The sequence below is a fragment of the Streptomyces sp. NRRL S-37 genome, assembly GCF_000721605.1.
In the GTDB taxonomy this organism is placed as follows: Bacteria; Actinomycetota; Actinomycetes; order Streptomycetales; family Streptomycetaceae; genus Streptomyces.
Genome location: NZ_JOIZ01000013.1, coordinates 172,665 through 228,293, shown reverse-complemented (window position 1 = coordinate 228,293; position 55,629 = coordinate 172,665). Strand labels below are relative to the sequence as shown.

52 protein-coding genes (2 of these 52 running past the window's edge) are annotated in these 55,629 nt (G+C 73.1%); 24 read left to right on the top strand and 28 right to left on the bottom strand.

Annotation, left to right across the window (positions count from 1 at the left end; all coding sequences use genetic code 11):
• Positions 1-272, top strand: partial view of a hypothetical protein gene (locus tag IH50_RS0120060; RefSeq protein ID WP_037872572.1) — the 3' portion only. The gene continues 4 nt to the left of window position 1, outside the view; only the last 272 of its 276 coding nucleotides appear in the window; its start codon lies beyond the left edge, outside the window; the stop codon is at positions 270-272.
• A gap of 4 nt (positions 273-276) precedes the next feature.
• Here the strand turns inward: IH50_RS0120060 and IH50_RS0120055 are convergent, their stop codons facing one another.
• The 3 genes from IH50_RS0120055 to IH50_RS0120045 all read right to left on the bottom strand — a co-directional run bounded on the left by IH50_RS0120055 (position 277) and on the right by IH50_RS0120045 (position 2,064).
• Positions 277-822 (bottom strand): VanZ family protein, encoded by a 546-nt coding sequence (locus IH50_RS0120055; RefSeq protein WP_037872570.1) that lies wholly within the window; start codon positions 820-822, stop codon positions 277-279.
• A 59-nt stretch (positions 823-881) separates the two neighbouring features.
• Positions 882-1,553, bottom strand: coding sequence for a DUF4230 domain-containing protein (locus tag IH50_RS0120050; RefSeq protein ID WP_030863837.1), 672 nt, complete (start codon positions 1,551-1,553; stop codon positions 882-884).
• Between the two features lie 130 nt (positions 1,554-1,683).
• Entirely contained in the window at positions 1,684-2,064 is a 381-nt protein-coding gene (locus IH50_RS0120045; protein ID WP_030863833.1) for an anti-sigma factor antagonist, read from the bottom strand.
• 398 nt (positions 2,065-2,462) lie between these two features.
• Between IH50_RS0120045 and IH50_RS0120040 the strand changes: the two genes are divergently transcribed.
• The gene (locus IH50_RS0120040) at positions 2,463-2,855 is read left to right on the top strand and encodes a VOC family protein (protein WP_030863830.1); all 393 of its coding nucleotides are present in this window, start codon (positions 2,463-2,465) and stop codon (positions 2,853-2,855) included.
• Positions 2,856-2,898: 43 nt separating this feature from the next.
• On the opposite strand, the gene IH50_RS0120035 is transcribed toward IH50_RS0120040, so the two are convergent.
• Positions 2,899-3,234 carry a DUF4235 domain-containing protein gene (locus IH50_RS0120035; protein WP_234328206.1) on the bottom strand — a complete coding sequence of 112 codons (336 nt, stop codon included), beginning with the start codon at positions 3,232-3,234 and terminating at the stop codon, positions 2,899-2,901.
• A 41-nt stretch (positions 3,235-3,275) separates the two neighbouring features.
• Positions 3,276-4,304 carry a glutathione S-transferase family protein gene (locus tag IH50_RS0120030; RefSeq protein ID WP_030863825.1) on the bottom strand — a complete coding sequence of 343 codons (1,029 nt, stop codon included), beginning with the start codon at positions 4,302-4,304 and terminating at the stop codon, positions 3,276-3,278.
• Positions 4,305-4,405: 101 nt separating this feature from the next.
• Between IH50_RS0120030 and IH50_RS0120025 the strand changes: the two genes are divergently transcribed.
• Positions 4,406-5,371, top strand: a complete 966-nt coding sequence (locus tag IH50_RS0120025; protein ID WP_078914040.1) for a cation diffusion facilitator family transporter — start codon at positions 4,406-4,408, stop codon at positions 5,369-5,371.
• A gap of 61 nt (positions 5,372-5,432) precedes the next feature.
• Here the strand turns inward: IH50_RS0120025 and IH50_RS0120020 are convergent, their stop codons facing one another.
• From IH50_RS0120020 to IH50_RS0120005, 4 genes are all read right to left on the bottom strand, one after another.
• The gene (locus IH50_RS0120020) at positions 5,433-5,879 is read right to left on the bottom strand and encodes a nitroreductase family deazaflavin-dependent oxidoreductase (RefSeq protein WP_030863819.1); all 447 of its coding nucleotides are present in this window, start codon (positions 5,877-5,879) and stop codon (positions 5,433-5,435) included.
• A gap of 87 nt (positions 5,880-5,966) precedes the next feature.
• Positions 5,967-6,599: a LysE family transporter gene (locus tag IH50_RS0120015; protein WP_030863813.1), complete on the bottom strand. Its 633-nt coding sequence runs from the start codon at positions 6,597-6,599 to the stop codon at positions 5,967-5,969.
• A 370-nt stretch (positions 6,600-6,969) separates the two neighbouring features.
• Positions 6,970-7,617 (bottom strand): DUF4232 domain-containing protein, encoded by a 648-nt coding sequence (locus tag IH50_RS0120010; protein WP_030863811.1) that lies wholly within the window; start codon positions 7,615-7,617, stop codon positions 6,970-6,972.
• Positions 7,618-7,630: 13 nt separating this feature from the next.
• Complete coding sequence (locus IH50_RS0120005) at positions 7,631-10,009, bottom strand: SpoIIE family protein phosphatase (protein WP_030863809.1); 2,379 nt, start codon at positions 10,007-10,009, stop codon at positions 7,631-7,633.
• Between the two features lie 221 nt (positions 10,010-10,230).
• Between IH50_RS0120005 and IH50_RS0120000 the strand changes: the two genes are divergently transcribed.
• The 4 genes from IH50_RS0120000 (at position 10,231) to IH50_RS0119985 (ending at position 15,241) form a co-directional block, all read left to right on the top strand.
• Entirely contained in the window at positions 10,231-12,474 is a 2,244-nt protein-coding gene (locus tag IH50_RS0120000; protein WP_030863807.1) for a glycoside hydrolase family 9 protein, read from the top strand.
• A 118-nt stretch (positions 12,475-12,592) separates the two neighbouring features.
• On the top strand, positions 12,593-12,838 hold the full coding sequence (locus tag IH50_RS0119995; RefSeq protein ID WP_030863804.1) for a hypothetical protein: 246 nt from the start codon (positions 12,593-12,595) through the stop codon (positions 12,836-12,838).
• Positions 12,839-12,841: 3 nt separating this feature from the next.
• Positions 12,842-13,219 carry a hypothetical protein gene (locus tag IH50_RS0119990; protein ID WP_030863801.1) on the top strand — a complete coding sequence of 126 codons (378 nt, stop codon included), beginning with the start codon at positions 12,842-12,844 and terminating at the stop codon, positions 13,217-13,219.
• A 378-nt stretch (positions 13,220-13,597) separates the two neighbouring features.
• On the top strand, positions 13,598-15,241 hold the full coding sequence (locus tag IH50_RS0119985) for an RICIN domain-containing protein (RefSeq protein WP_030863798.1): 1,644 nt from the start codon (positions 13,598-13,600) through the stop codon (positions 15,239-15,241).
• A gap of 107 nt (positions 15,242-15,348) precedes the next feature.
• Here the strand turns inward: IH50_RS0119985 and IH50_RS0119980 are convergent, their stop codons facing one another.
• A complete protein-coding gene (locus tag IH50_RS0119980; protein ID WP_037872567.1) occupies positions 15,349-15,900 on the bottom strand; it encodes a hypothetical protein in 552 nt (183 codons plus the stop codon).
• 324 nt (positions 15,901-16,224) lie between these two features.
• Between IH50_RS0119980 and IH50_RS0119975 the strand changes: the two genes are divergently transcribed.
• Positions 16,225-16,659 carry a subtilase-type protease inhibitor gene (locus tag IH50_RS0119975; RefSeq protein WP_030863792.1) on the top strand — a complete coding sequence of 145 codons (435 nt, stop codon included), beginning with the start codon at positions 16,225-16,227 and terminating at the stop codon, positions 16,657-16,659.
• Between the two features lie 158 nt (positions 16,660-16,817).
• On the opposite strand, the gene IH50_RS0119970 is transcribed toward IH50_RS0119975, so the two are convergent.
• Genes IH50_RS0119970 through IH50_RS0119960 form a run of 3 tightly spaced genes read right to left on the bottom strand, consistent with a single transcriptional unit; the run spans position 16,818 to position 18,685 of the window.
• Positions 16,818-17,015, bottom strand: coding sequence for a CDGSH iron-sulfur domain-containing protein (locus tag IH50_RS0119970; RefSeq protein ID WP_030863789.1), 198 nt, complete (start codon positions 17,013-17,015; stop codon positions 16,818-16,820).
• The gene (locus IH50_RS0119965) at positions 16,996-17,682 is read right to left on the bottom strand and encodes a HemK2/MTQ2 family protein methyltransferase (protein ID WP_037872565.1); all 687 of its coding nucleotides are present in this window, start codon (positions 17,680-17,682) and stop codon (positions 16,996-16,998) included. The genes IH50_RS0119970 and IH50_RS0119965 overlap by 20 nt, the downstream gene beginning before the upstream one ends.
• Positions 17,672-18,685 (bottom strand): iron-containing redox enzyme family protein, encoded by a 1,014-nt coding sequence (locus IH50_RS0119960; RefSeq protein ID WP_030863783.1) that lies wholly within the window; start codon positions 18,683-18,685, stop codon positions 17,672-17,674. The genes IH50_RS0119965 and IH50_RS0119960 overlap by 11 nt, the downstream gene beginning before the upstream one ends.
• A gap of 79 nt (positions 18,686-18,764) precedes the next feature.
• Here IH50_RS0119960 and IH50_RS0119955 point away from each other — a divergent pair, with 79 nt between their 5' ends.
• On the top strand, positions 18,765-19,373 hold the full coding sequence (locus IH50_RS0119955) for a flavodoxin family protein (protein WP_030863780.1): 609 nt from the start codon (positions 18,765-18,767) through the stop codon (positions 19,371-19,373).
• Positions 19,374-19,383: 10 nt separating this feature from the next.
• Here IH50_RS0119955 and IH50_RS42070 read toward each other — a convergent pair whose 3' ends face one another.
• From IH50_RS42070 to IH50_RS0119925, 6 genes are all read right to left on the bottom strand, one after another.
• Positions 19,384-19,560, bottom strand: a complete 177-nt coding sequence (locus IH50_RS42070; protein ID WP_199822109.1) for a hypothetical protein — start codon at positions 19,558-19,560, stop codon at positions 19,384-19,386.
• Between the two features lie 29 nt (positions 19,561-19,589).
• Positions 19,590-20,600 (bottom strand): hypothetical protein, encoded by a 1,011-nt coding sequence (locus tag IH50_RS0119945; protein ID WP_030863779.1) that lies wholly within the window; start codon positions 20,598-20,600, stop codon positions 19,590-19,592.
• A 124-nt stretch (positions 20,601-20,724) separates the two neighbouring features.
• Positions 20,725-23,550 (bottom strand): NHLP bacteriocin export ABC transporter permease/ATPase subunit, encoded by a 2,826-nt coding sequence (locus IH50_RS0119940; protein WP_030863776.1) that lies wholly within the window; start codon positions 23,548-23,550, stop codon positions 20,725-20,727.
• Between the two features lies 1 nt (position 23,551).
• Positions 23,552-25,774 (bottom strand): NHLP family bacteriocin export ABC transporter peptidase/permease/ATPase subunit, encoded by a 2,223-nt coding sequence (locus IH50_RS0119935; RefSeq protein WP_030863774.1) that lies wholly within the window; start codon positions 25,772-25,774, stop codon positions 23,552-23,554.
• Positions 25,771-26,577 carry an HlyD family efflux transporter periplasmic adaptor subunit gene (locus IH50_RS0119930; RefSeq protein ID WP_030863772.1) on the bottom strand — a complete coding sequence of 269 codons (807 nt, stop codon included), beginning with the start codon at positions 26,575-26,577 and terminating at the stop codon, positions 25,771-25,773. The genes IH50_RS0119935 and IH50_RS0119930 overlap by 4 nt, the downstream gene beginning before the upstream one ends.
• A gap of 111 nt (positions 26,578-26,688) precedes the next feature.
• Positions 26,689-26,904, bottom strand: coding sequence for a hypothetical protein (locus IH50_RS0119925; protein ID WP_030863769.1), 216 nt, complete (start codon positions 26,902-26,904; stop codon positions 26,689-26,691).
• A gap of 571 nt (positions 26,905-27,475) precedes the next feature.
• Here IH50_RS0119925 and IH50_RS0119920 point away from each other — a divergent pair.
• On the top strand, positions 27,476-28,723 hold the full coding sequence (locus tag IH50_RS0119920; RefSeq protein WP_051767386.1) for a S1 family peptidase: 1,248 nt from the start codon (positions 27,476-27,478) through the stop codon (positions 28,721-28,723).
• Positions 28,724-28,949: 226 nt separating this feature from the next.
• Here IH50_RS0119920 and IH50_RS0119915 read toward each other — a convergent pair whose 3' ends face one another.
• Entirely contained in the window at positions 28,950-31,076 is a 2,127-nt protein-coding gene (locus tag IH50_RS0119915; protein ID WP_078914046.1) for a SpoIIE family protein phosphatase, read from the bottom strand.
• Positions 31,077-31,298: 222 nt separating this feature from the next.
• Here IH50_RS0119915 and IH50_RS0119910 point away from each other — a divergent pair, with 222 nt between their 5' ends.
• The 4 genes from IH50_RS0119910 (at position 31,299) to IH50_RS0119895 (ending at position 36,243) form a co-directional block, all read left to right on the top strand.
• Entirely contained in the window at positions 31,299-33,746 is a 2,448-nt protein-coding gene (locus IH50_RS0119910) for a SpoIIE family protein phosphatase (protein ID WP_030863762.1), read from the top strand.
• A gap of 100 nt (positions 33,747-33,846) precedes the next feature.
• Positions 33,847-34,266, top strand: a complete 420-nt coding sequence (locus IH50_RS0119905; protein ID WP_030863760.1) for a CBS domain-containing protein — start codon at positions 33,847-33,849, stop codon at positions 34,264-34,266.
• Positions 34,267-34,404: 138 nt separating this feature from the next.
• A complete protein-coding gene (locus IH50_RS42695) occupies positions 34,405-34,584 on the top strand; it encodes a hypothetical protein (RefSeq protein ID WP_078914038.1) in 180 nt (59 codons plus the stop codon).
• Positions 34,585-35,430: 846 nt separating this feature from the next.
• The gene (locus tag IH50_RS0119895; RefSeq protein ID WP_051767384.1) at positions 35,431-36,243 is read left to right on the top strand and encodes a class I SAM-dependent methyltransferase; all 813 of its coding nucleotides are present in this window, start codon (positions 35,431-35,433) and stop codon (positions 36,241-36,243) included.
• 55 nt (positions 36,244-36,298) lie between these two features.
• Here the strand turns inward: IH50_RS0119895 and IH50_RS0119890 are convergent, their stop codons facing one another.
• Entirely contained in the window at positions 36,299-38,236 is a 1,938-nt protein-coding gene (locus IH50_RS0119890; RefSeq protein WP_030863752.1) for a glycosyltransferase family 2 protein, read from the bottom strand.
• 213 nt (positions 38,237-38,449) lie between these two features.
• Between IH50_RS0119890 and IH50_RS0119885 the strand changes: the two genes are divergently transcribed.
• Positions 38,450-38,950, top strand: coding sequence for a metallophosphoesterase family protein (locus tag IH50_RS0119885; protein WP_030863749.1), 501 nt, complete (start codon positions 38,450-38,452; stop codon positions 38,948-38,950).
• 264 nt (positions 38,951-39,214) lie between these two features.
• On the opposite strand, the gene IH50_RS0119880 is transcribed toward IH50_RS0119885, so the two are convergent.
• The 3 genes from IH50_RS0119880 to IH50_RS0119870 all read right to left on the bottom strand — a co-directional run bounded on the left by IH50_RS0119880 (position 39,215) and on the right by IH50_RS0119870 (position 43,306).
• Positions 39,215-40,462, bottom strand: coding sequence for a YncE family protein (locus IH50_RS0119880; RefSeq protein ID WP_030863746.1), 1,248 nt, complete (start codon positions 40,460-40,462; stop codon positions 39,215-39,217).
• Between the two features lie 600 nt (positions 40,463-41,062).
• Complete coding sequence (locus tag IH50_RS0119875) at positions 41,063-41,428, bottom strand: nuclear transport factor 2 family protein (protein WP_030863744.1); 366 nt, start codon at positions 41,426-41,428, stop codon at positions 41,063-41,065.
• A 123-nt stretch (positions 41,429-41,551) separates the two neighbouring features.
• Entirely contained in the window at positions 41,552-43,306 is a 1,755-nt protein-coding gene (locus IH50_RS0119870; RefSeq protein ID WP_030863742.1) for an ABC transporter ATP-binding protein, read from the bottom strand.
• A 134-nt stretch (positions 43,307-43,440) separates the two neighbouring features.
• On the opposite strand from IH50_RS0119870, the gene IH50_RS0119865 reads away from it, so the two are divergent.
• The 6 genes from IH50_RS0119865 to IH50_RS0119840 all read left to right on the top strand — a co-directional run bounded on the left by IH50_RS0119865 (position 43,441) and on the right by IH50_RS0119840 (position 48,213).
• Entirely contained in the window at positions 43,441-44,526 is a 1,086-nt protein-coding gene (locus IH50_RS0119865) for an S-(hydroxymethyl)mycothiol dehydrogenase (RefSeq protein WP_030863740.1), read from the top strand.
• On the top strand, positions 44,526-45,155 hold the full coding sequence (locus IH50_RS0119860) for an MBL fold metallo-hydrolase (RefSeq protein WP_030863733.1): 630 nt from the start codon (positions 44,526-44,528) through the stop codon (positions 45,153-45,155). Before IH50_RS0119865 ends, IH50_RS0119860 begins: the two co-directional genes overlap by 1 nt.
• Before the next feature lie 102 nt (positions 45,156-45,257).
• Positions 45,258-46,172, top strand: coding sequence for an SDR family oxidoreductase (locus IH50_RS0119855; protein WP_030863731.1), 915 nt, complete (start codon positions 45,258-45,260; stop codon positions 46,170-46,172).
• Positions 46,173-46,222: 50 nt separating this feature from the next.
• Positions 46,223-47,023: an SDR family NAD(P)-dependent oxidoreductase gene (locus IH50_RS0119850; protein ID WP_030863728.1), complete on the top strand. Its 801-nt coding sequence runs from the start codon at positions 46,223-46,225 to the stop codon at positions 47,021-47,023.
• 143 nt (positions 47,024-47,166) lie between these two features.
• Positions 47,167-47,862, top strand: a complete 696-nt coding sequence (locus IH50_RS0119845; RefSeq protein WP_030863724.1) for a L,D-transpeptidase family protein — start codon at positions 47,167-47,169, stop codon at positions 47,860-47,862.
• A 165-nt stretch (positions 47,863-48,027) separates the two neighbouring features.
• The gene (locus IH50_RS0119840) at positions 48,028-48,213 is read left to right on the top strand and encodes a hypothetical protein (RefSeq protein WP_030863721.1); all 186 of its coding nucleotides are present in this window, start codon (positions 48,028-48,030) and stop codon (positions 48,211-48,213) included.
• A 295-nt stretch (positions 48,214-48,508) separates the two neighbouring features.
• Here the strand turns inward: IH50_RS0119840 and IH50_RS0119835 are convergent, their stop codons facing one another.
• A complete protein-coding gene (locus tag IH50_RS0119835; protein ID WP_030863718.1) occupies positions 48,509-49,885 on the bottom strand; it encodes a S1 family peptidase in 1,377 nt (458 codons plus the stop codon).
• A gap of 355 nt (positions 49,886-50,240) precedes the next feature.
• Here IH50_RS0119835 and IH50_RS0119830 point away from each other — a divergent pair, with 355 nt between their 5' ends.
• A complete protein-coding gene (locus IH50_RS0119830) occupies positions 50,241-50,621 on the top strand; it encodes a PPOX class F420-dependent oxidoreductase (protein WP_030863716.1) in 381 nt (126 codons plus the stop codon).
• Between the two features lie 19 nt (positions 50,622-50,640).
• Here the strand turns inward: IH50_RS0119830 and IH50_RS0119825 are convergent, their stop codons facing one another.
• A complete protein-coding gene (locus tag IH50_RS0119825) occupies positions 50,641-51,057 on the bottom strand; it encodes a Zn-ribbon domain-containing OB-fold protein (protein ID WP_030863712.1) in 417 nt (138 codons plus the stop codon).
• A 291-nt stretch (positions 51,058-51,348) separates the two neighbouring features.
• Here IH50_RS0119825 and IH50_RS0119820 point away from each other — a divergent pair, with 291 nt between their 5' ends.
• Together IH50_RS0119820 and IH50_RS0119815 are read left to right on the top strand one after the other, a co-directional pair.
• A complete protein-coding gene (locus tag IH50_RS0119820) occupies positions 51,349-52,179 on the top strand; it encodes a hypothetical protein (RefSeq protein ID WP_030863709.1) in 831 nt (276 codons plus the stop codon).
• Between the two features lie 76 nt (positions 52,180-52,255).
• Positions 52,256-52,858: a peptidoglycan-binding domain-containing protein gene (locus IH50_RS0119815; RefSeq protein WP_030863706.1), complete on the top strand. Its 603-nt coding sequence runs from the start codon at positions 52,256-52,258 to the stop codon at positions 52,856-52,858.
• 12 nt (positions 52,859-52,870) lie between these two features.
• Here the strand turns inward: IH50_RS0119815 and IH50_RS0119810 are convergent, their stop codons facing one another.
• Together IH50_RS0119810 and IH50_RS0119805 are read right to left on the bottom strand one after the other, a co-directional pair.
• Entirely contained in the window at positions 52,871-55,279 is a 2,409-nt protein-coding gene (locus IH50_RS0119810) for a SpoIIE family protein phosphatase (protein WP_051767383.1), read from the bottom strand.
• Between the two features lie 113 nt (positions 55,280-55,392).
• Positions 55,393-55,629, bottom strand: partial view of a hypothetical protein gene (locus tag IH50_RS0119805; protein WP_030863701.1) — the 3' portion only. 138 nt of this gene lie beyond the right edge of the window; 237 of the gene's 375 nt are visible here — the last part of the coding sequence; its start codon lies off the right edge, out of view — the gene reads right to left on this strand; its stop codon occupies positions 55,393-55,395.

Below are 55,629 nucleotides of genomic sequence, written 5' to 3'. Positions count from 1 at the left end.
CCGAAAGCGCGAGCCCGTACATGTCGCACCCGCGGATCATGGTGCTCGGGGTACAGCCCGGGACTCCGCCGTTCCGGATCGTGGAGATCGACGGAGAGGTGGTCGGCGAGGCGAGGACCGTCACCGACGTGCTGCACGCCGCCGCCGCGTTCGGGATCACGGTCCACGACCTGGACGACCCGGACGTGGTCCGCTGGGTGGGCGGCGACAAGTTCACCTGGACCCTGCGCGGAGCCCCGCGGACCCCTCCGGGCCAGAAGCAGCGGCCCTAGGGGGTCAGGCCTTCGGGCGGCGGGCGTGCACGGCCCGGCTCAGGCGGCGGCCCACCAGCAGGTAACCGAGCAACGCCCCGCCGGTGTTCAGGATGACGTCGTCGATGTCGAAGGCGCGTCCGGTCACCAGGGCGCCCTGCGCGCACTCCACCAGCAGCATCACGACGGCCGTCAGCACCAGTACCCGCAGGAATCCCCGGGTGCGCGGTGCGACGACCGGCGCGAGCACCCCGAAGGGCACACCGAGCAGGATGTTGCCGCCGACCTGACGCACGGCGTCACGCAGCGCGGGCTGGTCCAGATAGGCCCTCAGCGAGCGGCCCGGACGCAGATTGGTGTGGGTCAGCGCCTCCGAGGCGGGGGAGGGGTGCAGGGTGAGCCGGGCCAGGACCACGGCGAAGACGACCATGAACACGAAGGCGCACAGCATCGCCAGCAACCGCGGGAACAGCGGAAGCGGGCGCCCCGGGCCGCCCTCCGCGGTGCCGCGCCCGGACGGCCGCGGACGCCGGTGGAACAGGGAGCGCGGATGCGGGACGGCGCGGGCCATTCTGTCCTCCAGTCGTCAACTTCCGTATGTGGTATGCCGGTTACCCCCGGCTGTGCGGGTCACTCGCCGTAGCTGACCCGCACCTGTTCGAACCCCAGGGAGCGCAGCAGTCCTTCGAGCATCTCCGTGGTGTTGGTCTCGGCCCGGGTGGTGAGTCCGCTCTCCTTCGCCGCGTCGCCGATGTGCCGCACGGCGAGCTTCTGGACGGCCTGCTCACTGCCCGGATTGTCCGAGAAGAGGTCGCCGAGCCGGTCGAGCAGCCCGCGCTGCTTGGACACGGCGTAGGAGCGCTCGGGGTCCAGGGCCGGCTTGCCCAGGCGGGCATGGGGCAGCCGCAGGGTGGCGGACGTACGGTCCTCGTCGACCCGTACGTCGCCCTCGTCCAGCCTCCCGAGGTCGACATAGGCGTCGACGGTGCCCGCGCCCACGTACAGCGTGCGGGTGCCGCGGACGGCGTCCGGCAGGAACTTCGCGTCCTTCTCCAGGTCCACCACCACCTGGAAGTTGCCCGAGGCGGCGTCGTAACGGCTGAGGTCCTGGATGGACTCCAGCAGCGCGGGCCCGGAGCGGTCCTCGGTCTCCGTGCCGAACAGGTCCTTCAGGCCCGGCAGCAGGCTCAGCCGGATCCCGGCGGACAGCACCACGAGCAGCAGCACCACCGCGCCGAGCACCTTCGCCCATCCGGGTACGCGCGCGACCGGTCCCTTCGCGGGAGTCGTCGGAGTCGTCATGGTGACGGCCCTCCTTCCTCCTGACCGAATGCCCCTCAACCACCGGGACAGACAAGGAAGTCGAGGGACGGACGACCGCACCGGGAGCACGCGGGGGCGCACGGTGGGCGGCAGGCCGCGGACCCGGCGGTCAGGCCGGCCCCGAGGGGGCCTCGGGCCGTTCCAGGGCCGCGTCCAGGGTCGGCCACGGCGGCAGCAGACGGGACGTCCCGGTGATCCGCAGCATGCGCAGGGTCAGCGGGTGGGCGCACACCAGGCGCAGCCGGCCGGATCCGTCCGCGATCCGCTGCCGGGCCCGGTACAGCAGGCGCAGCCCGGAGAGGTCGAAGAACTCGACGTGGGTCAGGTCGATCACGATCCGGGCGTCCGGTTCGGCGGTCGCCATGTCCAGGTGCGGAACGATCTCCGCGGCCGCGGCGATGTCGATCTCACCGCGGAGCTCCAGCACCGTGTGTCCCCGGTCGTGGCGGACGCGCAGATGCCGGGTCAGCGGCGCAGGTTCGTACCGCACGACGCCATCGCCTCCAGCCTGCTCCGTGCAACGGGGGAGCGAACCGGTCCCAACACCGGTTCACACCCTGCAAGTTACCTTCGGACGAGTGCATTTGAGCATGTTCGTTTGACATATGTCTCCGAATTGCGACCGACTTCTTCCGAACCGGCCGGCCGGTCCCGGCGAGCCTCGTCGGAGCGTGACGTCATCCTCACTTCCGGCAGCGGACGAACGTGATCCACGGGGCCGCCGCCCCGGTAAAGTCCTTGCCGGTGCGGTGAGTTGGCCGTTGCCGCGTAAGCCGGTCGAGGCGTGTGCGCCCGCGCGTGGACATGACTGAATCCGGTGAGCGGGGACAGGTATCACGTACAGGGCGGGGCAGCAGCGCCCCGCGCCCGGACTCCCGCGGAGGAGACATGACCCTGGTGACGGCCGGCGTGGTGGTGCTCGACTGCGCCGAACCCGAGAAACTCGCCCAGTTCTACAAGGAGCTGCTGGCCACCGAGGACGTCGACACCCACGTCGGCCGGGTGGAGATCCGGGCCGCCGGCGGTTTCCGGCTGGCGCTGCGCCGCGACATGAACGCGACCGCCCCGAGCTGGCCCCGCCCGGAGAACTCCCTCCAGGCGCACCTGGAGTTCGTGGTGGACGACCCGGACGCGGTGGAACGCCTGATCGTGGGCCTCGGCGGACGCCAGGTGGAGACGGGCGACACCTCGGGACCCACCGAGGAACGCGTCTACGCCGACCCGGCGGGCCACTCCTTCACCGTCCGCCGGGGCAGGTCGACGGCGCCCAAACAGGGCTGACCCGCCGCCACGGGGGCGGCGGGCCGGCCGTACGTACGGTGTCTCAGTCGCGACCACCCTTGTCCGGGACCGGCCAGGTGCCCGTGGAGCGTTCGATGGCCTTGGCGCCGGCCCGGTCCACGGCACTGCGCACCACCGCGAAGATGGCGCCCTGGATCGCCGCGGCCAGCAGGATCTCGCCCCAGCGGCGGTCCCGGTCCAGCGCGTCCGGCGCGTCGTCCTCGTGCCGGATCACCTTCCAGGTCTTCTGGAACGCCATCCCCGCCACGGTGCCGCTGGTCCAGCCCAGCGCGAAGCCGATCGGCTTGTACGCCAGGGGCAGCTTCTTCTTCGCCTTCTTGCTCTTCTTCGCCACGTGGATCTCCTCGATCGGCTGCATGGTCTCGTCGGTGGACGGATCGTGGGGGAGGACCGGGCGGCTCAGGGACGCCCCGGCGCCGGCACCTCCTCACCGGCCCGCACCGGGCCGGGCGGAGTGCCGTCCCCGAACGGCCGGCCGCCCAGCTCCTCCCGGTGGTGGGGCGTCGTCCAGCCGGCCAGGTCGGGACCGAGGGGCACGATGCCGGACGGGTTGATACCGGTGTGCACCTGGTAGTAGTGCCGCTTGATGTGGTCGAAGTCCACGGTGTCACCGAAGCCGGGCGTCTGGTACAGATCGCGGGCGTACGCCCACAGCACCCGGTTCTCCGCCAGCTTCCACCGGTTGCACTTGAAGTGACCGTGGTACACCGCGTCGAACCGCACCAGCGTGGTGAACAGCCGGATGTCCGCCTCGGTGATGGTGTCGCCGACCAGGTACCGCTGCCCCTCCAGCCGCCGCGCCAGCAGCTCCAGCCGCCGGAACACCGCCGTGCACGCGGCCTCGTACTCCTCCTGGCCGGTGGCGAACCCCGCCCGGTACACGCCGTTGTTGACGTCCTGGAAGACGTCCTGGGCCACCGCGTCGATCTCGTCGCGCCGCGCCCGCGGATACAGGTCGGGCGCTCCCTCGCGGTGCAGGGCCGTCCACTCCGTCGCGAGGTCCAGGGTGATCCGCTGGTAGTCGTTGGTGACAAGTGCGCCGCTCCGCACGTCCACGACCGCCGGCACGCTCACCCCGCCCGGGTAGTCCGTCTCCCGCCGGTCGTACGCCTCGCTCAGGTACCGGATGCCGAGCACCGGGTCGCGGCCGTCCGGATCCAGGGTGAAGCGCCAGCTCCGGTCGTCCTGGACCGGGTCCGCGACGGCCAGGGAGAGCGCGTCCTCCAGCCCGAGCAGCCGCCGGGACACCAGCGCCCGGCTCGCCCACGGGCAGGCACGGCTGACCACGAGCCGGTAGCGCCCGGCCTCCACCGGCCACCCGTCCCGCCCGTCCGCCGTGATCCGGTCCGCGAAGTGGGCCTTCGACCGCTTGAACGCCTTCCTGCCGTACGCGCTGTTGCCGCCGCCCCCGTCGTCGCGGCCGCCCATGATGGTCTCCTTCCCGCCGTCGGTACGTCCCTGTGACCGCGTTCCCCGTTTTCCGCCGACGGCACGGTGTGACGTGGGCCGACCGGGGCAATCGGCCGAGGGTGAGTACTCGATCGGATCGCAGAACCCGGATCACCGTCCTGGTGGCGCTCGCCGCCAATCTCGTGATCGCCGTCGCCAAGGCCGTCGGCGGACTGGCCGCCTCCTCGCCCGCGTTGCTGTCGGAAGCGGCGCACTCGGTCGCCGACAGCCTGAACGAGGTGTTCCTGCTGGCCGCGCTGCGGCGCAGCCGGCGCCCGGCCGACCGCCGTCACCCGTTCGGCTATGGGAAGGAGCGGTTCTTCTGGTCACTGCTCGCCGCCGTCGGGATCTTCGTGATGGGCGGCTGTTTCTCGTTCTACCAGGGCGTCGAGGCGCTCAGGAGCGGAAGCGAGGAGGACCTGAACGGCTATGTCGCCGGACTGGTCGTGCTCGGCGTCGCCCTGCTCGCCGAGGGCGGCTCCCTGCTGCGCGCCCTGTACCAGGTGCGCCGGCAGGGCGGTCTGGGCAGCGGACTGCGTGATCCGGCGCTGCGTACGGTGGTCGCCGAGGACGGCACCGCGGTGGTGGGCGTCACCCTGGCCATCGCGGGCATGGTGCTGCACATGATCACCGGACAGGTGGTGTGGGAGGCGTCCGCCTCGCTCGCCATCGGGGCGCTGCTGGTCTACGTCGCCTTCCGGCTCGGCCGCGACGCCCGCGACCAGCTGATCGGCGAGGCCGCCGACCCGGAGGCGAGCGACCGGATCCGCGAGCTGCTGAGGGAGCAGCCCGAGATCGACAGCGTGGAGGCGCTCTTCACCATGAAGACGGGCCTGGACACCGCCCTGGTGGCGGCCCGCGTCGACCTGGTGCCCGGAATGGACAGCGAGCGGGTGGAGGAGGTCGCCGTACGCATCAAGCGGGCCGTCGCCCGTGCGGTGCCCGAGGCGGAACAGATCTTCCTCGACGTCACCGAGCGCGGGGCCCCGGAGGCGCGGGAGGCATGGGAAAGCCCCGCCGCGACGGGGGAACGCGGCGGGGCCTGAACCACGCGTGCCCGGATCCCGGGGCATCATGCACACCGGAACACGGGAAATTCTCCGGGGCTCAGTCCCGCTGTCCGTCCGGCTCCAGCACGAAGACCGGGATCTCGCGGTCCGTCTTCTTCTGGTAGTCGGCGTACGGAGGGAAGGCCGCGACGGCGCGTTTCCACCACTCGGCCTTCTCCTCCCCGGTGACCTCACGGGCCGTCATGTCCTGCTTGACCGGCCCGTCCTGGAGCTCGACGCGCGGGTCGGCCTTGACGTTGTGGTACCAGACCGGGTGCTTGGGCGCGCCGCCCAGCGAGGCGACCGCCGCGTAGCGCCCCGCGTGCTCGACCCGCATCAACGGGGTCTTGCGCAGTCTGCCGCTCCTCGCGCCCCGGCTGGTCAGCACGATGACGGGCCTGCCCTGCAGGGTCGTCCCCTCCGTGCCGCCGGAACTCTCGTACAACTCCACCTGTTTACGCACCCACTGGGTCGGACTGGGCTCGTACTCGCCGTGCAGGGGCATGGCATCCATCCCGTCGTTCTCGTGTACCGCGACCGAGTCGATCACTCCTGCAACACCACCGCACGCCGAATTCATCCGAACCGGGCGTCAGGCGGGCGCCACCGCCGTCCGCAGCGCGAGCGCCGCCATCACGCCGCTCGCCACCAGCGCGGTCACCAGCCGGCCCCGGTGGCCGGTCAGCGCCCGGCCCAGCAGGGCCCCGCCGCCGGCGAGCAGCACCTGCCAGCTCGCGGACGCGGCGAAGGCCGCCGTCACGAACACGCCCTGCTCCACCGGCCCGGCGGCCGCACCGCTCCGCGAGCCGAGCACCAGCGCCGCGAAGTAGATCACGGTGGTGGGGTTGAGCAGGGTGATCCCGAGCAGCGACAGGAACGCGCGGCCGGCGTCCGGGGGAGCGGCTCCGGGGCGGGCGGTGAGCCGCCGGCCCCGGTACCGGCGTACGGCGCCGGCCGCGCCCCACGCCGCCAGCGCCAGCAGCACCACCACGCAGACCCAGCGCATCGGCCCCAGGACCGGCCGCAGCACCGACGCGAGGGCCGGACCGCCGAGCGTGGCCGCGAGGGCGTACAGCCCGTCGGCCGTCGCGACGCCGAGGGCCGCGCAGATCCCGGTGCGCAGGGTGGTGCGGGCGGTGAGGGAGACCAGGTAGGCCCCGACGGCGCCCACGGGCACGGCGATGCCGTAGCCGGCGAGCAGCCCCGCGAGCAGGGCGGCCGTCATGAGCGCGACGGTGCCGGACCTCCCCGGAGGCAGGACTGCCGCTGTCGGCCCGCCGCGGGAGCGGTGGCGGACGGCGGCATCGGGAGGGCGTTCTCGGGCATGGCAGGATCCTGGGGCCTTCCGCCCGGGCGGGCAATCGGTTTTCCGCCCCGGACACCGACGGGCCGGCACCCGGCTTCGAGTGCGCACCGACACGGACGCTCCCCCTGGCGACACCCTCGTCGGGGCGGCCAGGCCCCACCACATCGAGGACGCCGTGGCCGCCGTCGAACCGGAGCCGACCGACGAGGAGCCGGAGGAACTCCGGCAGCCCCGCACCCCGTACCCGGTCGCCGGTCACCGAGGGGGCTTAGGGAGTGTCAGACACCCCTTAGGGGCCGGTGCCCGGCTGAAGCACCGTGAGGAACACCGAGGAGGCGTTGCCGGAGACCGGGACCGCGCCGGCCTTCCACGGCACCTTCAAGGGGTCCCGTTCGTCCGGTGGGGTGACCAGGAGCGCCGCCGGGGTGGCCGTACGGGCGCCGCTGACGCCGGGGCTCGCGTAGCGCAGCCCCGCCCAGGCACTGGCGCCGGGCCGCAGTGTGACGGTCGCCGGATCGCCGGGGGTGCGCTCCGGGTCCCGGCCCAGCCGCTCCCCGGCCGCGTCCACGAAGGCGGCGCCGGGATAGCCGTACAGGGTGCAGGTGCGGGAGGAGACGTTCGTCAGCACGACGGGGAAGTTGCGCTGGCCCGCACCCGGGTCCACCCGGCCGACGGCGGCGCTCAGCTCGGCGGTGCGGCACCGGGACACCGGGCGGTCCGTGTGCCCGGCGGACACCGGGGACCGGTCGTTCGTGGAACCGGCGGCGTCGCTCGGGACGGCGCTGTGCGGGGAGTCCCCGGCCGGCCGTCCGGCGGACGCGGAGGGCCGCGGCGAAGAGCCCGCGCCTCCGCTCTCGGTGCCGCAGGAGGCCAGCGCGCCCAGCAGGGCCAGCGCGCCCGCCGCCACCGCCGTCGCGTGCCGTGACCTGTTCGCCATGGTTCACCTCGCGTCACATCTCGTCCACCAGGGCCAGTTCCGACCAGATGGTCTTGCCGTCGGCGGTGTGTCTGCTGCCCCAGCGCTGGGTGAGCTGGGCGACCAGCAGCAGGCCCCGGCCGCCCTCGTCCCAGGTCTTGGCCCGCCGCAGGTGCGGCGCCGTGTGGCTGGTGTCGGACACCTCGCAGATCAGCGTCGAGGCGTCGTGGATCAGCCGCAGCCGGATGGGCGGGGCGCCGTACCGGATGGCGTTGGTGACCAGCTCGCTCACCACCAGCTCCGCCGTGAACGACGCCTCGGTCAGTGCCCAGGTGGCCAGCTGGTCGAGGACCTGCTTGCGGATGGGGGCGACCAGCGCCGGATCGGCGGGGATGTCCCAGGTGGCGACCTGCGCGGAGGGCAGGCCGTGGGTACGGGCCAGCAGCAGGGCCACATCGTCCGTGGCGCCGCCCGGCGCGAGCACGGTGTGCAGGACCCGGTCGCAGGTCTCGTCGAGCGGGCCGGCGGCGTTGGACAGCGCCTCGCGGAGCAGGGCGTGGCCGTCCTCGGTGTCCCGCCCGCGGGACTCGACCAGCCCGTCGGTGTAGAACGCCAGCACCGCCTCGTCGGGCAGTTCCAGCTCGACCGACTCGAAGGGCAGCCCACCCAGGCCCAGCGGTGGCCCGGAGGGCAGTTCGAGGTGCCGGGCCGGACCGCCCGGCGGGATCAGGACCGGCGGGGGGTGCCCCGCGCGGGACAGGGTGCAGCGCCGGGACACCGGGTCGTACACCGCGTACAGGCAGGTCGCGCCGACCTCGCCCGACCCGGGGTCGCCGCCCGACTCGTGCGAGAGATGGAGCACCAGGTCGTCGAGGTGGGTGAGCAGTTCGTCGGGCGCGAGGTCGATGTCGGCGAGGGTGCGCACCGCCGTGCGCAGCCGGCCCATGGTCGCGGACGCCTGGATGCCGTGGCCGACGACGTCCCCGACCACCATGGCCACCCGCATCCCGGACAGCGGGATCACGTCGAACCAGTCGCCGCCCACACCGGAGCGCGCGGCCGGCAGATAGCGGGTGGCCGCCTCCACGGCGGCCGTGCGCGGCAGGGCGCGGGGGAGCAGGCTGCGCTGGAGCGCGAGGGTGGTCTCGCGTTCGCGGGAGTAGCGGCGGGCGTTGTCGATGCAGACGGCGGCGCGCGCGGTGACCTCCTCGGCCAGCAGCACGTCGTCGTGGGTGAACGCCTCGGGACGGGCGAAGCGGGTGAAGGCGGCCACCCCGAGGGTCGTGCCGCGCGCCTGGAGCGGGACGGACAGCATGGAGTGGACGCCGAACTCCCGGACCTGCCGGGCGCGTGCCTCGTCCACCGCGAGCCACGGGTCGAGATCGCCGGAGGGCACCGAGGCCACGATGCTGTGGCCGGCGATCAGCGAGTCGGCCTGGGGCGCGGCGGCCGGGTAGACGACCACCTCGCCCGTGCGGGCGACCGACTCGGGGCTGCCCGGCGTGAGGGACTGATGGGCGACCCGGCGCAGCGAGACCGGCGTGCTCAGCGGGCCGGCGGGCTCGCCTCCGGGTTCCTCGGGTTCCAGCAGGTCCACGCTGACGAAGTCGGCGAGCGCGGGCACGCACACCTCGGCCAGCTCCTGCGCCGTCCGGGTGACGTCCAGGGTGGTGCCGATGCGGATGCTGGCCTCGTTGACCAGTTGCAGCCGCTCCCGCGCCCGGTACTGCTCGGTGAGGTCGTGGGCCGTCGCGCACACGCCCCGCACCCGGCCGGACCGGTCGGTGAGCGGTGCGAGCCGGGCCAGCCAGGCGTGCGCGCGGTTCTCGCCGGTGGCCTTCATGTACGTCTGCATGTCGTGCGGGCGGCCGGTGCGCAGCACCTGGCGCAGGTGCCGTTCGAGTTCGGTGTGCTGCGGCCGGCCGCCGATGTCGGTGGGCCTGAGCCCCCGCAGGTGGGGGGCGGGCAGGCCGAGGAGATGGGCCATGGCGTCGTTGATCCCGCGCAGGCGCAGCTCGTCGTCGAAGACCATCGTGGCGCAGGGTGACTGGAACACGGCCGTCCTGACCAGCGGGTCGTCGGGCAGTTCCTGGTCCGTGGCCTCCAGCGGGGTGACGGCGAGCCAGTCGCCGGGGCCGTCGTCCGCCGGCTGTCTGTGGTGGGCGAGCACCCACACCGTGACGGTGGAGCCGTCGCGGTGCCGCAGGGCGAGGGTGCCGCTCCAGCGGGCGGCCGGGAGGCAGGGCGGGCCCGAACCCCCGGCCAGCAGGTCGGCGGCCGGGCGGCCGAGGACCTCCTCGGCCGTGTGTCCCAGCAGCAGGCGCGCACCCTCGCTCCACCGCGTGAGCGTGCCGTCGGCGGCGATGACGGCCCGGGCCGTCACGGCATCGTCGAACGGGTCGTCCGGCCTCATCGTCGCCACTCCATCGCGCACACTCACCGTGAACCGGTGTATCGCCTGAGTTCCAGCCTAGTGGGTCGCGGCCCGGCGCGGACCGCGAACCTCCGCTCCGGGCGACCGTCACCAGTCCTGTCCCAACCGTTGACGGAGTGTCACACCTGCCACAACCATGGTCCGCGTACGGAAATGGGAGCGCTCCCAAACGCCCGCACCTCCCCAACAGGAGCCCAGACGTGAACAGACGCAGAACCGCCCTGCTGTCCCTGACCGGACTGCTGGCGACCGCGCTCACCGCGCTGCCCGCCGCCCCGGCCGGGGCGGACGAGGTCGAGCAGGTCCGCAACGGCACCTTCGACACCGGCACCGACCCCTGGTGGGCCTCCGCGAACGTCACCGCGGGTCCGTCCGACGGCCGCCTGTGCGCCGACGTCCCCGGCGGCACCGCCAACCGCTGGGACGCGGCCGTCGGCCAGAACGACATCACCCTGGTGAAGGGCGAGTCGTACCGCTTCTCCTTCAGCGCGACCGGCTCGCCCGCGGGCCACGTCGTGCGGGCGATCGTCGGCCTGCAGGTGGAGCCGTACGACACCTACTACGAGGTGTCACCGCAGCTCAGCGTCTCCGGGGACACCTACTCGTACACCTTCACCTCGCCGGTCGACACCGCCCAGGGCCAGGTCGGCTTCCAGCTCGGCGGCAGCGCGGACCCCTGGCGGTTCTGCGTGGACGACGTGTCCCTCCTCGGCGGGGTCGCCCCCGAGCCGTACGAGCCCGACACCGGGCCCCGGGTCCGCGTCAACCAGGTCGCCTACCTGCCCTCCGGACCGAAGAACGCCACCCTGGTCACCGACGCGACCGAGCGGCTGCCCTGGCGGCTGAAGGACGACGACGGCCGGGTGGTCCGCAAGGGCTGGACCGTACCGCGGGGTGTGGACGGCTCCTCCGGGCAGAACGTCCACTCCATCGACTTCGGCGGACACCGCAAGCGGGGGACCGGCTACACCCTGACCGTGGACGGCGAGACCAGCCGGCCCTTCGACATCGACGCGAGCGCCTACGAACGGCTGCGGCTGGACTCGGCGAAGTACTACTACACCCAGCGCAGCGGCACGGCGATCCGCGACGACCTGCGCCCCGGCTACGGCCGCCCGGCCGGACACGTGGGCACGGCCCCCAACCAGGGCGACGGCGACGTGCCCTGCCAGCCCGGCGTCTGCGACTACACCCTCGACGTCACCGGCGGCTGGTACGACGCCGGCGACCACGGCAAGTACGTCGTCAACGGCGGCATCAGCACCTGGGAGGTGCTCAGCACCTACGAGCGCGCCCGGCACGCCCGCACCGGTGAGGCGGACAAGCTCGGCGACGGCACGCTGGACATCCCGGAGAGCGGCAACAAGGTCCCGGACATCCTCGACGAGGCCCGCTGGGAGCTGGAGTTCCTGCTGAAGATGCAGGTCCCCGAGGGTGAGCCGCTGGCCGGCATGGCCCACCACAAGATCCACGACGAGCAGTGGACCGGACTGCCGCTGCTGCCCGGCGACGACCCGCAGAAGCGGGAACTGCACCCGCCGACCACCGCCGCCACCCTCAACCTCGCGGCCACGGCCGCCCAGGCGGCACGGCTCTACCGCCCCTACGACAAGGAGTTCGCGGACGGGACCCTGGCCGCCGCGCGCAAGGCCTGGGCGGCGGCCCTCGCCCACCCGGACGTCCTCGCCGACCCGAACGACGGCATCGGCGGCGGCGCCTACAACGACGACACCGTGACCGACGAGTTCTACTGGGCGGCCGCCGAGCTGTACCTCACCACGGGTGAACGTCAGTTCAAGGAGTACGTCCTGAACTCCCCGGTGCACACCGCGGACATCTTCGGCCCCCTCGGCTTCGACTGGGCGCGCACCGCCGCGGCCGGCCGTCTCGACCTCGCCACCGTGCCCAGCCGGCTCCCCGGCCGGGACAAGGTCCGCCGGTCCGTGATCAAGGGCGCCGACGGCTACCTGGCCACCCTGAAGGCCCACCCGTACGGCATGCCGTACGCGCCGGCCGGCAACGTCTACGACTGGGGCTCCAGCCACCAGGTCCTCAACAACGCGGTTGTCCTCGCCACCGCCTACGACCTCACCGGCGCCTCGAAGTACCGGGACGGCGCGCTGCAGAGCATGGACTACATCCTGGGCCGCAACGCCCTGAACATGTCGTACGTCACCGGCTACGGCGAGGTCAACGCACACCACCAGCACAGCCGCTGGTACGCGAACCAGCTCGACCCGAACCTGCCGAACCCGCCCGCCGGCACGCTCTCCGGCGGACCCAACTCCAGCATCCAGGACCCCTTCGCCCAGTCGAAACTTCAGGGCTGCGTCGGTCAGTTCTGCTTCATCGACGACATCCAGTCCTGGTCCACCAACGAACACACCATCAACTGGAACGCGGCCCTGACCCGCATGGCCTCCTTCGTGGCCGACCAGGGCTGACACCCCTCCCCGCGCCGGGCCGGCGGCCACTCGGCCGCCGGCCCTCGTCGGTACTCCCTCGCATATCGTCTGACCTGCGCTTATTTACGATCCAGTACCCGAGCGGTACCGTGAAGGCATGCCAGCTCTCAACGTGGAGTTCAGCGACCGCGAGCTCGAGGACCTGCGGCAGATCGCCAAGGAACGCGGTACGTCCATGAAGGCGCTCGTACGGGAGGCGGCCGCGGCGGACATAGCCCGCCACCGCGCCCTGCAGGAGGGCGCCGAGGCCTTCCGCCGGTTCTTCGCCTCCCACGCCGACGAGTTCGCCGCCGCCTTCCCGGACGACGAACCCTCCGCCAGGGGCGCGGGGCGGGCCGCCTGACCGATGGCACCCGTGCTCCACATCGACGTGCCCTGGCTGCTCCAGCGGCACGAGGAGGTCCTCCCGGACCAGCCCGTCGTCAACGACTTCTCCGCCCTCGTCGCGGCCGTCGCCCGCCACCGCGTGGACCCGCCCCGGCTGGGCGTCGACTCCGACCCGGCCTGGCGGGCGGCGGCCCTGCTGCACACCCTCGCCGTGCTCCGGCCGCTGCCCTCGGCCAACGCCCGCTTCGCCTGTGCCACGGCGGTCGCCTACATGTTCGTCAGCGGGGTCGGTATCGACCCGCCCTACGGCGCCCTGGTCGATCTGGCGCGCGACCTGATCTCCGGCGAGGCGGACGTCTACGCCGCGGCCGACCGGCTGCGCTCCTGGCAGATCTGAACCGCGCCGGACGGGCCGTACCCGGGACGCCGGGGCCCTCCCGGGTACGGCCTGGTGCCGGGCCGGATGTGAACGGCGTGAAAACCCGGGCCGAAAACCGGGGCGAGGGCCGCGGACCGGTCTCCCTTTCTGACTTTCTGTCAACGCGCGGATGTTGCCCGGGCGCCTTGTTGGCCGAGCGCGGGTTGTGCGAGAGTGAGCCACCCGTGCGGGGGGTAAAGGCCGGGGTCGCACGCGAGTCGATGAACCGGATCCGATTCACCGTCGGTGAATTCGCGCCCCCCGCGCCCCGCCAAAGAGGTATGCACCCATCGGTCGTCCTTTTCGGCGTCGGAAACCCTCGAATGGCACCATGCGCTGTGGGAAGGAACCATCTCAGTGCACACCCCCCACCCCCCTCGGCCCCCGTATCCCCCGCCCGGCGGGGATCCGGGGGAATCCGACGAGTTCCTCGCCGCCCGGCTGCGGAACCGTCCGGAGGGCGAGGCCGCCCACTCCGTCGCACTCCTGACGGCGCGGCACTGGCAGTCGATGCACGACTACGCGGCCGTCTGCCTCGCGTCGTCGGGGCAGACGGCCGCCATGGTCACCGCGGCCGCCCTGCACCGGGTACTGGACCGGGTCGCCGCCGGTGAATCGGCCGTCGCGCTCCGGCCCGCGCTGCTGGTGGCGGTGCGGGACACGGTCCGCGAGTGGGCCGCGGACGACCGGATAACCGGGGTCGTGCCGGAGCTGCAGAAACCGGCCGGCGGGCGCGGTATGCGCGCGGCGAACACCATGATTCCGGAAAATCGCTCACTCGCTCAACGGGCATTCCGGTCGCTGCCCGCACGCGCGCGCTGTTTGCTCTGGCATGTCGAGGTCGAGGCCGAGCCGATTTCCGTACCGGCCGGTCTGCTCGGTATGGACCTCGCCGTCGCGTCGGGCGCACTCGAACAGGCACGTGAAAAATTCCGTCAAGGTTGTGTCCACGCCCATCAGGAACTGGCACCGACGAAGGACTGCCGCTTCTACAACCGCCTCCTCGACGTCCCGATCCGCCGGGGCGGGGCCCTGCTGCCGGACGTCCGGCAGCATCTGGCGGAGTGCCGCCACTGCCGGAACGCGGCCGAGCAACTGAGCCACTTCGAGAGCGGCCTGGGCCCGCTGATCGCCGAGGCGGTGCTCGGGTGGGGGGCCCGGCGCTACCTCGACTCGCGTCCGGGACGCACGACGGCCGGCCCGCGCGGCGGACGCGCCGCCCGCCGCCGGCGCCGGAGCGGGGACGGACCGTCCGGTGGCGGCCGGCACCGCGTGCTGTCCCGCATCCCCGTCCCCGCCCGGCTGACGGGCATCGCGTTCCCGGACCCGGTGCGCACCACCAGGACCCTGCTCACCGGCCTCGGCGCGGTCTCGGCCGGAGTGCTGGTGAGCGTGCTCATCGCCGGATCCTCCACCCCGGACGGCGATGCCGCCGACCCGACGGGCTCCACCGGAGCGGCGGGCGGCCGCGCGGCCCTGCCGTCCGCGTCCCCGCCCGGCGCCGCCGGGCTTCCCACCGCACCGGGACGGACGCGGCTGCGCAACGTCGCCTCCGGCCTGTGCCTCGACACCCGGGACGAACCACAGGACGGCTCGGGGACCCGCCTGGCGGACTGTTCCTCGGCATGGACCCAGCAGTGGACGTACGAGGACGACGGGCTGCTGCGCAGCGTGGCCGACCCCGGTCTGTGCCTGGACTCGCACAAGGACGCCGGTGTCGTCGTCCTCGGCACCTGCGCCGACCCCGGCGACCAGCGGGGCGCCGACGTGCGGTACGACCTCACCGTGCAGGGCGAGCTGGTGCCCCGCTGGGACGTCCAGCTGGCCCTCGCCCCGGCGACCCCTGACGCGAACGCCGACATCGTCGTCAAGGTACGCGACCGGACCGTGGACCAGCGCTGGGCGGCCGAACCGGTACGGACGGCCGGGGACTCCCTGTCCATCAGCGGCACCGGCGGCCCGGCGGCCCGGCAGGTGGAGCTGGCCGAGCCGGTGACGTGATTCCCGGCCGGGGCGGGGCGGGGATCCGGTCCCGGAGGCCGTCCCGCCCCGGCTCGGGACGTGCCGCGACGGTGCGGACCGGGCAGGGCTTCGCCTGGCAACGCCGTTCACCCGGTGCCGGGCCCGGCCTCCCCGGGTTCGCCGTCCGGCCCCCGCTCCCGCACCCGCTGGACGTGTTCCAGCGAGTCGCGCAGCTCGGTGAGCCAGTCGTCGGTGTGCCGCTGGACCAGCCGTACGCACCAGGCCAGCGCCTCGCTGCGGCTGCGGGCGACCCCGCCCGCGATGAGGGTGTCGAGGACCTGCCGCTCCGGCTGGCGCAGCCGGGTCATGACGGGCGCGGCCACGTGTGTGAACAGGACGCGGCGCCCGTCGCACTCCACGCCCCAGGAGACCTTCCGGCCGAAGCGGTGCTCGGCGTCCCGGGCGACCGCGATCCGGTCCTCCCGGGTGCGCTCCCGGAACTCCTGGACACGGCCCTCGACCGCCGCCTCCCGCTCGGCCGGAGAAGCGCCCTCCGCCGGCCGGGGAGCGGGAACGCGGCCGATGACGGTGATCTCCTCGCGGTCGACCGTGATCTCGGTCAGCTCCTCGAAGAGACCGTCGGGGATCCGGCCGGTGAACCAGCCCCGCAGTTGCTCTCGCTGCTCTGCCGTAATCATGTAATGACGATTACTCGCCCTGCCCATGAACACAAGGCGTCACGGAACGGTCCGCCGAGAGCGGAATCGGAATGTTTCAGGCCGATTAACGAGCAGCCGCATTCCGGCCATCTGGCCACTTCGCATGCCCGGAGTCCGTGCGGTTACAGGGCGGCGCCCCGCGTCTTCCGTGACTTCACGCCACTGATTCAATACGCAAGGTTACCGAAATCCGCATGTCCGATGTGAAGTTCCGGCGCGGACTCGGCAGACTCCGGCACGCCGGTTCGGCACCGACCGAGCACGGGCCGGCGACTCGTCGACACGAGCGGAAGGAAGCACACAATGCGGAACACCGCGCGCTGGGCCACCACCCTCGGCCTCACGGCCGCAGCCGTCTGCGCACCCCTGTCCGGGGCGGCGCTGGCCGCCCCGGGAACCGACCCGTCCGCGCTCTACGCCCCCTCGGCCCTGGTGCTCACCCTGGGCCACGGCGACAGCGCGGCGACCGTCACACCGGAACGCGCGGTCACCCTGACCTGTGCCCCGGGTCCCTCGGGCACCCACCCGGCCGCGGGGGACGCCTGTGCGGAGATGGACCGCGTCAGCGGTGACCTCGACGCCCTGACGATGAGAGAGGGCGTCTTCTGCACCAAGCAGTACGACCCGGTGCTCGTCACCGTCGACGGGGTGTGGCGCGGACAGCGCGTCTCCTACGAGCGGGTCTTCTCCAACGCGTGCGTGATGAACGCTCACGGTTCGAGCGTCTTCGCGTTCTGAGACCGGGATCGCACGGTTTCCCGTGACCGCGCGGCGGCCGGCGTACTGGGGAGTACCGGCCCTCTCGCGGAACGTGCGATCCCGCGCAAGGAGGCCGGCGGGCGGAGTGGGGCCGCCCGCCGGCCTCCGGGCTTCTCACGGACCCCCGGCCCCGGGGCTCATGCCCGGTCCCGGTGACTGGTGTCGCACCACGGATACCGCCGGCTGCGGCGGCAGGTGCACAGGGCCACCCGGAAGCGGTCGGAGGTGACGACCGTGCCGTCCTCCAGCTCGACCTCCACCGGCCCCTCCACCAGCAGCGGCCCCTTGCGCTGGACGGTGACGCGACGCGGGGTGTCAGACGGGGAGTTCGGCACGGATCACCACCAGCTCTTCCCTGTCCTCGGTCCCGGACAACAGCCCCCGCTCCCGCAGCCAGCGCTCCCTGCCCCGTACCACCGGGCCGAAGGCGATGCGCCGGCGCCGGATCACCGCGGCCTTCGTCCCGGCCGCCCGCAGCCGCCCGACCGTCAGCCCCGGGTCGCTGAGCGCCGACTGCACCAGCAGCAGGACACCGCCCGGCCGCAGCAGCACGGGCGCCTCCCCGCAGATCCGGTCCAGGACGAGCCGTCCGTCACCGCCCGCGTCCCAGGCCCGGGCCGCGCCCCGCGGCGGCGAGCCGTCGCCGGGCGCCGGAACGTACGGCGGGTTGGCGAGGATCAGATCGAACGACTCGCCCCGCACCGGCTCGAACAGGTTGCCGCGCCGGACCCGGACCGGCACACCGGCCCGCAGCGCGTTCAGCCGGGCCGCGCACACCGCCCGGCGGGAGACGTCGACCGCGGTCACCCGGCAGCCGCGCCGGGCGGCCGCCACCGCCAGCGCGCCGGATCCCGTCCCCACGTCGAGGACGTCCGCGCCCGGAGGGACGGGTTCGTCGTACAGGGCACCGGCCAGCAGCTCGGTGTCCTCCTGAGGGGCGTACACGCCCGGTGGTGCCAGTGGACTCACGGACCGCCGGGTACCCCCGCCGTCAAGAAGCATGGGTGAACTCCCGGGACAGCGGAGTACGCAGTGACGAGCGGCCCGCGCTCCAGTCCGCGAGCAGCCTCTCGCCGAGGCGGTCCTCGGCGAACACGGTGGCGTCGACACCGAAGGCGATGTCCGCCGCGAGGTGCGGCTCCACCTCCAGCAGCCCGGCGACGACCTCGTGGCGCACCACCTGCTCGTGCACCGCGTCGGCCTCCACGTGCTCGTCGTAGAAGTGCTCGGCGGCGGGCCCCGCGCCCGTGCGGCGCATCGCCTCGGCGAGCCGTCGCGAGCCGGGCGACGAGGTGATCTCGACCGTCGCGAAGTGGCCCACCAGCGCGCCCCTGAGGGAGCGGCGCAACCCGAAGAGGGACATCAGGTTCACCGTCACGAGCAGCTCGGCGCAGGCCGCGTCCAGGTAGCGGCCGTACGTCGTGTCCAGTCCCAGGTCGGTCATCAGGTCGGCGAAGAGGCGGGCGTGCACCCGGTCGGCGCGGCCGCCGCCGTACTCGTCGAACTCGACCGCCGCCATCGCCGCCTTGGCCCGCCCCCACAGCCGGGGCAGCACCCACGCGTGCGGGTCGGCCTCCTTCAGGTGGTACAGGGACCGCTGGGCGGCGTACTCGCGGAGGTGCCACAACTCGCCCTTGTCGCGCAGGAAGTGGCTGACGCCCGTGCCGTCCACCGGTTCCACCAGGAGGCCGGCGAGCGCCTCGTCGACGCCGTCGTGCCGCCGGGCGTCCGCGCGGAGCGCGGTGAGGAAGCGGTCCTCCAGGGCGGCGCGGACACGCAGCAGTTCCGAATCCCATTCGAGGTCCGCCGCCACGCCCGCGAACCCGCGGTAGTGCAGCTCGTAGCACAGGTACAGGGCGAGCTGGAGGTCGTCGCCGTACACGGGGGCGGCGGCGATCTCCTCGTCGGGCGGCAGCGGGCCGGTGCCTCTCAGACGGTCCTCGACGGCGCTGCTCAGGGGGCCGCGCGGTGCGGGCAGCCGGGGTTCTTCACAGGGGTGTTCCATGAGCCCCGGGTACCCGGACGGCCCATGGACATCCGCGTTCGCGTGGCAGCCGGCCGCCCGCGGGGTACCCCATGTCCCCATGAAGGCACTAGTGATCAACTGCACCCTCAAGAAGTCACCGGAGACCTCCCACACCGAGGCGCTGGCCGGGACCGTCGTCGAGCAGCTGCGGAAGGACGGCGTCGAGGTCGACGTCGTCCGCGCGGTGGACCTGGACATCGCTCCGGGCGTGGTCAGCGAGGCCGTGCACGAGGGCGACGCCTGGCCGGGCGTCCACGAGAAGATCCTCGCGTCCGAGATCCTCGTCATCGCCTCGCCGACCTGGCTCGGGCAGCCGTCGTCGGTCGCCAAAAGGGTCCTGGAGCGGATGGACGCCATGCTGTCCGAGACGGACGACGACGGCCGGCCGGTCGCCTACAACCGGGTCGCGGGCGTCGTCGTCACCGGCAACGAGGACGGCGCGCACCATGTGATCAGCGAGATCACCGGCGGCCTGCAGGACATCGGCTACACCATCCCCGGCCAGGCGTGGACCTACTGGAACCAGGGCCCCGGCCCCGGACCGAGCTTCCTGGAGGGCGGAAGCGGCCACGACTGGTCCCGCAGGACGGGCCGCGCCATGGCCGCCAACCTGCTGGGCGTCGCCCGGGCCCTGGCGGCGCGGCCCCTCGGCCCGCCGCCGCAGTAGAAGAACGGCGTCAGTCGCCCCGGGACTCCTCCTGCGCCCCGGTGTTCGGGGTGATGGCCTCCCCGGCCTCACCCCGGTGACGGCGCCGTCCGGGGGAGTCCTCGCCGCGCAGCTCGGCTTCCTCGGCCTCGCGCAGCACCTCCTCGACGGCCGTCTCGGGCTTCTTGCGGTCGTCCCGCTCGGACACGGGGTGTCTCCTCTCGTCGTACGTCCGGGTCAGCCGCGCGCGGTGGCGACGCGCAGCGGCACGGGGCCGGCGGCCGCCGTCTCCTTCTCGTTGAGGCGGACGATCTCCGCCCACCAGGACGGGCCGTCCTCGATGTGGCGCAGCAGCACCCCCTCGCGCAGCGCCCAGGGACAGATCGTCACCGTCCCCAGGCCGGTCAGCTTCATCGCCGTGTGCCCCACGACCGCGCCCGCCAGGCTCTGCGCCGCGCGCGGGGCGGAGATCCCGGGCAGCCGGGCGCGTTCGGCGGCGGGCAGGGCGGCCAGCCGGTCGATCGCCGCCCGCAGGTCGGCGCAGGACAGCTCCCGCTCCACGAACGGGCCGTGCCGCCCCGGCGCGGCCCCGCACAGCCGCCCCAGCTGCTGGAAGGTGCGGGAGGTGGCCACCGCCGTACGGGGCCCCTCCCAGCGGATCCGGGCCGCCACGTCCCGCAGCTGGTGGCGCACCCGCCGGCGCAGCGCCCGCACCTGCTCCGGGGACGGAGGGTCCGCCTCCGCGAAGTACTCATGGGTGAGCCGGCCCGCCCCCAGCGGCAGCGAGGCGACGAAGTCGGGCAGCCGGCCGCGCCCGAAGGCGACCTCCAGCGAACCCCCGCCGATGTCCAGCAGCGCCAGCGGCCCGCAGCGCCAGCCCATCCAGCGCCGGGCCCCGAGGAACGTGAGCTCGGCCTCCACCTCGCCGGGCAGCGTGCACAGGTCGACACCGGTGCGGGCCCGGACCGTGCTCAGCACCTCCTGCCGGTTCGGGGCGCCGCGCACCACGGCGGTCGCGAACGCCAGGGGACCCGACGCGCCCCACCGCGCGGCGGTCCTGTTTGCCGCGGCGACGGCGTCCACCAGGCGCTCCACGGCCTGCTCCGGCACCGGCTCCCCGGGCGTGACCTGCTCGGACAGCCTGAGCGGCCACTTCGCCGTGTGCACCGGCAGCGGCGCACCACCCGCCGTGTCCGCCACGACGAGTCTGACGGTCTTCGATCCGACATCCATCACGCTGGTCCGCATGGCCCGTGGGTACCCACTTACCGCGCGGAGCAACGGGCGGACCCCCGTATATGGCCAAGAGACGTCCCAGGCGTGACCGGAGGGTTACCAGCCGTTGACATGGAGGCCATGACCGCCCGGCGCCTCACGCCAACTGCCGCCGCACCAGTTCGTGCAGCCGCCCGCCGGTGTCGGCGAGCAACCGGTCGGGCGGGCCCTGCTGGACCACCTTGCCGCCCTCCATCACCACCACCCGGTCCGCGTCGAGCACCGTCGACAGCCGGTGCGCGATGACGATCCGGGTCGCCTCCAGGGCCTTGGTGCTCTCCATGACCGCGCGCTGCGTCTCGTTGTCCAGGGCGCTGGTCGCCTCGTCGAAGAAGAGGATCCGCGGCCGGCGGATCAGCGCCTGGGCGATCATCAGCCGCTGCCGCTGGCCGCCGGAGACCGCACCGCTGCCGGAGACGATGGTGTGCAGCCCCATCGGCATCCGCCGGATGTCCTCGGCCAGCCCCGCCATCTCCGCCGCCGCCATGGCCTCCTCCGGCGTGTACGGCTCGCTCCCGCAGATGACGTCCAGGACGGATCCGGTGAACGGCTGCGCGTGCTGGAGCACCACACCGCACTGCCGCCGCACCGCCGACCGGTCGAGCGCGGCCAGGTCCTGGCCGTCGTACAGCACACTGCCGGACACCGGCCGGTCGAAGCCGATCAGCAGCCGCAGCAGGGTGGACTTGCCGCAGCCGCTCGGGCCGACCACCGCCACGAACTCGCCCGGCCGCGCCTCGAAGGACACGTCGTCCAGGACCAGCGGACCGTCGTCGGAGTAGCGGAAGGACAGCCGCCGCGCCTCGACCGCCCCGGACAGCGGGCCCGGCCGGGTGCTCGCCGCGCGCACCTCGGGCGTGGCGTCCAGCACCGGCTTGATCTGCTCGAACAGCGGCAGCGCGGCGACCGCCGAGACGAACGCCCCGGTCAGCTGGGTGACCGAGGTCAGCACCATCGTCACCGACGTGTTGAAGGTGAGGAACTCCGCTGCCGTCATCGAGCCGCGGGCCGGTCCGGCCAGCAGCATGAACATCGCCAGCGTGACCAGCGGCAGGTAGACCGCGCCCAGCACCGCCGTCAGGTTCTTGATCCGCCCGGCCCTCCGCTGGAGCTCGCGGCTGCGCGCGAACTGCGACGCCCATGCCGCGTACGCGTAGTTCTCCGCCGCCGCCACCCGCAGCTTCGGCAGTCCGCGCAGCGTCTGGAAGGCCTGGTTGTTCAGCTTGTTGGTGAGCACCACCAGCCGCCGCTGCCAGCGCACCTGCCACAGCCCGAGCCCCAGGAACACCCCCGCGATCACGACCAGCATCCCGAGCGCGGCCAGCGCCATCGGCACGCTGAACCACAGCAGCAGCCCCAGGTTCACCGCGCCCACGGTGACCGACTGGACCACCGTCGGACCGACCCCGGCCAGCATCCGGCGGATCGCGCTGATGCCCATGGCCGCGCTCGCCAGTTCACCCGTCGAACGCTCGGTGAAGAACGTGGTCGGCAGCCGCAGCAGCCGGTCCCACACAGCCGGCTGGAGGGTCGCCTCCACCCGGCCCTCGAGACGCAGCAGCGTGAGGTTCTGCAACAGCATGAACGCGGCCGCGACCACACTGCTCAGGATCACCGCCAGACACACCTGCACGATCAGGTCCGTCTGCGCCTTCGGCACGTACTCGCCGAGCACCCGGCCCGTCGCCAGCGGCACCAGCGCCCCCAGCACCACCGTCACCAGACCGCTCAGCACCAGCCCCGTCAGATCGCCGCGGGTGCCGCCCATGCAGAACCGCATCAGCCGCAGCGGGCTCAGCCGCCGCTCGGGCAGCGGACGGTAGAACATCACCGCACGCGGCTCGAACTCCTCGGCGTTCGCCTTCTCCACCGGGGTCTCCCGGCCGGTCGACGGATGCACGGCCACATAGCCGCCGCGCCGCCACAACAGCGCCACCGGCGCCCCCGACAGCGCGCGACGGCCCACCAGCGGACCCACGTCGTCGCGCCACCACCGGCCCTCCAGCCGCACCACCCGGGTACGCAGCCGTGAGGCCAGCGCCACCTGCTCCACCGGGTCCAGCCGGTCGGCTCCGGTCCCGGACTGCGCGGGCGGGGCCAGGGTGATCCCGGCCGCCCGCGCCACCAGCTCGCAGGCCGCGTACGTGGCGTCCGCGTCCGCGGCCGTCGTGCGCCGGCCCGACCGCTTCCCGATCGACGCGAGCAGCGTCCGGTCCGCCTGCGCCCGCACCGCCTCACCGGCCGCGATGCCTTGCGCGGTGCGCGTCTCGTGCGTCTCCTCCAGCTGCTCGATCCACCGGTCGAGGGTGGTCATCAGCCGGTACTGCTGGTCGACCATGGTCTGCCACAGCGCCGGGTCCATCAGCAGGTCGGCCGCGGCCTCTGCGCCGTACAGGGAGCCGTACCGCACGCTGCCCGGCGGCACCTGCATCCAGAACACGTCGTCGTCGGTGGGCGCCGCCGCCCGCTCCGTCGCCATCGGCGCCTGGAACAGCACGGCCAGGCTCCGGCCCACGCCCAGCGCGAGCGCGTACTCCAGCGGGCTCGTCGTCGGCGGCACGTACTGCGGGTTGCCGTACTCGTCGTACGACCAGGTCTGGGTGCGGGCCTCCTGGTACAGCTCGCGCAGCGCGATGCGGTGCACCACGCAGTCCCGCAGCGGCCGCGCCACCAGGGTGTGCGCCGGACCCGCCACCGGGCCGAGCACCAGCGAACCCGCCTCCAGACGGCCCAGGTGGTGCCAGTGCCCCTGCTGCTCCGCGTCCACCGCGAACAGGTCCACGGCACCGGACGCGATCAGCCACAGCACCTGCGGCCCGTCCAGGTCCAGCTTCCCGAACCCGGAGCAGTCGATCGGGGTGCCCAGCGCGCCGAGCGCGCCCAGGACGACGTCGCCGCCCTGCCCCTCCTGCACGGCAGTCATCTCATCGCTCCCTGACCAGCGCCGCGTACGCCCCGCCCCGCGCCACCAGCTCCTCGTGCCGTCCGCGCTCCACGACCGTGCCCTGGTCCAGGACGACGATCTCGTCGCTGTCGCGGACCGTGGACAGCCGGTGCGCGATCACCACGCACGCGCAGCCGCGGCGGCGCAGGTTGTCCATCACCACCAGCTCCGTCTCGGCGTCCAGCGCGCTGGTCACCTCGTCGAGGACCAGGATGCTCGGCCGGCGCACCAGCGCCCGCGCGATCTCCAGACGCTGCCGCTGACCGCCGGAGAAGTTCCGGCCGTCCTGCTCGACCGGGCTGTGGATACCGCCCGGCCGGCGCACGATCACCTCGTACAGCGCCGCGTCCTTCAGCGCCTCGACCACGGCCTCGTCCGGGATCGACGGGTCCCACAGCGCCACGTTGTCCCGCACCGTCCCCTCGAACAGGAACACGTCCTGGTCGACGAACGACACCGACGCGGCCAGCGCCCCGCGCGGGATGTCCTCGATGCGCTGCCCGTCGATCCGGATCACGCCCTCCCACGGGGTGTAGAGCCCCGAGATCAGCCGCGACACGGTCGACTTGCCGCTGCCCGAGCCGCCCACCAGCGCCACCTGCCGGCCCGGACCCACCGTCAGGTCGAAGCCGGTCAGCAGTGGCTTGTCCAGCGGGTTGTAGCCGAAGGTGAGGTTCTGCAGCTCGACGTGGCCGTGCAGCCGGCGGGTCGACTCGCCGGTGCCCGGACGCCCGTAGAGCGGGTCCGCCCGGAAGTTCTCCACGTCCTTCAGCCGGGCCACGTCCGCGGCGAAGTCCTGGATCCGGCCCGCGACGCCGTTGAGCCGGGTCAGCGGGGCGGTGAAACGGGCGACCAGTGCCTGGAAGGCGACCAGCAGACCGACCGAGATGTGCCCCTCGACCGCCCGCATGCCGCCGATCCACAGGATCAGCGCGCTGTTGAGGGTGGCGAGCGTCGGCGCGACGACGCCGAGCCAGGCGCTCGGCACCCCGAGCCGCTGCTGCTCCTCCAGCGTGCTGGCGTGCTGCCCGGCCCACTTGCGGAAGTAGCCGTCCTCCCCGCCGGTCGCCTTCAGCGTCTCGATCAACTGCAGACCGGTGTACGCCGTATTGGTGAGCCGCGCGCTGTCCGCGCGGAGCTTCGCCGTACGGGTCGCGCGCAGCCGGATCACGATCCGCATCGCCACGATGTTCAGCAGCGCCACCCCGATGCCCACGAACGTGAGTTGCGGGTCGTACGTGTACAGCAGCACCGCGTACAGCACGACCACCACCGCGTCCACGCCCGCCGCCGACAGATCACGGGCCAGCGTCTCGGCCACCGCGTCGTTGGACTGCAGCCGCTGCACCAGGTCGGCCGGGCTGCGCTGGGCGAAGAACGTCACCGGCAGCCGCAGCAGATGGCGCAGGAAGCGGGCGCTGGACAGGGTGGAGGAGATCAGCCGGCCGCGCAGCAGATTGCCCTGCTGCAGCCAGGTCAGCACCAGCGTGAGCAGCACGCACACGCCCATCGACGCGAACAGCACACCCAGCATGGAGGTGCGGCCGCCGATCAGGAACTCGTCGATGAAGGTACGGCTGAGCCCCGGTACCGCCGCGCCGACCGCCACCAGCAGCAGGCTCGACAGCACCACGGCGGGCATGGTGCCCGCCGTGCCGCGCAGCCGGGCGGGCATCGCGCCGAGCACGCCCGGCCTGCGGCCGCCCCGGGTGAAGTCCTCGCCGGGCTCCATCACCAGCACGACACCGGTGAAACTGCCGTCGAACTCCTCCAGCGGGACGAACCGCCGTCCCTTGCCGGGGTCGTTGATGTAGACCCCGCGGCGGCCGAAGCGGCGGCCCATGCCGTCGTAGACGACGTAGTGGTTGAACTCCCAGAACAGGACGGCCGGTGCCGTCACCTCGGCGAGGGCGGCCAGGTCCATCTGCATGCCCTTGGCGGTCAGCCCGTAACTCCTGGCCGCCTTCAGCAGGTTGCTGGCGCGCGATCCGTCCCGCGAGACGCCGCAGGCGATGCGCAGCTCCTCCAGCGGGACATGGCGGCCGTAGTGACCGAGCACCATCGCGAGCGAGGCGGCACCGCACTCCACGGCCTCCATCTGGAGCACGGTGGGCGTACGGACCGTCTTCGCCCGGGACCTGGGCACCTTGCGTTTTGGCGGGGCGGCACGGCGTCCACCGCGCGTCTCCCGGTCGGTGGTCATGGGAGCAGCCAGTCGACGGGACGCCGGTCGGCCAGCCGGATCGAACCCGTGGCCAGGGTCATCGAGGTCAGCTCGAACGGCGGACCGTCCGCCGACGACCACGCGTAGCCGCTTTCCGTGCCGGACGACCTCTCCAGCTCGACGGTGACGGCCACCGGCCTGCCCTCCTTCGTGAACTGCTCGCCGAGCTGGGCGTCCCCGAGGAACGCGGCGATCTGCCGGGCGGACTGCGCCGAGCGGCCCACCGACGTCACCTCGCCGCGCAGCACGCCGTACTCCTGGCTCGGCACCGACTGCACCGTCAGGTCGACGGGGGCGTGCGCGGGGATGCCGGCGGCGCTCTCGGCGGGGACGTACACCGTCGCCCGCAGCGGGGTCTTCGCGCGGGCGACCTTCTCCACGGCGGCGACGTTCGCACCGGTGGAGATGATCTGCCCGCTGCCGGCGGCGAGCGCGGTGATCCGGCCCGCGTCGAGGGTGCGGACGATTTCGTCGCCCCGCTCGGTACGGACCTTCAGGACGGGGGAGCCGGCGGGCAGCCGCTCGCCCTCCTTCGCGAGGACGGCGGTGACCTGGCCGGCGACGGGGCTCTGCAGGACGTAACTGCCCTGCCCGTAGGTGAGGACGGCGGGCGCGCCGACCGTGGAGGACACCGAGCCGGTCAGTGCCCACACCGAGGCGGCCGCCATCGCGACCACGGTCACGGACAGCACCAGCCAGCCCTGCGGGCGCGCGAAGCGCACCGGCAGGTCGAGCTCCTCCGGTGACTGGAGCCTGGCGAGGGCCTGTTGGCGGAACTGCACGGGTCTTCCCTCACCTGGGTGAACTGTGCGACGTGACGTGTGGACCGTGGGGGCACCGCGAAGTCCCGGGGCCGGCGGGCGGCTCCGGGACTCGGCGGCACCAAGGCGCGGTCAGAGACCGGCGACCAGGTTCGTGACCGGGGCGGTGTTCAGGCCGGTGACACCCTCGACGGTGCCGACGACCGTGTCGACCAGGCCGGAGACCGGGGCGATGCCGTCCACCGCGCCCGTGAGGGTGTTCACGGCGTTCACGGACAGGCCGCCGGAGACGTTGTCGAGGTCGGCGTCGGAGATCTCGGCGGTCTCGACCTGGGGGGTGGAGTTCATGATGGAACTTCCCTTCGTATGGATATTTCACAAGGGGGGAGCGGCCCTCTGCCGGTGAGGGACGAAGGCCGCGACCGCGGGCGCCGGACGCCCGTCGCCGGGAGCCCGAAGCGGCCTTGCGGTGCGATGGATCAAAGCACGCGGCGAGCGCGGCCTTCCACTCAATCAAACGTCTCACCAGGCAATTCGTGCTCCACAGGGGTGCAGGCGTGCAGACGCGGGCACGGCTCGGCGGCGACTTCTTCACATGCCCCACCGCATCGACCCGTCCGGCCACTTGCGCCCCGGTGGCCGGAATCCGGCACACCGGCCCCAAAGGTGTGGCCCGGTCCGCCGGCCTGTGGACGAATCCCGGCTCCGGTGACCGGGTTGGGCATTCGATGTGCAGATTCGCTGAAGCCGGGATTCCGCTACGTGGCGGCGACCGACCGCTCATGGCCGGTCGCCGAGCGTGACCGTCAGGGCGGGATTGAACGCCCCTCGCGGCCCGTGCGTACCAACAGCCGTCCGGGCGCCCCCCAGTTGCCGAACACCGGCACGACTCCGGTCCCCCCCCAGGAGGTCGAGAAGTTTGAGTCACAAGCGAATTCCGAAGCGCAAGGCCGTGATGGCGGTGGGCGGTGCGGTGGCGCTCGGCGCCGCCGCGTTCCTGCTCCCGAACGCGAACGCGTCCCAGGACGGCGGGTCGGACGGCGCCGCGGCGGCGCCGAAGACCCTGAAGGCGGGCGATGCCTCGGATCTCGCCTCGCGGCTCGCCGGGCTCCTCGGCGACGCGTTCGCCGGCTCCTACTACGACGGCGACAGCAAGCAGCTCGTCGTCAACGTCGTACCGGGCGACGACAACAACGTGATCGTGCAGGCGAAGAAGGCGGGCGCGGCCGTCCGCGAGGTCGACAACAGCATGACCGAACTGGAGGCCGGGGCACGGACGCTGAAGTCGGAGGCGGCCATCCCGGGCACCTCCTGGGCCGTCGACCCGCGCACCAACAAGATCCTGGTCACCGCGGACAGCACGGTGACCGGCGACAAGTGGAACAGGCTGGAGTCCACCGTCGAGAGCCTCGGCTCCGGCATGGCGACCATCAAGAAGTCCGCGGGCACGTTCAGGACCTTCGCCTCCGGCGGCGACGCCATCTTCTCGGGCGGGGCGCGCTGCTCGCTCGGCTTCAACGTCACCGCGGGTGACGGCTCCCCGGCGTTCCTGACGGCCGGTCACTGCGGTGTCGCGGCCGAGCAGTGGTCCGACGCGCAGGGCGGGCAGCCGATCGCCACGGTCGACCAGGCGGTCTTCCCCGGCGAGGGCGACTTCGCGCTCGTCCGGTACGACGACCCCGCGACCGTCGCGCCGAGCGAGGTGAACCTCGGTGACCAGACCCTCCCCATATCCGGGGCCGCGGAGGCCACCGTCGGCCAGGAGGTGTTCCGGATGGGCAGCACCACCGGGCTCGCCGACGGCCAGGTGCTCGGCCTGAACGCCACCGTGAACTATCCGGAGGGCACGGTCACCGGGCTCATCCAGACGAACGTCTGCGCCGAGCCCGGGGACAGCGGCGGCTCGATGTTCACCCGGGACGGCCTCGCCGTCGGCCTGACCTCGGGCGGCAGCGGTGACTGCACCTCGGGCGGCGAGACGTTCTTCCAGCCGGTCACCACGGCTCTGGCGGCGGTCGGTGCGACCCTCGGCGACGCGGGGGCCGGTGACGGCGTGGGTGCCGGTGGCGAAGAGGTCGGAGCGGGAGACCAGGCCGGCGACGGGGCCGGCGCGGGCGCCGCGGAGCAGGGTGCTCAGGAGGACTCCGGCCTGACCGGGACCCACTGACGCGTCCTCGCCCCGGGCCCGGCCCCGGTTCCGTCACTCCTGTGGCGGGGCCGGGGCCGGGGTCTGTCACGCCGTCGGGGCGTCCCCCGTGATTCCGCGGCCCGTGTCGTCCTGGGCTCCCGAGTCCTTTCTCGCCCCCGCCGCCCCTTCCCGTCCCGTCCCTGGGGGCTCCGCCCCCAGACCCCCTTCGCGCAGTTCCCCGCGCCCCGGAAGTGGTCAGGCCGGGTCAGTCGTCCGGCAGGGCTCGTAGGAGGAGCAGGGCGATGTCGTCCAGCCGGTTCTCCGCGTCCGCGCCGTGCTGGACCAGGGCGTCGGCGAGATCGTCCAGGGGCAGGTCGCCGAGGTCGGTGAGACGGCGGCACAGGTCGGCGACGGCGTCCTCGAAGTCGGTGCCGGGGGATTCCACCAGACCGTCCGTGTAGAGGACGAGCAGGGAACCGGGGGAGAGGGCGACCTCGGTCGACGGGTACGCCGCCGAGTCGTCGATGCCCAGCAGCGGGCCCCCGGCCAGGTCCAGCACCCGCACCCGCCCGTCCGGTCTGCGCAGCAGCGGTGGCGGATGGCCCGCGCGGGACATCACGGCCCGCCCGCGCGCGGGATCGATCCGCAGGTACAGACAGCTGGCGAACAGCTCCGAACCCAGGTCCAGCAGCAGCCGGTTGGTGCTGCGCATCACCTCCTCGGGCGCCTGCCCGACGGCCGTGTACGCGCGCACCGCCGTACGGACCTGTCCCATCAGCCCGGCCGCCGTCACGTTGTGGCCCTGTACGTCCCCGATCACCGCCGCCGCCATCCCCCGCGTCGGCACCAGATCGTAGAAGTCGCCCCCGATCTCCATGCCCTGGGTGGCCGGCAGATAGCGGGCCGCCGCCTCGATGCCCGCCAGCGACGGCAGCGTGTGCGGCAGCAGCGCCTCCTGGAGCCCGTGCGCGAGCCGGTGCTTGGCGTCGTAGAGCAGGGCCCGTTCCAGCGCCTGGGCGATCAGTCCCGCCAGATTGGTCAGCACCGCCCGCTCCTCCGTCGTGAAGTGGTGCGGCGCCGCGTACGACAGCACGCACGTCCCCACCGGGCGCCCCGAGGCGATCAGCGGCAGATACGCCCACGCCGCGAACTCGGACGGATTCACCAGCAGCGCCGGATACAGGCGCTCGATCTCCTCCCGGCTTTCGAAGAAGGCGGGCACACCGGACCGCAGCACCTGGCTGCCGGGAGTCGGCTCCGACAGCGGCATCCCGTCGAACCGCTCCACCACCCGGGCGTCCGCGTACCCCTGGTGCCCCAGCACGCGCAGCCGGCCCGCCCGGGACCCGAGGATCACCAGTCCCTGGCCGCCCACCGCCGGGACGATCTCGGCCGCCACCAGCCGCACCACGTCCTCCACCCCGACCGTCTCGGTCAGCGCACCCGCCAGGCTCAGCACCTGGGTGATGGTGACCAGCCGCGGCTGCTCCTGCCCGGACCGCGGTGCCGCGCGGTTCATCTCCGTCACCGCGCGTGCCCGGCTGATCCGCACACTGAGTCCGGTGGTGCTCGGATACAGCCGGAACGACAGCCACTCGTCCGGGGGGCGCAGCGCGACGAACGAGGTGACCTGCTGGCTGAACAGCGCGGCCCGGTACCGGTCCTCGTACACGGGATCGTTCAGCCACGGCACCGTCGCCCACATCCGGGCACCGAGGAGCCGGTTCGCCGGAACGCCCAGCAGCTCCGCGGCGGCGGCGTTGGCGAAGCCGACCCGCCCGTGCGGATCGAGCGAGCACAGGCCGTACGGCAGCCGGGACACCATCCGTGCCGCCTCCACCGTGCCGAGCGTGCCGGCCATGCCGCCCACCAGCGGCGCCGCCAGCAGATCCGGTTCCGGTGCCAGCGGCAGGCTCTGCTCGGCGGCCCGCTCCAGCCGCGCCGCGAGCCGGTCGCAGGCGGCGGTCAGATGATCACGCTCCCAGTCGGACAGCTCCTGCGGATGCGTGCCGGGCCAGGTCACGAAGACCGCGCCGTACGCCTTCGTCCCCGTCGCCACCGGCAGCGCGGCCAGCGAGAAGGGATACGGCAGCACCACGGCGATCCGGGGATAGCGGCGGGCCATCTCCTCCTCGCCGCCCACCCACACCAGCCGCCGTTCGCGCACCGCGTCGGAGACCGGGATCGGCGCGCTCAGCCCCACCCGTTCCCACGGGGCCGCGAAGGCACGGGGCAGCCCCGCCATCACCGCCATCTCCAGCACCGGATGGTCCGGCGAGAGCAGGTACACGGCCCCGGAGTGGGCGTGCACCTCGTCCATCATCGAGGCCAGCGTCAGGGACAGCAGCGGACGGCCGACCGGCGCCCGCGCGGACGACTGCCCCTCGGACACGCCGACCACCTCCTCGCACGGCCGCGCCACCGGCCCCGGGACCCAATCTCCCCCCTGCCGGGCCGTCGCGCACGACGAGCGACGGGGAGAGCACGGGGTCACGCACCCCCCGTATACCCCGGATCCCGGCCCGTAGGACCGCCCGGGGTGTTCCGCGCCCCGCGCACGCCGGGGGCCGCCGAACGCGCACAGGGGCTGCGCGGGTGTCCCATAAGCGCTGTAATGGCCAACGTGGTCGGTGAGGGCGCTGCGGGACGCAGCACGAGAACGCTGCGTGCGGAAGGTGCCCTGACGGCGATCGCGGCCGACCCCGAGTCGTCCGACCGGGTGCGCAGGATCCTGGAGCAGGCCCTCGTCTTCGCCGGTGCCGCGTTCGCCGCCGTGTACACGGCCGGGGCGGACGGAGAGCTGCTGTACCTGGCGGAGTCCGCCGGGGTGCCGCGGACCCTGTGCGGGGTGCGGGACAGTTACCCCGTCGCCGGGCACACCCCGGTGGCCGAGGCCCACCGCGGGCGGCCGGTGTGGCTGGGCCCGGACGACCTCGCCGCGCAGGCGCAGTCACGACGCGTGCCCAGCCGTGACTTCTTCCTGGCGGCGCTGCCCCTGCGGGACGACGGCGGCGGCTGCCTGCTCGCGGTCAGCGAGCGCGCCGACGGCTTCGACGCCGACGACCGCCGCTGCCTCGGCCTCGTCGCCGACGCCCTCGCCCTCCCCGCGCCGGCCGCCACCGCCGAGGGCGCCGACCTGCGGCCCGGCGGCTTCAGCCTCGCCATGGACACCGGGCGGGTCCGGGTCGGCGAGGACATCCTGGAGCTGTTCGGCCTCGACCCGGACGACTTCGACGGGCGGGTGGAGACCCTGCTGGGCCTGACGGTGCCGGAGGACCTGCCCTCACTGATGTCCGTCGTCGAGGCCGACCACATGACGATCGGCGACCGCGAACTGGAGTTCCGGGTGCTCCAGCCCGCCGGCCCGCCCAAGTGGCTGCGGCTGCGCGGCCGGCTGGTGCACGGCGAGGAGGGACGCCCCGCCCGGCTGGTGGGCTCCGTTGCCGACGCCTCCACACTGCGCTCCGACATCACGGACGTGGCCCGGATCCAGCGTCTCGCCGCCGCGCTCGCCACCGCGGTCACCGTCCGCGACGTCGGCAGGGCCGTGGTCGCCGCGCTGCGCCGGCCGCTGCGGGCCGACCGCATCGCGCTCGCCGAGCTGGAGAGCGAACGGCTCGTCGTCACCGTCCTCGACCCGCCGGAACCGGAGGCGTGGCCGGATCTGTGGCGCGCGGAGTGGCGCACCGAGTGGCCCGACGCGCCCGTGCGCACCATGCCCACCCTCGCCGCCGCCCTGCGCGAGGGACGCGCCCGGATCTGGCCGGCCGGCTCCCCGCTGGAGACCGCCCTCGCCGAGGTGGGCCCCGGTGGCCTGGCCATGCTGCCGCTGCCCGCCGGGAACCGGATAGCCGGCGCCTGCCTGATCGGCTGGGACACCCCGCACGACTTCGGCCCCGACGAACGCGCCCTGCTCACCGCCGCCGCCGGCCTCGCCGGACAGGCCCTGATGCGGGCCCGCGCCTTCGACGCCGAGCACGAACTGGTCGGCATGCTCCAGCGCCAGCTGCTGCCGCGCCGCCTGCCCCGGCTGCCCGGCGCGGTCGCCGTCGCCCGCTATCTGCCCAGCACCGCCGGCCTGGAGCTCGGCGGCGACTGGTACGACGTGATCCCGCTGCCGGACAATCACGTCGCCCTCGTCATCGGCGACGTCCAGGGTCACAGCGCAGGCGCCGCCACCCTCATGGGCCAGATGCGCACCGCGCTGCGCGCCTACGCCGTCGAGGGACACCCCCCGGACGTGGTGGTCTCCCACGCCAACCGGCTCCTCATGGACATGGAGACCGACCTCTTCGCCACCTGCTGCTATGTCGACGTCGACATGGAGGAGGGCTTCGCCTGGTGCGTCCGCGCCGGACATCTGCCGCCGGTGCTGCGTCACCCGGACGGCCGCACCGAGATCGCGGAGGCCGAGGGCGGACCGCCGCTGGGCGTGGTGCGGCAGAGCGATTTCCCCATGAGTCCGCTCAGACTGCAGCCCGGCACGTTGGTCGCGCTCACCACGGACGGTCTGGTCGAGTCCCCGGACTCCGACATCGACGAGGGCATGAACGGCTTCGCCCGGCAGCTGTCCGCCGCCGACCCCGCCCACCTCGGGCTCGTCGCGGACGCCCTGCTCGGCAAGGCCCCGCGCAGCGACGACGTCGCCCTGCTGCTGATGCGCTACGACGGCATGGCCTCCCGTCCGCTGCGGGAGACCTGGACGGTGTGGCGGGTGCCCCAGGCGGTCGGGCACGCCCGCCGCTTCACCCGGCGCACCCTGCGCTCCTGGGGAGTGACCGCGGACGTCGACGGCGCCCTGCTCGTCGTCTCCGAACTGGTCACCAACGCCCTGGTGCACACCGAAGGACCGGTCCGCCTCGACATCTCCCTGGTCAACGACCGGCTGCGCCTCGCGGTCGCCGACGCCTCGCCCCGCACCCCCGTGAAGCCCACCAGCATCGGCTGGGAGGCCACCGGAGGCCGCGGCATCCTCCTCGTCGAGGCCGTGTCGGCCGGCTGGGGGACCCTTCCGGTCAGCGGGGGCAAGCAGGTGTGGGCGGAGTTCCTGCTGCGGCCCTGACGGCCGCCGGGTCCGCCGGCCGGGAACGCCCGCGCCCGGTGACCGTACCGCCCCGCCGGGTACCCGGGACGTCACCGAGGGACAGGAGAGAGGACACGTCATGGCACAGCACGTGCGCGACATCATGACCGGTGCGCCGGTGACCGTCGGGCCGCAGACCTCCGTCGCGGAGGTCGCCCGCATCATGCGCGACCGCGACCTCGGGTCCGTCCTGGTGACCGACGGCGACCGGCTGCGCGGACTGGTCACCGACCGCGACCTGGTGGTGCGGTCGGTCTCCCGGGGCGGCGATCCCGAGGACATCACCGTGGCCGGCGCGTGCAGCGACGACCCGGTGACCGTGGCACCGGACGACGACCTGGACCACGCGGTGCGGCTGATGCGCGAACACGCCGTGCGCCGTGTCCCGGTCGTCGAGGACGGACGCCCCGTCGGCGTCGTCTCGCTGGGCGACACCGCCATGGAGCGCGACCCGGAGTCCGCCCTGGGCGACATCAGCGCGGCCCGGCCCAACCGCTGACGAGGACGCCGGCCCGGACGGGAACTCCCTGTCCGCGCCGGAGTGTTGAGGAGGCGGAAGCCTGTGCGGCGGACGGGGGTTTGTCCGGCGCGGCGCCGGGGACCCGGAGGGCAGCGGACAGAAGGAAGATGATGAGTCGTGACCTCGGAGACCACTGACCAGCCCCGACCCCGCCGGGCGGAGACCGGCTGGGCGCGAGCCCGGCGGCTGCGCGGCAAGGACCCGCTGCGGACCTGCCTCCCCGCCGTGGACCGCGGTACCACCTCCACCACCCCGAACGCGAGTGCGGAGGGAAATATCGTCAGGGGCGATGATTAGCCCGCGTCCAGGTGGCCGATCGGCCCTTTCGCGGGATTTCATGACACACGAGTGAAGCAAGTGATGTTCCATCCGCCGGAACGCGGCTATGGTGAGCCGGATGAAGGCTCTCGTGCTGTCCGGCGGTGCCGGAATCCGGCCGGGGCCGATCACCTCCACCCCGACCGGACGATTAGTGCCCGTGGCCGACGGGCCCGTGCTCTTCCACGAGCCGGAGTGCCCGGCGGACGCGGGCACCACCGATGCCGGGACCGTCGCCGGTGACACGGCCGCGGAGACCGAGGACACGGTCGGCGGCGGATCGGAATCCTGTCCGCGGGCCACGCGCGTTCCCCGGGGAAATCCTCCGCGACCGGCCCGCGCGGCGCTGACCGCCCCCGCCGTCCGGCCTCCGGCCGGCCCCCGCGCCGGCGCGCGCCGCACGGCCGTCCAGGGCCACCGGAAGGACACCACCGGCGCCGTCGCCCCGCTGGAGGCCGGCCGCCGCGCCCGTACACCGCTCGCGTCCGGCGTGCCGAGGGGCACCGTGCCGGACGCGCTCACCCGTCACCGCACCCAGAGCCGGCCCGCCGGCCCGCGCACCGCCCGCGGCCGCTTCGGAACCGCCGGCGGGCGGGCCGTGCCGCGGGAACCGCCCGGTGCGGGCGCGGTGGTGCGTCCCCCTTGGCTCCACGGGCTCCACGGCACTGACTTCGTGCGGACGATGATCGGTTCCGCATCCCGCCGCCCCACCGTCGACCCCCTCGACGCCCGGCGCATACGGCCCGCCACCGCTGCGGCCCTCCCGCGGCCCGCAGCGCTCGCCCCCTCCGCAAAGAGCTGTCCCAGTGAAAGGAACGTCTCGCGATGTCGATCAGGCCAATGGTGAAGTCCGCGTTGGGCGAGAGGAACGTGCGGGTCCTGCGCCAGTTGAAGCGGCAGATCACGGGCAAGCCGGCCGCGCCGGTCAAGCCGACCGGGCTGGACGCGATCTCCCACGACCTCAGCAAACTGGCCGTGCACTTCAAGACGGACAAATGGGGGACGCACCGTTACACGCGGCACTACCAGCGCCATCTCCAGCACCTGAAGAACAAGAAGTTCAACCTTCTGGAAATCGGGATCGGCGGATACAACCGGGCCGGCCAGGGCGGGGCATCACTGCGTATGTGGAAGGCGTTCTTCCCCAACGCGCAGATCTTCGGAATGGACATCCAGGACAAGTCTTTTGTCGACGAGGACCGCATCACGACCTTCATCGGTGACCAGTCCGACCCCGACTCCCTGAACGCCATCGCCGAGAAGATCGGCGAGATCGACGTCATCATCGACGACGGCAGCCACCGCAGCCCGCACGTGATCACGACGTTCGAGACGCTCTTCCCCCTGCTCAAGGACGGTGGCATCTACGCCGTCGAGGACACCCAGTCGTCGTACTGGCCCGAATGGATGGGCAGCGAGGACCTCGACGCGAAGGACACCAGCATGGGGTTGCTGAAGCGTCTGACGGACGGGCTGAACTATGAGGAGTTCGTGGACGAGAGCTACGAGCCGACCTACACGGACCGCAACGTGGTCGGCGTGCACTTCTACCACAACCTGGTGATCATCGAGAAGGGCAAGAACGCCGAGGGCTCCAACAAGCGCAGCGCTCTGAAGCAGCGTTACGCCAAGTCCTGACTCCGGGGCGCGTCAGCGGCACGGGGGCGGGCCCCGCGGCGGGGCCCGCGCTCCGTCACCGCCGTCCGCTGATCACGGAAGCCGCCTTCGTACGGGCGGTGCCGAGCACGCGCCGCACCCCGCGCGCCAGTCTCCGCACCGTCCCGGAGCGCGGTACGGACACCGCCGACGTCCGGTCGCCGGTGGCGCGCAGCGCGAACGGCAGTTCGCTCCAGGCGGGTTGTGCGGCATCGGGGTCCGGGGTCAGGGCGACCCGCCAGATTCCCCGGGGGAGCCGGACGGGCAGCGTGGCTTCCAGCAGGGAGCCCGGCCCGTCCGCCTCACCGGTGAGCGTGCCGGACGCGTGCAGCGTCCTGCCGGAAGCGGTGAACCTGAGCTCCACCCGGACGCCTCCGGCCGCGTGCAGCGGGATCCGGGCGCTCAGCCGGGTCCCGGAGACGGTGACGTCCGGCCGCCGCACACCGACCAGGCCGAGCCGCCTGCCCTTGGCGCCCGTGTCCAGCGAGAGATGCCCGTGCGGCTCGGTCCAGTACGGCAGGACCGCGCGCCGGCCGGTCACAGCCGCGCACGGCTCGGGGCGCGTGGCGCGCGGGGCGGGGCCGAGCCGGCACTCCTTGGTCCAGCCGCCGAGCCTCACCCGTACGACGGCGTCCCAGACCCCGTCGCCCGGCAGCTTCGCGGGGTCGACGGTCGCGGTCGCCCGCAGCACCAGCCGCACCCGCTCGCCGCCGTCGACGGGAACCGTCTCCCGGGTGACCTCCACGGGCTGGAAGTACTGGGCGGAGCTGGACCGTTCACGCAGCAGCAGGTCCGCGGTGGCCTGTCCGAACCGGGCCGCGGTCCGGGCGCCGACCCACGCCACTGCTTCCTCCACGTTCTCCGGGGGGCCGGCCGGCGGGGTGCGGGCGGCGTCCGCGGGGAAGGTCATCGGCTCGCGGGCGGAGGTGTACTCGGCGGTGAAACCGATGTGCAGCGAGCCGTCGTGCCACTCCACGCCCACGGGCGTCGCCGTCGGCGCGATCCCGGCCTCCCATGCGGCGAAGGCCACCACGTCGTCGTACCGGTCGGCCTCGGCCAGCGCGGCGACGACCTGCTGCGTCGGCTGCAACCCGGCCGGGACACCCGGGCCGAACCGTTCGACGACGACCTTGTGGATCTCCGCGAACAGCTCCCTGCGGTAGTCGTCCGGCAGCCCCAGCAGCCGCCGGCCCCGCAGCCGTTCCACCATCTCCACCCGCAGCCAGCGGCGGAACAGCCGGTCCCGTACCGGGCCCGGCTCGGTGTACCGCTCGACGACGTCGAGCGCCTCCCGCAGATTGCCGAAGTACCCCGCGGGGTCGAAGCGCTGGAAGCCGGCGTTGGAGGCGTCGTCGCGTCTGATGTGGTAGTAGCAGACGTAGTCGCTGAGCACGGACACGTTGTCCGCGCGCAGATACGCCTCGGTGACGAAGACGTGGTCCTCCAGGCGCCGCCGCCCCTCCGGGAACCGCAGCCCGGTACGGTCGAGGAACTCCCGGCGGAACATCTTGTGCGGGGTGAGACTGTCGATCAGCGGGGCGTCCTCGACCGTCGCCCGCGGACGGTTGCGGCGGAACAGCTCCACCGGCACCCCGCGGTTCCTGCCGGCCATCTTCCCCACGACGACATCGGCGCCGTGGGCCGTGCCGTACGCGTACATCCGCTCCAGTGCCTCGTCGCCGAGGTAGTCGTCGTTGTCGACGAACATCACGAACTCGCCCCGTGCGGCGTCGATCCCCACATTGCGGGGCTTGCCCGACCAGCCGGAGTTCTCCTGGTGGATCACCCGCATCCGGGGGTCCTCGGCGGCGAGCCGGTCGAGCCGGGCCGGTGTCCCGTCGGTCGAGCCGTCGTCGACGAAGATCGCCTCGTACTCGTCGGGCGGCAGCGACTGCCGACGCAGCGAGGAGACGCAGTCCTCGAGGTAGATCCCCGGGTTGTACACGGGAACGATGACGCTGACCTTGACCGGCATCTGGATCTGGGCCCTTCGGGTCTCTCGCCGTCGAACGTGCGGGCTTGGCGCGCGTTGCCCGATCGTAGTGCCACGGCCGCCGCGTTTCCGGCTCCGCCCCGCCGCCGGGAGGCCGCCGTGACGGCCCTTTCGCATCCGCCGACCGGCGTGCTCGCCGGGTCACTCGAGGCGTGGCGTCCCACCGGGGGCACGACGCCGCCTACTCTGCCGTGCGTGCGACTGCTCCTGACCTCCGACACCCATCTGCCGAAGCGCGCCAAGCGGCTGCCCGTGCCGCTGCTGGACGAACTCCCCCGCGTGGACGTCGTGTTCCACGCGGGGGACTGGGTCGACACCGCCACCCTCGATCTCCTGGAGAGCCGCAGCCGGCGGCTGATCGGCGTGTACGGCAACAACGACGGGCCCGAGTTACGGGCCCGGCTGCCGGAGATCGCGTACGCGGAACTCGGCGGGCTGCGCTTCGGCGTGGTCCACGAGACGGGTCCGGCGCGGGGGCGGGAGAACCGGTGCGCCGCGCGCTTCCCCGGGGTTGACGTGCTGGTGTTCGGACACAGCCACATCCCGTGGGACACCACCGCTCCCACGGGACTCCGTCTGCTCAACCCGGGGTCGCCGACGGACCGCCGCCGACAGCCCCACTGCACTTATATGACCGCCACGGTCACCGGAGGCCGGCTCACGGAGGTGGAACTCCACCGGCTGCCCCCGCGCTGACGGGCCGGGCCGCTTCGTGTCGGTGGAAGCGGCCCGGGCATTGCGAGTAGGTGCGCTCTCACGGACCTCCTTCCCACGACCGGAGGTGGTACCGGGCGACTACCCCCTCCCGCGGGACTCACACACCCGATGTCCGGTTTTTCCTCCCGATTAACAGGTCGTCGTCCCGTCGTGACCGGTGAGGAACAAGTGAGTCGGGTGAGCCAGGGGGGCCGGAGGGGCCGGACGGACCGCCCCGGCCCCAGATGGACGGGCGGACGGGCCCTACCGTCCGCCGTCCGCGCCGGACCAGCCGGCCTCCACATGGCCGAGGCGAACCCGCTGCGGGTGGTCGCCGACGGGTACGGACACGGTCTTCTCGCCGGTCGAGAAGTCGATGGCGGTGACCCGGTCGGCGCCGCTCTCGGAGACCACGCAGGACCTGCCGTCACCGCTGACGGTCGCCCAGTACGGCTTGGACGCGGTGACGAGCGGACCTTGCCGGAGGGTCGCGCGGTCGACGACGGTCGCGTAGTCGTCCATGGTGCCCGCCACGCACAGCTTGGTGCCGTCGGGCTTCATGGTGATGCCGTGGTGGCGCGAGTCGTTGACCCAGGTGGTGCGGTCATCGCTGGTGGCCGGGTTCTTCGGCAGGGTCTTGGTGCGGGTGATGCGGTCGGTGGCGACGTCGTACTCGAAGAAGCCGTTGAAGAACGACACCTGGAAGTACAGCTTCGACTCGTCCGGGGAGAACGCGGCCGGGCGCACCGCGTCCGAGTGGTCCTTCAGACCGATGGCGTCGAGCCGTTCCCGCATGTCGATCACCTTCACCTGCTTGAAGGTGGTCGCGTCGACGACCGTGATGCGGCGGTCGCCCTTCGTCCAGTCCAGCCAGGTCGCGTCGAGCGCGGTGTTCACCTCGCCGATGGACATGTTCCAGATGCGCTTGCCGTCCTCGCTGAAGACGTTCTCGTGCGGCTTGTCGCCGGTCTTGAACGAGCCGAGTTCGTCACCGGTCGCGATGTCCAGGACGTGCACCGTGTTGGAGGTCGAGGCCGAGACGGCGACGCGCTTGCCGTCGGGGGAGACCGCCATGTGGTCGGAGCGGTAACCCGAGACCGGGAAGCGCCAGTTGATCCGCCCGGTGGCGAGGTCGAGGGAGACCACGTCGGCGAAGCTCGGCCGGGAGACCACCACCGAGGTGCCGTCCGGGGTGGAGTACATGTCGTCGACCAACTGGTCGTGGCCCTCGCCGACGCCGCTGCGGATCGCCATGAAGTAGATCCAGCGGATCGGGTCGGCGTTGATCTCGGCCATCCGCTCGGCCTTGTCCGGGACGACGTCGATCCGGCCGATCCGTGCGAAGTCACCGGTGGACTCGATGACATCGGCGGTGCCGTCCCAGTTGTTGCCGACGAACAGCACCTCCCGCAGGGTGGGGGAGGTGTCGGCGGCCGCGGCGGTGGGCGCCGTGACGGTGAGGACGAGCGCGGCGGCGATGGCGCACAGGTGCCTGGTTCTGCGGACCGGCATGACGGCTCCCCCCACAATCCGGGATCACGTGCCCTGAAAAGCAACTTACTGAAAAGTAAGGAAGGGAGCCGTCCGCGACAAGGGCGCGTACACGACAAAATTAGGTGCCGCCGGTGTCCGGTGGGGGAGGACCTCGCTTCGGCGACGGCCCCCTCGGTCACCGCGTGGAACACCGGCTCGGCCGATCACCGGACGACCGGAGCGCCGGACGGCGCGTCCCGCCGCGGCCCGGAGGCCGCACGGCACCGGCCGGCCGCGCGCCCACCTCACCGAGGTGGCGCGCGGCGGGATCCGGACGGCCCCGGACTCCTCGACGTCACCGCGCGGTTACCGGCCGCTGGCCGCCTGGCGCCCGCGAGTTTGCCGCGCTCGCCCGGCCGTCGGCGGACGCTGCCGGCGGGAGGGGTACCGGACAGGCCGGTCCTGCGCGTACGACGGCCGCCCCGGCGTCCGCCGCATGCTGTTCCCGGACCCGCCCACGGGCTCCGTCCCCGGCCTGAAGCAGACGTTCACCACCGACCGGCCCGAGTACGGTGTGCGGGCGGGCGACGTCATGCGGTACAGCGCCTGGCTGCGCCGATCACCTCCGTACCGGCGTTCCTACTCGTCCCAGGCCTGGATCATCACCTGCCCGGTGATCTTCCCGTCCCGCAGCGTGAGCATCGACTCCGACAGCACCCGCACCCCGTCCGGGTACTGACAGCTCTCGCAGTAGGCGGCGTGATCACCCTGGACGACGCACGCCTCCAGGGAGTGCGTCATGTCGCGGCTGTAGACGTCGTCGAGCATGGCGGCGATCTCGTCCCGGCCGTGCAGGACCTTGGGGTGGCTGGGCTGGGTGTTGCGGTCCACGATGCGCAGTTCCGCGTCGTCGGCGTAGAGCGACACCAGAGGCGCCGACGTGTCCGCCTCGACGCCCCGGCGGAGCGTGTCGGTGCCGAAGACGGGTTGTGACGCGGTCGTCATGACGACCCACCTCCTCCACGGGGCCGCGGTCCGGGCCTCCGGCGGGCCGGGACGGCCCCTCCTACGAGCGTCCTCCGGCCCGCCGGGCACGGCAAGCCCGGCCCCCGCGCCGCCCGGCGCCGCTCACCCGGCCGTCGCCAGGAACTGCGTGGCCGCCAGCTCCGCGTACAGCGGATCGGCGGCCACCAGCTCCCGGTGCGTGCCGACGGCCCGTACCCGGCCCGCGTCCATCACCACGATCCGGTCGGCCGCCGTCACCGTGGACAGCCGGTGCGCGACGACCAGGACCGTCGTCGTGCGCGCCACATCGGCGACGGTGTCGCGCAGCGCCGCCTCGTTCACCGCGTCGAGCTGCGAGGTGGCCTCGTCGAGCAGCAGCAGCCGGGGGCGGCGCAGCAGGGCGCGGGCTATGGCGACCCGCTGGCGCTCCCCGCCGGACAGCTTGGTGCCGCGGTGCCCGACGAGGGTGTCGAGCCCCTCCGGCAGCCGGGACACCAGACCGTCGAGCCGGGTCGTCTTCAGCACCCGCGTCAGGGTGCCGTCGTCCGCCTCGGGATTGCCCAGCAGCAGGTTGTCCCGCAGGGAACCCGACAGCACCGGCGCGTCCTGCTCGACGTACCCGATCGCGGCCCGCAGCCGCGGCAGCTCCCAGTCGGCCAGATCACGGCCGTCGAGCGTGATCACCCCGGAGTCGGGGTCGTAGAACCGCTCGATGAGGGAGAAGACGGTGGTCTTGCCCGCGCCGGACGGACCGACGAACGCCGTCATGCCCTGCGCGGGCACGGCGAACGTCACCCCGTGGTGGACATACGGCAGGTCGTCGGCGTACCGGAAACGGACGTCCTCGAAGGCGAGCGCGGCGGGCGCCGTGCCGGCGTCGGGCAACCGGGCGGGCCCGGCGGCCGGTTCGGCGGGCAGCCGCAGCGCCTCCTGGATCCGGGCGAGGGCGGCACTGCCCGTCTGGTACTGCGTGAGCGCGCCGACGACCTGCTGGATCGGTGCCATCAGATAGAACACGAACAGCAGGAACGCCACCAGCGTCCCGATGTCGATGGCGTCGGTCGCCACCCGCGCGCCGCCCACCGCCAGCACCGTGATGAACGCGATCTGCATCGCGAGGCCGGCCGTGTTGCCCGCCGCGGCCGACCACTTGGCGGCGCGCACGCTCTGCCGCCACGACTCCCGCGCGGCCTCGTGCAGCGCGCGCTCCTCGCGCGGCTCGGCACCGGACGCCTTGACCGTGCGCAACGCGCCGAGCACCCGCTCCAGCGAGGCGCCCATCGCACCGACCGCGTCCTGCGCCTGCCGGGAGGCCCGGTTGATGTGCGGCACGATCACCCCCAGCACCGTGCCCGCGAGCGCGATCACCCCCAGCGTGACACCCAGCAGCACCGGGTCCACGAAACCCATCAGCACCACGGTCGCGACCAGGGTCAGCCCGCCCGTGCCGAGGCCGACCAGCGAGTCCGTGGTCACCTCGCGCAGCAGGGTGGTGTCGGAGGTGACGCGGGCCATCAGATCGCCCGGCTCGGTGCGGTCGACGGCGGTGATCCTCAGCCGCAGCAGGTACGACGACAGCGAGCGCCGCGCCCCGAGCACCACCGACTCGGCGGTGCGCCGCAGCACGTACGAACCCAGCGCCCCCAGCACGGCGTTGGCGACCACCAGCGCCGACATCAGCAGCAGCGCGCCGGTGATCGCCCGGTCGTCCGAGAGGTCGTCGATCAGGTCCCGGGCCACCAGCGGCAGCATCAGCCCCGTCGCCCCGGTCATCAGGGACAGCACGGCACCGCCCAGCAGGGCCCACCGGTGCGGTCGTACGTATCCGAGGAGCAGCCGCCAGGCGGGCGGACCGGGTTCCTCTGCTGCGATGCTCACGTCGCCCCCCTCGGCGTCGGACGGAGGTCCAGGCTACGTCGCGGGGGCACATCCGCCGCACGGCGGGCGGCGGAAGCGATCATTCCCGCGTAGGGTCGGGGAAGACGGACACGGCGGACGAAGGAGTCAGCAGCATGGCGCAGGAAGTACGCGGCGTGATCGCACCCGGCAAGGACGAGCCGGTGCGGATCGAGACGATCGTCGTGCCCGATCCCGGCCCCGGTGAGGCGGTCGTCCGGGTCCAGGCCTGCGGGGTGTGCCACACCGATCTGCACTACAAGCAGGGCGGGATCAGCGACGACTTCCCGTTCCTGCTCGGCCACGAGGCCGCGGGCGTGGTCGAGTCGGTCGGCGACGGCGTCACCGACGTCCGGCCCGGCGACTTCGTGATTCTCAACTGGCGCGCGGTGTGCGGGAAGTGCCGCGCCTGTCTGCGCGGACGCCCCTGGTACTGCTTCGACACCCACAACGCGAAGCAGAGGATGACCCTGACCGACGGCACCGAGCTCTCCCCGGCCCTGGGCATCGGCGCCTTCGCCGAGAAGACCCTGGTCGCCGCCGGACAGTGCACCAAGGTCGACGCGGCCGTCTCCGCACAGGTCGCCGGGCTGCTCGGCTGCGGAGTGATGGCCGGCATCGGCGCCGCGATCAACACCGGGAACGTCGGCCGGGGCGACTCCGTCGCCGTCATCGGCTGCGGCGGCGTCGGTGACGCGGCGATCGCCGGGTCCCGGCTGGCCGGGGCGGCGAGGATCATCGCCGTCGACATCGACGACCGCAAGCTCGGGACCGCCCGCTCCATGGGCGCCACCCACACCGTCAACTCCCGCGAGACCGACCCCGTCGAGGCGATCCGCGAGCTCACCGGCGGCTTCGGCGCCGACGTCGTCATCGAGGCCGTCGGCCGCCCCGAGACCTACCGGCAGGCCTTCTACGCCCGTGACCTGGCCGGCACGGTCGTCCTGGTCGGCGTCCCCACCCCGGACATGAAGATCGAACTGCCGCTGCTCGACGTCTTCGGCCGCGGCGGCTCCCTCAAGTCCTCCTGGTACGGCGACTGTCTGCCGTCCCGCGACTTCCCGATGCTGATCGACCTCCACCTCCAGGGACGCCTGGACCTGGCGGCGTTCGTCACGGAGACCGTCCGGCTCGACGAGGTGGAGAAGGCCTTCGAGCGGATGCACCAGGGCGACGTGCTGCGTTCGGTGGTGGTGCTGTGATGGCCGCCCGCATCGAACGACTCGTCACCTCGGGGCAGTTCAGCCTCGACGGCGGCACCTGGGACGTCGACAACAACGTCTGGATCGTCGGCGACGACCACGAGGCGATCGTCATCGACGCCGCCCACGACGCCGACGCCATCGCCGAGGCGGTGGGGGACCGGCGCCTCACCGCCATCGTGTGCACCCACGCCCACAACGACCACATCGACGCCGCGCCCGCCCTCGCCGAGCGCACCGGCGCCACCATCTGGCTGCACCCCGACGACCTGCCGCTGTGGAAGCGGACCCACCCCGACCGCGACCCCGACTCCTGGCTCGTCGACGGCCAGGTGATCGAGGCCGCCGGCGCCGACCTCACCGTGCTGCACACCCCCGGTCACGCGCCCGGCGCGGTCTGCCTGTACGACCCGGGCCTTGCGACCGTGTTCACCGGCGACACCCTCTTCCAGGGCGGTCCGGGCGCCACCGGCCGCTCCTTCTCCCACTTCCCGACGATCATCGACTCGATCCGGGACCGGCTGCTGACCCTCCCGCCGGAGACGAAGGTCCTCACCGGCCACGGCGACCCGACCACCATCGGCGCGGAGGCCCCGCACCTGGAGGAATGGATCGCGCGCGGCCACTGAACGGTCCACCCGGGCGACCTGCGCGAAAAGGCGACAGAAGATGTCCGGCTTACCTGTCACGCTCGAAGCGACAGCAAAGAGCCGTTGAACAGGAGGCCGTACATGTCGGAGCAGTTGAAGGGCAAGGTCGCGCTGGTGGCCGGGGCGACCCGGGGTGCCGGACGGGGCATCGCCGTGGAACTCGGGGCGGCGGGCGCGACCGTGTACGTCACGGGCCGCACCACCCGTGAACGCCGCTCCGAGTACGGCCGCCCCGAGACCATCGAGGACACCGCAGACCTGGTCACCGAGGCGGGCGGCCAGGGCATCGCGGTGCCCACCGACCACCTCGAACCGGGGCAGGTGAAGGCACTCGTCGACCGCATCGCCGCCGAACAGGGCCGCCTGGACGTCCTGGTCAACGACATCTGGGGCGGCGAGACGCTCTTCGAGTGGGAGGCTCCGGTCTGGGAGCACGACCTGGACAAGGGCCTGCGCCTGCTCCGCCTCGCCGTCGAGACCCACGCGATCACCAGCCACCACGCGCTGCCGCTGCTGCTGCGCCACCCCGGCGGACTGGTCGTCGAGGTCACCGACGGCACCGCCGACTACAACCGCGACCACTACCGCCTCTCCTTCTTCTACGACCTCGCCAAGTCCTCCGTCCTGCGCATGGCGTTCGCCCTCGGCCACGAACTCGGCCCGCGCGGCGCCACCGCGCTCGCCCTCACCCCGGGCTGGATGCGCTCGGAGATCATGCTCGACCATTTCGGTGTACGCGAGGACAACTGGCGCGACGCCCTCGGCGAGGTCCCCCACTTCGCCATCTCCGAGACCCCGCGCTACGTCGGACGGGCCGTCGCCGCCCTCGCCGCCGACCCGGACGTGGCCCGCTTCAACGGCACCTCCCACTCCAGCGGCGGCCTCGCCCGGGAGTACGGCTTCACCGACCTCGACGGCAGCCGCCCGGACGCCTGGCGCTACATGGTCGAGGTGCAGGACGCGGGCAAGCCGGCGGACGTCACCGGTTACCGCTGACCGCCTCCGCCCTCTGCCGCGATGATCGCCCCGGCGGCTACCTTCACCCCATGACGACGGACACGAGGCGCTTCGCCGGGTACGGGGTTCTCATCACCGGGGCGGCACGCGGCATCGGCGCGGCCACCGCCGCCCGGTTCGCCGAGGAGGGGGCGCGGGTCCTGGTGACCGACGCCGACCCCGACGCGGCGGAGCGGGCGGCGACAGCGCTGGGGGACCGCGGGCTCGCGGCGGAACCCTTCGCCTGCGACGTGACCGACCGGGCCTCCGTCGAGGCGGCCGTGGCGCACGCCGCGCACGCCTTCGGCTCGCTCGACGTCCTGGTGAACAACGCCGCCCACTGCACCCCGGACGCGCCCCGCTTCGAGGACGAACCCGACGACGAGTGGGCCACGGACCTCGACGTCACCCTCACCGGCGCGTACCGCTGCTGCCGCGCCGCACTCCCGCACCTCGCCGCCTCCGGCCGGGGCGCGATCGTGAGTGTCGGCTCCGTCAACGGCCTCCAGGACTTCGGCGGCCACGCCTACAGCGCGGCCAAGGCGGGCCTGATCTCCCTCACCCGCACCCTCGCCGGGCACGCGGCGCCCCGCGGGGTGCGAGTCAACCTCGTCGCACCGGGTACCGTCCGCACCCGCGCCTGGGCGGGCCGGGACGCGGAGCTCGAAGCGGCCCGGCACCTCTACCCGCTGGGCCGGGTCGGCGAGCCGGAGGACGTCGCGGCGGCCGTCGCCTTCCTCGCCTCCCGCGACGCGGCGTGGATCACCGGCACCACCCTCGCCGTCGACGGCGGCATCACGGCGGTCAACACGGGATTCCGGCAGGCGCTGGGCGGGATCCCACCGCGATAGTCGATCATTCTCGGCCCTGTTGACCGGATGTCACCGTTCGGTCGCACCCCGGCTCGTCCGCACAACCGATTTTCCGGTTGGGCCGTCTACCTGGCAGAGTGCGCAGGCCATGCGCCCACTTCTGCGGAAAGGCAAAACAGACCATGGGGGACAAAAGCAGACGGAGCGCCGTCATTCTCGGGGTCACCTCGCTGGTGGCTCCGCTCACACTCGCGCTGGGCGCGACACCGGCACAGGCCGCGAGCTGCACCACCTCGGCGGGCCCTTACCAGAAGAAGGTGGAGAAGTTCCTCGGCCGCCCGGCCGACGGAAAGCAGTCCTCCGCCGACTGCAAGGCCATCCGGTCCTTCCAGACCAAGCACGGCATCACGCCGAACATCGGGTACGCCGGCCCCGTGACCTGGGGCGTGATGAACCTGATGAACAAGCAGAAGGCCGTCGGAAAGAATCCGAACAAGTCGGGCAAATGCCCCACCAGCAAGGGCCGTATCGCCTGCGTGGACCTCACGCTCCAGCTCAGCTGGATCCAGGATGGCAAGAAGCTCGTCTACGGCCCCGTCCCGGTCCGCACGGGACGCGACGGGTACGAGACCCGCACCGGCCTGAAGAAGATCTACTGGCGCAACATCGACCACGTCTCGACCATCTACGACGTGCCGATGCCCTACAGCCAGTTCTTCGACGGCGGCCAGGCCTTCCACTCGGTCGGCGTCAGCATGTGGAACCCGCCGGGCTCCCACGGCTGCGTCAACATGACGAAGACCGCCGCCAAGAAGTACTGGTCGCTGCTGAAGAACGGCGACGACGTCTACGTGTACGGCCGCAAGCCGGGCACCTGACCGCCGCGGGCGCCCGGCCTGCCGGGCGCCCCGTGTCCGGCCGCTCCCTCGAGGTCCGGATGTGAACTCGCCCACGTTCCTTGGCAGATGGACGTGATCAGTGACACTGCCCGAAATGCCCGATGTGCGTGCGATTACTCACAGCGTCTTCACGTCCGGCGCCGTATGCTTCACGGCATGTCCACCACTGTTGAACCCTCCTCCGAGCGATCGGCTGCCGAGGTCAACGAGGAGATCCGGGCCCTGTGGCTCCGGTCGGGCGGGACACTCAGCGTCGAACAGCGCGAGGAGTACCAGCGCCTGGTCCAGGAGTGGGCCTCGGCCCTCCCGCAGCCGGCCAGGGCGGCCTGAGCGGCTGCCGGCCGATCCCCTCGGAATCGTGACCCCGTCGACGGGCACCCGTGCGTGAACGGGTGCCCTTCTCCCACTGACCTCGGCTCTCACTGACCCCGGCCCTTCGCTACGGCATCCTCCGCGCGCTTTCGGCTTCGCTCGAGCGGGGAGGTGCCCCGCCGCCGGCGAACCGCCGCGTTCCTCGTACCACCGCCACCTTCCTCGGCCGGCCCGACGGCCTCCTGCCCGCCACGGAGCCGCCCCGGCGGCCGTGCCGCTCACCATCGGCCGAAGGGCCGGCCCCGCCGTCCGCTCAGCCCCATGACGCCGAGTAGTGACGCCGGTACTCCTTGCGGTCCTGCTCCGCCCGTATCCAGCGCGACGCCACCAGGGCGACCAGGCTGCCCCCGATCACCAGCAGCCCGGGACCGACGCTGTGGGGGTCGGCCAGCCGGGACAGCAGGGTCGACGGGTCCGGGAGGATGCCCCGCACCGGAGCCGACGAGCCCGGCGAGGCCGCGTCCGGAGCCGCCGCGCCCCGCGCGTCCGACGGGGCGGGGGAGGGCGCCGCCGCGCCCCCGTCGGCCCCGGGCGCCACGATGAGCCGTACGCCGAGCCGCGCCAGCGCCTTCGTCACCGGCTGGAAGTACGTCGTACCGCCCGTCCGGCAGTCACCGCTGCCGCCCGACGTGACACCGAGCGCGATGCCCTCGGAGAACATCGGACCACCACTGTCCCCGGGTTCGGCGCACACATTCGACTCGATGAGACCGCTGACCGTGCCCTCGGGATAGTTCACCGTCGCGTTGAGCGCGGTCACCTCGCCGTCCCGCAGCCCGCTGGTGCTGCCGCTGCGGAACACCCGCTGGCCCACCGTCGGATCCGCCACCCCCGTGATCCGTACGCCCTTGCCGCCGCCGACGGCCACCACACCGGCGCCCTCGCCGGCCCGGCCGCCGGCGTACTCGATCAGCGAGTAGTCGTCCCCGGGGAAGCTGTTGCCGACCGTCGTCCCGACCTCCTGCCTGCCCTGGTTGTCGGCGAACCACACCGACCCGTCGGGCCCGCAGTGCCCGGCCGTGAGGATGAAGTCCCGCTCCCCGTCGGTCACGTTGAACCCCGCCGAACAGCGGCCGGCCGTAGACAGGATGGGCAGCGCCCCGTTGAGCCGGGTGGTGAAGGTGCCCTCGCTCCGCTCCATGCGGACGAAACCGCCGATGCCGTCCGCCACTTCGGTCAGCTCGGACCAGTCGTCCGCCGACACCGTGCTGTCGCCCCGGACCACCACCTCGTTGGTCCGGTAGTCCATGGCCCACGCCGTCCCGGGCACGCGCGGCGCCGAACGCAGCGTCTCGGCCGCGGATGTGAAGTCGTCCATGCTGTGCCGCACCATCTTCGGCTCGGCGCCGGCCGCGCGCACCTCGGCCGCCGCCGCCTCGTCGGTGACCGCGACCACCGTCCTGCCGTCGTCGGCGATCCAGCTGCCCGCCGTACGGGAGGTGCCGAGCTTCGCCACCAGGGCGGCGCCCGGCCCGGCCGCCGCCTCCCCGGCGGTGGCGAATGGGACCGCGCCGGGCGCGCGGGGCTCACCGGCGACGGCGTGGGTGACCATCGTGGCCCCCAGGAGGAGTCCGCCGACGGCCGCCAGCCGTGTCACTCGCCGGACCACCCGTCGTCGTGCGTGCCTCATGCGTGGCTCCCGAACCTCGGCAGCGCGGTGCGCGCGCACCGCGAGGGCCTCCCTGAGTCGGAGGCCCTCTTCCCATACGGGCCCGCGGCCCGGCGTGTTCAGCCCGGGCATGATCCCGTCCGGCGGACGGCGGACGCCGTGGAGCGCGCGGGCGGTGCCCGCGGCTGACGAGTGCCGCGGCCACCCGCGGCTCGTTCGGCCCCGACGCCTGCCTCGGCATGGCCGAGGAGTCCGGTGCCCGGCGGGCCCGGGAGGAGCGGACCCACGAGGAGTCGTACCGCAGGACGGACGTACCCGGCCTCGGTACGGTCCCGCGCACCTTCGGAACGCCGCCGGACCTGCTTAGACTTCCCGCATGGACGACGCGTCGCGGGACCTGCTCGGTGCGGGGAAGTATCTGCTGGTCACCAGCTACCGCAGGAACGGCACACCCGTCGCCACCCCGGTGTGGGTGGTGCGGGACGGTGACGCGCTCGGCGTGTGGACCGTCGCCGACTCGTGGAAGGTGAAGCGGATCCGCGCCCGCGCCGACGTCCTGGTCGGCCCCTGCGACGTACGCGGCAACCCGACCGGTGACCAGGTCCCCGCCACGGCGGAGATCTGCGACCCGGCCACCACCGCCCGCTACCGGAGGCTGCTCGCCCGCAAGTACGGCCTCATCGGCCGGCTGACCCTGCTGGGCAGCCGCCTTCGCCGGGGCCCGAGCGGTACGGTCGGCATCCGCATCACCCTCTGAAGCGCGGGCCGGCGGACCGTCAGGTCCAGGCCCGGAACGGCTCGTCCACCAGCTGGAAGACCGGCTCGCCGCGCACCGGGTCCTTGGCCGTCGACAGCCGCACCCGGTCGCCGCCGTGGATGCCGATGGGCGGTCCCATGACCCGGCCGCGCACCACGAACCCCTCGGCCATCTCGATCAGGGACACATTGCGGGCCGCCGGGGTGTTGCGGTGCAGCACCGTGGAATGGCGGACCGTACCGACGCCCTCACTGCGCTCCGTGCGCAGGTCGCTGCCCTGGCAGACCGGGCAGAGCAGCCGGTGGTACATGGTGGTGCCGCACCAGGTGCAGCGCTGGAAGAGCATGGCCTCCGCGTGGTCCTCGCCCCGGTGATCGAGGACACCCGTCGTGGAGCCGGCTGCCTGCTGAGCGACGCTTCCTGAGAGGTGGTACACGCTGGTCAACTCCCTGCACTCGGCCGGAATCCCGCGTGCGCGGTCACCCGGCACGCGCGTGCCGGTGCGCCCTGCCACCGTGCACAGTCACAGAGTATGGCACTCAGTGCCACCCGTAAAGGCACTCCGTACCCTCGCGTTCGGGCGGGCGTCCACGTCCGAGCGCGGCCCGGGCCGCGGCGCGTTGTCGTCGGCGGCACCCGGTGCACGCCGGGCGGAACCCGGTGCCGCCGAGGCGGTGAGCCCGGGTCGTTCCTATGATCGGGCCACCGCCGTCCCCGAGGAGCCCGTATGCCGTCCGCCCGTCCCCGCGTCCTGTACGTCACCGACCTGGCCTACCCGGCCCGCGGACGCCGCTACGGCGACGAGGATGTCTTCCTCACCTCCCGGCTGCGCGAGCACCTCGACCTCGCCCTGTGCCATCCGCGGGACGCCGTCGCCCTGATGGACGGCTTCGACGCCGTCGTGGTCCGCAACAGCGGTCCCGTGCTGGCGTACCGGGACGCCTACGACACCTTCCGCGAGCGCGCCACCGCGACCGGCACACCGGTCTACAACCCGCTCACCGGCAGGGGTGACATGGCCGGCAAGCGGTACCTGCTCGACCTGACCGCCGCCGGCCGTCCGGTGATCCCCACCGTCGACCGGCCGGAGGACCTGCACCGGCTCCCCGCGGCGGAGCGGTACGTGGTCAAGCCCCGGCTCGGCGCCGACTCCATGGGCCTGCGCGTCGTCCCCGCCGGCGAGGTGCGCGACCACGTCGACGGGGACGTCCTGGTGCAGCCGCACATCGACTTCGCCTACGAGGTCTCCTTCTACTTCGTCGACCACGACTTCCAGTACGCCCTCCGCGCCCCGCGCCCCGAGCGCCGCTGGGAGCTGGAGCCGTACGAACCCACGCGGGACGACCTGGACTTCGCCCAGGGTTTCATCGACTGGAACACCCTCGACCACGGCATCCAGCGCGTCGACGCCTGCCGCGCGCCGGACGGCGGACTGCTCCTGGTCGAACTGGAGGACCTCAACCCCTACCTGTCCCTCGACGCCCTCGACGACACCGGACGGGAGGCGTTCGTGTCCGCCGTGACGGCGTCCCTGCGCCGCTTCCTGCACGCCGCCTGAACCCGGGGCCCCTCCGTCACGTATCTCTCCGCACAGGCGGACCGACCCCTCGCGCACGGCACGGAAGGAGAGCGACGTGACGACACCGTCCGGGCCGGAACGGCCGCACGAGGGACCGCCCCTCGAACCCGTCCGCGTCCTGCGCCCGCGTCGCACCGACGCACTCGCCGAGCTGTTCCGGGAGTTCGAGCGGGAGGAGCGGGGCGGGTACGAGCCGGTGCCACAGCCCGCCGGAGCCGAGGACCGGACGCAGGAACTCCCGCCCGTACCCGCGGCCCGGCACGCCTCGGGGATCCGCCGCACCGCCCTCGCACTCGCCGTGGCCGCCGCCGCGGTGGCGGGCTTCGGCGGCGCGCTCCTGCTCGTGGAACGCGACGCCGGCGACCGCGCGGCACCCGGCCCGCGTCCGTCCACGACCGCCCCCGTCACCCCGGCCCCGCCCGCCCCCGCCGGGCGGGGATTCCTCCGCGAGGGCGACTCGGGCCCCGAGGTGACCGAACTCCAGGAGCGGCTGCTGCGCGTCCCGGACGTCTACCGGTCCGGCGCCACCGACGGCCGCTACGACGCCGCCCTCTCCGCCGCCGTCGCCCGCTTCCAGCTCTGGTACGGCATCCGGGGCGACGAGACCGGCGTCTACGGCGACGACACCCGCCTCGCGCTGGAGTCCCGCACCGGCTGACCAGGGAGGGGGCTACCGCTCCTTCGGCACCCGGATGTCCAGCACGCACACGTCGTCGCGGCGCTCGTCCTCCAGCATCGCCTCCAGCAGCGCGCCCAGGGACCCGGCCGCGTCACCGGGATGCGCCGCCGCGGCCTCGGCCAGCCGCCCGAGACCCACGTCGATGTTCTCCGGGGGCCGCTCCACCAGACCGTCGGTGTACAGCAGGATCCGGTCACCCGGTTCGAGACGGCACTCGGCCTCCTCGAAGCGGGGCGTGGTGGTGCCGCCGAGGAGGATGCCGCTGGGCCTGCGCAGATACGTCGCCTCGCCGTCCCGCAGCAGCAGGGGCGGGGTGTGTCCCGCCTGCGCCCAGACCAGACGCCGCTCCGCCGGCCGGTAGCGGGCCAGCACCATGGTCGCGGTGCCGTGGCTGTCCCCGGAGTGCAGGAGCAGGGTGTTGAGCCGGGCGAGCGCGCCGGTCAGGGAGGAGCCGGTGATGACCATGCCCTTGGCGGTGAACCGCAGTTGCGCCATGGTGGCCACGGCGCCTATCCCGTGCCCGGCGACGTCGCCGACGACGAACAGGGCGTCGCCGTCGGGCAGTTCGATGGCGCTGAACCAGTCGCCGCCGACGTGTATGCCGGCCTGGGCGGGAAGGTAGGCGACCTCGACGCGCAGTCCGGCCAGGTCGACCACCCGATCGGGCAGCGGCAGCAGGGCGTTCTGCAACCGGGCGACCAGGGACCGCTCGGCCTGGAGCACGTCGTGCTGGGTGACGATGGCCCGCTCGGTCTCCACCAGGGCGAGCTCGGCCCGCCGCCGCGCGGTCAGGTCCTGCACGAAGCCGTGCACCTCGACGGGCGTGCCGTGCAGATCGGCCACCGCCTCGGCGGCGAGCCGCAGATGCCGGACACCGCGCGTGCCGCGGACCCGGAACGGGGCGTCCAGCGGCAGTCCCTCGTGGATCAGGGCGTCGACGGCGTGGCTCAGCGCGGACCGGTCCTCGGGCACCGCGAGCGCGGGGAGGCCGGCGAGCCGGACGGGCCCGTCCGCGGGGTCCCGGCCGAGGACCGCGAAGACCTGCGACGACCAGGAAGCCTCGGACGTGGTCAGGTTCCAGTTGGCCCAGCCGAGGTTGCCCAGCCGCTGAAGGTCGGCGAGCCGCTGCTCCTGCCGGTCGGAGGAGGCGTGCCGGCCCCAGGTGACGACCAGCGCGTCCTCCAGCCGAGTCACCCGTACGGAGTATGTGGTCAGCTCGGTGGCGCCGTTCACGACCTCCTGGTGGGCGAACGGCTCGCTCTCGTACGTCCCCCCGCCGGCCAGGGTGTCCAGACAGCCCCGCCACACCGGTGTGCCGGCCAGGTCGGGCCGCACCTCCCGCAGTCGCCGCCCGGCCGGATCGCCCCCGGTGCCGCCCAGGACGTCGGCCGCCTGCGCCGTGACGGCGTCCACCCGGAAGTCCTCGGTCCCGCCGGACGGGCCGCGCAGCGGGGTCAGCAGCATCGCCGGAACCGGCAGCGCCGCGAACAGCGCCCGTACGGCGTCCGGGAGCGGGTCGGCCGCGGGCTCGGACGGGGCGGTGAACGTACGCAGCCGGCCGGTGCAGAGCCGGACCGCTCCGCGCAGGTGGGCGCGGTCGCGCGGAGTGAAGGGACCGGAGCGCTCGCGCAGCACACCGACGCAGATCCCCGGGCCCTCCTCGCCGGGCAGCGGCAGCCAGACGCGCGAGCGCCACCGTCCGGGCGGGTCGCCGATCAGCAGGTACCGCGTGCTGTCCTGGCCGAAGTCCTCCAGCCAGAGGGGTTCACCGGACTCGAGGGCGGCCAGCGCGGCGACCCCGTCGAAGGGGGGCACCTGACGCCACCGGGCGGCCAGCCGTTCGTCGATCCCGGCGTGCCCGAGCAGTTCGAGGCCGCCGTCGGCGCGGCGGGCGTAGATCATGACCGAGTCCGCGGCCAGGTCCTGCCCGAGGTGTTCCAGCAGGCACCGGGCCAGCTCCTGGGGGGTGCCGGTGCGCACGAGGACCCGGGCGAGGCGGCTCAGGGCGGCGGCGACGTCGTCGGGGGCCGAGGACACCGGCGGCGGGCCGGTCCTGGGGAGGCCGGCCGTCGCGTCCCCGGTCTCCCCGGCCGGCCGTGCGGGCGGCTCGGCGGACGGCTCACCGGACCGGGCGGGCGCCAGTTCCCCCAGGGTGATCCAGCACTCCTCCAGCAGGGTGCGGCGGGCCGCCTTGGCGCGCTGGAGCAGGGTCTCGCCGGCGGCGTCGGCGGAGCATCCGCTCAGCGCCATCACGACGCCCTTGGCCCGCTCCACGACGGCCGATGTCGCGGCCTGCTCGCGCAGCCGGTCCATCTCGGCACGTTGCCGGGCGACGACCCTGGCCAGTTCCGCCAGGTCCGGCGCGGCTCCGGGTCCCACCGGGACAATGGGCTCCCTCATCACGCGATGAGCATCGCACACGTCTCCCGGTTCGTTGACCGGCTTGCTCGCCCGGAATCCGCGCAGGGCCCTGACCAGGGGGCATGATGTGCGCACCGGACGGGGAACCGTGGTCAGCGGCCGGATTCGGTCAGGGCCCGGGTGACCGCCCGTATGCCGCGGGCGATGTGCTGGAGCTGCGTGATCTCGGCGGCGTAGAGCTTGATCGTGTGCTCGATGACCCCTTCGTGCAGTCCGGCCCGGGGCAGGTCGGACCGGGCGGTCCGCAGGGCGGTGCGGACCACCCGGATCTCGTGTTCGACCTGGATCTGGGCGTGCCGGGCCAGCAGGACGGGGTGCCGGACGAACGC

What these genes read in the sequence shown, in the direction of transcription:
- IH50_RS0120055 (WP_037872570.1), bottom strand. Translation starts at nt 822, where the DNA reads ATGGCCCGCGCCGTCCCGCATCCGCGCTCCCTGTTCCACCGGCGTCCG.
- IH50_RS0120050 (WP_030863837.1), bottom strand. Translation starts at nt 1,553, where the DNA reads ATGACGACTCCGACGACTCCCGCGAAGGGACCGGTCGCGCGCGTACCC.
- IH50_RS0120040 (WP_030863830.1), top strand. Translation starts at nt 2,463, where the DNA reads ATGACCCTGGTGACGGCCGGCGTGGTGGTGCTCGACTGCGCCGAACCC.
- IH50_RS0120035 (WP_234328206.1), bottom strand. Translation starts at nt 3,234, where the DNA reads ATGCAGCCGATCGAGGAGATCCACGTGGCGAAGAAGAGCAAGAAGGCG.
- IH50_RS0120030 (WP_030863825.1), bottom strand. Translation starts at nt 4,304, where the DNA reads ATGGGCGGCCGCGACGACGGGGGCGGCGGCAACAGCGCGTACGGCAGG.
- IH50_RS0120020 (WP_030863819.1), bottom strand. Translation starts at nt 5,879, where the DNA reads ATGCCCCTGCACGGCGAGTACGAGCCCAGTCCGACCCAGTGGGTGCGT.
- IH50_RS0120015 (WP_030863813.1), bottom strand. Translation starts at nt 6,599, where the DNA reads ATGACGGCCGCCCTGCTCGCGGGGCTGCTCGCCGGCTACGGCATCGCC.
- IH50_RS0120010 (WP_030863811.1), bottom strand. Translation starts at nt 7,617, where the DNA reads ATGGCGAACAGGTCACGGCACGCGACGGCGGTGGCGGCGGGCGCGCTG.
- IH50_RS0120005 (WP_030863809.1), bottom strand. Translation starts at nt 10,009, where the DNA reads ATGAGGCCGGACGACCCGTTCGACGATGCCGTGACGGCCCGGGCCGTC.
- IH50_RS0119995 (WP_030863804.1), top strand. Translation starts at nt 12,593, where the DNA reads ATGCCAGCTCTCAACGTGGAGTTCAGCGACCGCGAGCTCGAGGACCTG.
- IH50_RS0119990 (WP_030863801.1), top strand. Translation starts at nt 12,842, where the DNA reads ATGGCACCCGTGCTCCACATCGACGTGCCCTGGCTGCTCCAGCGGCAC.
- IH50_RS0119980 (WP_037872567.1), bottom strand. Translation starts at nt 15,900, where the DNA reads ATGATTACGGCAGAGCAGCGAGAGCAACTGCGGGGCTGGTTCACCGGC.
- IH50_RS0119975 (WP_030863792.1), top strand. Translation starts at nt 16,225, where the DNA reads ATGCGGAACACCGCGCGCTGGGCCACCACCCTCGGCCTCACGGCCGCA.
- IH50_RS0119965 (WP_037872565.1), bottom strand. Translation starts at nt 17,682, where the DNA reads ATGCTTCTTGACGGCGGGGGTACCCGGCGGTCCGTGAGTCCACTGGCA.
- IH50_RS0119960 (WP_030863783.1), bottom strand. Translation starts at nt 18,685, where the DNA reads ATGGAACACCCCTGTGAAGAACCCCGGCTGCCCGCACCGCGCGGCCCC.
- IH50_RS0119955 (WP_030863780.1), top strand. Translation starts at nt 18,765, where the DNA reads ATGAAGGCACTAGTGATCAACTGCACCCTCAAGAAGTCACCGGAGACC.
- IH50_RS0119945 (WP_030863779.1), bottom strand. Translation starts at nt 20,600, where the DNA reads ATGCGGACCAGCGTGATGGATGTCGGATCGAAGACCGTCAGACTCGTC.
- IH50_RS0119940 (WP_030863776.1), bottom strand. Translation starts at nt 23,550, where the DNA reads ATGACTGCCGTGCAGGAGGGGCAGGGCGGCGACGTCGTCCTGGGCGCG.
- IH50_RS0119935 (WP_030863774.1), bottom strand. Translation starts at nt 25,774, where the DNA reads ATGACCACCGACCGGGAGACGCGCGGTGGACGCCGTGCCGCCCCGCCA.
- IH50_RS0119925 (WP_030863769.1), bottom strand. Translation starts at nt 26,904, where the DNA reads ATGAACTCCACCCCCCAGGTCGAGACCGCCGAGATCTCCGACGCCGAC.
- IH50_RS0119910 (WP_030863762.1), top strand. Translation starts at nt 31,299, where the DNA reads ATGGCCAACGTGGTCGGTGAGGGCGCTGCGGGACGCAGCACGAGAACG.
- IH50_RS0119905 (WP_030863760.1), top strand. Translation starts at nt 33,847, where the DNA reads ATGGCACAGCACGTGCGCGACATCATGACCGGTGCGCCGGTGACCGTC.
- IH50_RS0119895 (WP_051767384.1), top strand. Translation starts at nt 35,431, where the DNA reads ATGTCGATCAGGCCAATGGTGAAGTCCGCGTTGGGCGAGAGGAACGTG.
- IH50_RS0119890 (WP_030863752.1), bottom strand. Translation starts at nt 38,236, where the DNA reads ATGCCGGTCAAGGTCAGCGTCATCGTTCCCGTGTACAACCCGGGGATC.
- IH50_RS0119880 (WP_030863746.1), bottom strand. Translation starts at nt 40,462, where the DNA reads ATGCCGGTCCGCAGAACCAGGCACCTGTGCGCCATCGCCGCCGCGCTC.
- IH50_RS0119875 (WP_030863744.1), bottom strand. Translation starts at nt 41,428, where the DNA reads ATGACGACCGCGTCACAACCCGTCTTCGGCACCGACACGCTCCGCCGG.
- IH50_RS0119865 (WP_030863740.1), top strand. Translation starts at nt 43,441, where the DNA reads ATGGCGCAGGAAGTACGCGGCGTGATCGCACCCGGCAAGGACGAGCCG.
- IH50_RS0119860 (WP_030863733.1), top strand. Translation starts at nt 44,526, where the DNA reads ATGGCCGCCCGCATCGAACGACTCGTCACCTCGGGGCAGTTCAGCCTC.
- IH50_RS0119855 (WP_030863731.1), top strand. Translation starts at nt 45,258, where the DNA reads ATGTCGGAGCAGTTGAAGGGCAAGGTCGCGCTGGTGGCCGGGGCGACC.
- IH50_RS0119850 (WP_030863728.1), top strand. Translation starts at nt 46,223, where the DNA reads ATGACGACGGACACGAGGCGCTTCGCCGGGTACGGGGTTCTCATCACC.
- IH50_RS0119845 (WP_030863724.1), top strand. Translation starts at nt 47,167, where the DNA reads ATGGGGGACAAAAGCAGACGGAGCGCCGTCATTCTCGGGGTCACCTCG.
- IH50_RS0119840 (WP_030863721.1), top strand. Translation starts at nt 48,028, where the DNA reads ATGCTTCACGGCATGTCCACCACTGTTGAACCCTCCTCCGAGCGATCG.
- IH50_RS0119835 (WP_030863718.1), bottom strand. Translation starts at nt 49,885, where the DNA reads ATGAGGCACGCACGACGACGGGTGGTCCGGCGAGTGACACGGCTGGCG.
- IH50_RS0119830 (WP_030863716.1), top strand. Translation starts at nt 50,241, where the DNA reads ATGGACGACGCGTCGCGGGACCTGCTCGGTGCGGGGAAGTATCTGCTG.
- IH50_RS0119820 (WP_030863709.1), top strand. Translation starts at nt 51,349, where the DNA reads ATGCCGTCCGCCCGTCCCCGCGTCCTGTACGTCACCGACCTGGCCTAC.
- IH50_RS0119810 (WP_051767383.1), bottom strand. Translation starts at nt 55,279, where the DNA reads ATGAGGGAGCCCATTGTCCCGGTGGGACCCGGAGCCGCGCCGGACCTG.